At 67.7% G+C, this 57,189-nt stretch carries 53 protein-coding genes and 2 pseudogenes (1 of these 55 only partly in view); 33 read left to right on the top strand and 22 right to left on the bottom strand.

The window, feature by feature from the left end:
• Together ACFE87_RS14150 and ACFE87_RS14145 are read right to left on the bottom strand one after the other, a co-directional pair.
• Positions 1-118: the 5' end (the start) of an ABC transporter substrate-binding protein gene (locus ACFE87_RS14150; RefSeq protein ID WP_375460287.1), read on the bottom strand. Its footprint begins 887 nt before the window's first position; the window shows 118 of its 1,005 coding nt (coding positions 1-118); it begins with the start codon at positions 116-118; its stop codon lies off the left edge, out of view.
• A 31-nt stretch (positions 119-149) separates the two neighbouring features.
• A complete protein-coding gene (locus ACFE87_RS14145; RefSeq protein WP_375460286.1) occupies positions 150-896 on the bottom strand; it encodes a GntR family transcriptional regulator in 747 nt (248 codons plus the stop codon).
• Between the two features lie 218 nt (positions 897-1,114).
• Between ACFE87_RS14145 and ACFE87_RS14140 the strand changes: the two genes are divergently transcribed.
• The 4 genes from ACFE87_RS14140 to ACFE87_RS14125 are packed head-to-tail and all read left to right on the top strand — an operon-like array spanning position 1,115 to position 4,326.
• Positions 1,115-1,963, top strand: a complete 849-nt coding sequence (locus tag ACFE87_RS14140) for an ABC transporter permease (protein WP_375460285.1) — start codon at positions 1,115-1,117, stop codon at positions 1,961-1,963.
• 2 nt (positions 1,964-1,965) lie between these two features.
• The gene (locus ACFE87_RS14135) at positions 1,966-2,742 is read left to right on the top strand and encodes an ABC transporter ATP-binding protein (RefSeq protein WP_375460284.1); all 777 of its coding nucleotides are present in this window, start codon (positions 1,966-1,968) and stop codon (positions 2,740-2,742) included.
• A 31-nt stretch (positions 2,743-2,773) separates the two neighbouring features.
• Positions 2,774-3,511 carry an aspartate/glutamate racemase family protein gene (locus ACFE87_RS14130; protein ID WP_375460283.1) on the top strand — a complete coding sequence of 246 codons (738 nt, stop codon included), beginning with the start codon at positions 2,774-2,776 and terminating at the stop codon, positions 3,509-3,511.
• Between the two features lie 23 nt (positions 3,512-3,534).
• Entirely contained in the window at positions 3,535-4,326 is a 792-nt protein-coding gene (locus ACFE87_RS14125) for an aspartate/glutamate racemase family protein (protein ID WP_375460296.1), read from the top strand.
• A gap of 33 nt (positions 4,327-4,359) precedes the next feature.
• Here ACFE87_RS14125 and ACFE87_RS14120 read toward each other — a convergent pair whose 3' ends face one another.
• The 6 genes from ACFE87_RS14120 to ACFE87_RS14095 all read right to left on the bottom strand — a co-directional run bounded on the left by ACFE87_RS14120 (position 4,360) and on the right by ACFE87_RS14095 (position 12,181).
• Entirely contained in the window at positions 4,360-5,553 is a 1,194-nt protein-coding gene (locus tag ACFE87_RS14120) for an amidase (RefSeq protein ID WP_375460282.1), read from the bottom strand.
• Positions 5,550-6,782 (bottom strand): amidohydrolase family protein, encoded by a 1,233-nt coding sequence (locus ACFE87_RS14115; protein ID WP_375460281.1) that lies wholly within the window; start codon positions 6,780-6,782, stop codon positions 5,550-5,552. Before ACFE87_RS14115 ends, ACFE87_RS14120 begins: the two co-directional genes overlap by 4 nt.
• A 5-nt stretch (positions 6,783-6,787) precedes the next feature.
• Entirely contained in the window at positions 6,788-9,280 is a 2,493-nt protein-coding gene (locus ACFE87_RS14110; RefSeq protein WP_375460280.1) for an ATP-binding cassette domain-containing protein, read from the bottom strand.
• A gap of 1 nt (position 9,281) precedes the next feature.
• A complete protein-coding gene (locus ACFE87_RS14105) occupies positions 9,282-10,154 on the bottom strand; it encodes a branched-chain amino acid ABC transporter permease (RefSeq protein WP_375460279.1) in 873 nt (290 codons plus the stop codon).
• Positions 10,155-10,176: 22 nt separating this feature from the next.
• Entirely contained in the window at positions 10,177-11,355 is a 1,179-nt protein-coding gene (locus ACFE87_RS14100; protein ID WP_375460278.1) for an ABC transporter substrate-binding protein, read from the bottom strand.
• Positions 11,356-11,491: 136 nt separating this feature from the next.
• The gene (locus tag ACFE87_RS14095) at positions 11,492-12,181 is read right to left on the bottom strand and encodes a GntR family transcriptional regulator (RefSeq protein ID WP_375460277.1); all 690 of its coding nucleotides are present in this window, start codon (positions 12,179-12,181) and stop codon (positions 11,492-11,494) included.
• Positions 12,182-12,333: 152 nt separating this feature from the next.
• Here ACFE87_RS14095 and ACFE87_RS14090 point away from each other — a divergent pair, with 152 nt between their 5' ends.
• From ACFE87_RS14090 to ACFE87_RS14005, 18 genes and pseudogenes are all read left to right on the top strand, one after another.
• Entirely contained in the window at positions 12,334-13,905 is a 1,572-nt protein-coding gene (locus ACFE87_RS14090) for an ABC transporter substrate-binding protein (RefSeq protein WP_375460276.1), read from the top strand.
• 36 nt (positions 13,906-13,941) lie between these two features.
• Entirely contained in the window at positions 13,942-14,916 is a 975-nt protein-coding gene (locus tag ACFE87_RS14085) for an ABC transporter permease (protein ID WP_375460275.1), read from the top strand.
• On the top strand, positions 14,913-15,851 hold the full coding sequence (locus tag ACFE87_RS14080; RefSeq protein ID WP_375460274.1) for an ABC transporter permease: 939 nt from the start codon (positions 14,913-14,915) through the stop codon (positions 15,849-15,851). Before ACFE87_RS14085 ends, ACFE87_RS14080 begins: the two co-directional genes overlap by 4 nt.
• Positions 15,848-16,846: an ABC transporter ATP-binding protein gene (locus ACFE87_RS14075; protein ID WP_375460273.1), complete on the top strand. Its 999-nt coding sequence runs from the start codon at positions 15,848-15,850 to the stop codon at positions 16,844-16,846. Before ACFE87_RS14080 ends, ACFE87_RS14075 begins: the two co-directional genes overlap by 4 nt.
• On the top strand, positions 16,843-17,883 hold the full coding sequence (locus ACFE87_RS14070) for an ABC transporter ATP-binding protein (protein WP_375460272.1): 1,041 nt from the start codon (positions 16,843-16,845) through the stop codon (positions 17,881-17,883). Before ACFE87_RS14075 ends, ACFE87_RS14070 begins: the two co-directional genes overlap by 4 nt.
• Complete coding sequence (locus tag ACFE87_RS14065) at positions 17,880-18,476, top strand: GAF domain-containing protein (RefSeq protein ID WP_375460271.1); 597 nt, start codon at positions 17,880-17,882, stop codon at positions 18,474-18,476. The genes ACFE87_RS14070 and ACFE87_RS14065 overlap by 4 nt, the downstream gene beginning before the upstream one ends.
• On the top strand, positions 18,473-19,978 hold the full coding sequence (locus ACFE87_RS14060) for an amidohydrolase family protein (RefSeq protein WP_375460270.1): 1,506 nt from the start codon (positions 18,473-18,475) through the stop codon (positions 19,976-19,978). The genes ACFE87_RS14065 and ACFE87_RS14060 overlap by 4 nt, the downstream gene beginning before the upstream one ends.
• A 79-nt stretch (positions 19,979-20,057) precedes the next feature.
• Entirely contained in the window at positions 20,058-20,954 is an 897-nt protein-coding gene (locus ACFE87_RS14055; RefSeq protein WP_375460269.1) for a glutamine amidotransferase family protein, read from the top strand.
• A 2-nt stretch (positions 20,955-20,956) separates the two neighbouring features.
• Entirely contained in the window at positions 20,957-21,646 is a 690-nt protein-coding gene (locus ACFE87_RS14050) for a protein GlxC (protein WP_375460268.1), read from the top strand.
• Positions 21,647-21,711: 65 nt separating this feature from the next.
• Positions 21,712-23,040: an FMN-binding glutamate synthase family protein gene (locus ACFE87_RS14045; protein ID WP_375460267.1), complete on the top strand. Its 1,329-nt coding sequence runs from the start codon at positions 21,712-21,714 to the stop codon at positions 23,038-23,040.
• A 5-nt stretch (positions 23,041-23,045) separates the two neighbouring features.
• Positions 23,046-24,353, top strand: a complete 1,308-nt coding sequence (gene glnT, locus ACFE87_RS14040) for a type III glutamate--ammonia ligase (RefSeq protein WP_375460266.1) — start codon at positions 23,046-23,048, stop codon at positions 24,351-24,353.
• A gap of 326 nt (positions 24,354-24,679) precedes the next feature.
• Positions 24,680-24,921 (top strand): annotated as a pseudogene (locus tag ACFE87_RS14035) (RraA family protein); the annotation flags it as partial.
• Positions 24,922-25,073: 152 nt separating this feature from the next.
• Positions 25,074-25,340 carry a cupin domain-containing protein gene (locus ACFE87_RS14030; protein WP_375460265.1) on the top strand — a complete coding sequence of 89 codons (267 nt, stop codon included), beginning with the start codon at positions 25,074-25,076 and terminating at the stop codon, positions 25,338-25,340.
• A 64-nt stretch (positions 25,341-25,404) separates the two neighbouring features.
• Positions 25,405-26,313, top strand: a complete 909-nt coding sequence (locus ACFE87_RS14025) for an amino acid ABC transporter substrate-binding protein (protein ID WP_375460264.1) — start codon at positions 25,405-25,407, stop codon at positions 26,311-26,313.
• Between the two features lie 6 nt (positions 26,314-26,319).
• On the top strand, positions 26,320-27,042 hold the full coding sequence (locus ACFE87_RS14020; RefSeq protein ID WP_375460263.1) for an amino acid ABC transporter permease: 723 nt from the start codon (positions 26,320-26,322) through the stop codon (positions 27,040-27,042).
• A gap of 1 nt (position 27,043) precedes the next feature.
• Positions 27,044-27,736, top strand: a complete 693-nt coding sequence (locus ACFE87_RS14015; RefSeq protein WP_375460262.1) for an amino acid ABC transporter permease — start codon at positions 27,044-27,046, stop codon at positions 27,734-27,736.
• 8 nt (positions 27,737-27,744) lie between these two features.
• A complete protein-coding gene (locus ACFE87_RS14010) occupies positions 27,745-28,485 on the top strand; it encodes an amino acid ABC transporter ATP-binding protein (RefSeq protein ID WP_375460261.1) in 741 nt (246 codons plus the stop codon).
• 349 nt (positions 28,486-28,834) lie between these two features.
• Positions 28,835-29,581, top strand: coding sequence for a GntR family transcriptional regulator (locus tag ACFE87_RS14005; protein ID WP_375460260.1), 747 nt, complete (start codon positions 28,835-28,837; stop codon positions 29,579-29,581).
• A gap of 9 nt (positions 29,582-29,590) precedes the next feature.
• Here ACFE87_RS14005 and ACFE87_RS14000 read toward each other — a convergent pair whose 3' ends face one another.
• Genes ACFE87_RS14000 through ACFE87_RS13990 form a run of 3 tightly spaced genes read right to left on the bottom strand, consistent with a single transcriptional unit; the run spans position 29,591 to position 32,658 of the window.
• The gene (locus ACFE87_RS14000; RefSeq protein WP_375460259.1) at positions 29,591-30,373 is read right to left on the bottom strand and encodes an SDR family NAD(P)-dependent oxidoreductase; all 783 of its coding nucleotides are present in this window, start codon (positions 30,371-30,373) and stop codon (positions 29,591-29,593) included.
• Complete coding sequence (locus ACFE87_RS13995; protein ID WP_375460258.1) at positions 30,370-31,146, bottom strand: SDR family NAD(P)-dependent oxidoreductase; 777 nt, start codon at positions 31,144-31,146, stop codon at positions 30,370-30,372. The genes ACFE87_RS14000 and ACFE87_RS13995 overlap by 4 nt, the downstream gene beginning before the upstream one ends.
• A gap of 39 nt (positions 31,147-31,185) precedes the next feature.
• Positions 31,186-32,658, bottom strand: coding sequence for an ABC transporter substrate-binding protein (locus ACFE87_RS13990; RefSeq protein WP_375460257.1), 1,473 nt, complete (start codon positions 32,656-32,658; stop codon positions 31,186-31,188).
• A gap of 245 nt (positions 32,659-32,903) precedes the next feature.
• Between ACFE87_RS13990 and ACFE87_RS13985 the strand changes: the two genes are divergently transcribed.
• The 5 genes from ACFE87_RS13985 to ACFE87_RS13965 all read left to right on the top strand — a co-directional run bounded on the left by ACFE87_RS13985 (position 32,904) and on the right by ACFE87_RS13965 (position 38,101).
• Positions 32,904-34,037: a C45 family autoproteolytic acyltransferase/hydolase gene (locus tag ACFE87_RS13985; RefSeq protein WP_375460256.1), complete on the top strand. Its 1,134-nt coding sequence runs from the start codon at positions 32,904-32,906 to the stop codon at positions 34,035-34,037.
• Between the two features lie 74 nt (positions 34,038-34,111).
• Positions 34,112-34,921 (top strand): polysaccharide deacetylase family protein, encoded by an 810-nt coding sequence (locus tag ACFE87_RS13980; RefSeq protein WP_375460255.1) that lies wholly within the window; start codon positions 34,112-34,114, stop codon positions 34,919-34,921.
• Complete coding sequence (locus ACFE87_RS13975) at positions 34,921-35,748, top strand: polysaccharide deacetylase family protein (protein ID WP_375460254.1); 828 nt, start codon at positions 34,921-34,923, stop codon at positions 35,746-35,748. The genes ACFE87_RS13980 and ACFE87_RS13975 overlap by 1 nt, the downstream gene beginning before the upstream one ends.
• Positions 35,749-35,774: 26 nt before the next feature.
• A complete protein-coding gene (locus tag ACFE87_RS13970) occupies positions 35,775-36,995 on the top strand; it encodes a cytochrome P450 (RefSeq protein WP_375460253.1) in 1,221 nt (406 codons plus the stop codon).
• Positions 36,992-38,101 (top strand): oxidoreductase, encoded by a 1,110-nt coding sequence (locus tag ACFE87_RS13965; RefSeq protein ID WP_375460252.1) that lies wholly within the window; start codon positions 36,992-36,994, stop codon positions 38,099-38,101. The genes ACFE87_RS13970 and ACFE87_RS13965 overlap by 4 nt, the downstream gene beginning before the upstream one ends.
• A gap of 524 nt (positions 38,102-38,625) precedes the next feature.
• Here the strand turns inward: ACFE87_RS13965 and ACFE87_RS13960 are convergent.
• The 3 genes from ACFE87_RS13960 to gcvA form a co-directional block, all read right to left on the bottom strand.
• On the bottom strand, positions 38,626-39,024 hold the full coding sequence (locus ACFE87_RS13960; RefSeq protein WP_375460251.1) for a RidA family protein: 399 nt from the start codon (positions 39,022-39,024) through the stop codon (positions 38,626-38,628).
• 54 nt (positions 39,025-39,078) lie between these two features.
• Positions 39,079-39,465, bottom strand: coding sequence for a nuclear transport factor 2 family protein (locus tag ACFE87_RS13955; RefSeq protein WP_375460250.1), 387 nt, complete (start codon positions 39,463-39,465; stop codon positions 39,079-39,081).
• A 70-nt stretch (positions 39,466-39,535) separates the two neighbouring features.
• Entirely contained in the window at positions 39,536-40,423 is an 888-nt protein-coding gene (gene gcvA / locus ACFE87_RS13950; RefSeq protein WP_375460249.1) for a transcriptional regulator GcvA, read from the bottom strand.
• Positions 40,424-40,518: 95 nt separating this feature from the next.
• On the opposite strand from gcvA, the gene ACFE87_RS13945 reads away from it, so the two are divergent.
• Positions 40,519-41,475 carry a zinc-dependent alcohol dehydrogenase family protein gene (locus tag ACFE87_RS13945; protein ID WP_375460248.1) on the top strand — a complete coding sequence of 319 codons (957 nt, stop codon included), beginning with the start codon at positions 40,519-40,521 and terminating at the stop codon, positions 41,473-41,475.
• Between the two features lie 178 nt (positions 41,476-41,653).
• Here the strand turns inward: ACFE87_RS13945 and ACFE87_RS13940 are convergent, their stop codons facing one another.
• The 4 genes and pseudogenes from ACFE87_RS13940 to ACFE87_RS13925 all read right to left on the bottom strand — a co-directional run bounded on the left by ACFE87_RS13940 (position 41,654) and on the right by ACFE87_RS13925 (position 44,708).
• A complete protein-coding gene (locus ACFE87_RS13940; protein WP_375460247.1) occupies positions 41,654-42,070 on the bottom strand; it encodes a RidA family protein in 417 nt (138 codons plus the stop codon).
• A gap of 142 nt (positions 42,071-42,212) precedes the next feature.
• The gene (locus tag ACFE87_RS13935) at positions 42,213-42,830 is read right to left on the bottom strand and encodes a nitroreductase family protein (RefSeq protein ID WP_375460246.1); all 618 of its coding nucleotides are present in this window, start codon (positions 42,828-42,830) and stop codon (positions 42,213-42,215) included.
• 63 nt (positions 42,831-42,893) lie between these two features.
• Positions 42,894-43,678, bottom strand: a pseudogene (locus tag ACFE87_RS13930) (SDR family NAD(P)-dependent oxidoreductase).
• A gap of 154 nt (positions 43,679-43,832) precedes the next feature.
• Positions 43,833-44,708, bottom strand: a complete 876-nt coding sequence (locus ACFE87_RS13925) for a LysR substrate-binding domain-containing protein (RefSeq protein WP_375460245.1) — start codon at positions 44,706-44,708, stop codon at positions 43,833-43,835.
• Positions 44,709-44,841: 133 nt separating this feature from the next.
• Here ACFE87_RS13925 and ACFE87_RS13920 point away from each other — a divergent pair, with 133 nt between their 5' ends.
• From ACFE87_RS13920 to ACFE87_RS13905, 4 genes are all read left to right on the top strand, one after another.
• Positions 44,842-46,107, top strand: coding sequence for an epoxide hydrolase family protein (locus tag ACFE87_RS13920; protein ID WP_375460244.1), 1,266 nt, complete (start codon positions 44,842-44,844; stop codon positions 46,105-46,107).
• Positions 46,108-46,650: 543 nt separating this feature from the next.
• Positions 46,651-47,751: an ABC transporter substrate-binding protein gene (locus tag ACFE87_RS13915; protein WP_375460243.1), complete on the top strand. Its 1,101-nt coding sequence runs from the start codon at positions 46,651-46,653 to the stop codon at positions 47,749-47,751.
• A gap of 10 nt (positions 47,752-47,761) precedes the next feature.
• Positions 47,762-49,480, top strand: coding sequence for an ABC transporter permease (locus ACFE87_RS13910; protein WP_375460242.1), 1,719 nt, complete (start codon positions 47,762-47,764; stop codon positions 49,478-49,480).
• Positions 49,477-50,577, top strand: a complete 1,101-nt coding sequence (locus tag ACFE87_RS13905; RefSeq protein ID WP_375460241.1) for an ABC transporter ATP-binding protein — start codon at positions 49,477-49,479, stop codon at positions 50,575-50,577. The genes ACFE87_RS13910 and ACFE87_RS13905 overlap by 4 nt, the downstream gene beginning before the upstream one ends.
• A 232-nt stretch (positions 50,578-50,809) precedes the next feature.
• Here the strand turns inward: ACFE87_RS13905 and ACFE87_RS13900 are convergent, their stop codons facing one another.
• The 3 genes from ACFE87_RS13900 to ACFE87_RS13890 are packed head-to-tail and all read right to left on the bottom strand — an operon-like array spanning position 50,810 to position 55,679.
• Positions 50,810-51,439 (bottom strand): TetR/AcrR family transcriptional regulator, encoded by a 630-nt coding sequence (locus tag ACFE87_RS13900; protein ID WP_375460240.1) that lies wholly within the window; start codon positions 51,437-51,439, stop codon positions 50,810-50,812.
• Positions 51,440-51,457: 18 nt separating this feature from the next.
• A complete protein-coding gene (locus ACFE87_RS13895; RefSeq protein WP_375460239.1) occupies positions 51,458-54,577 on the bottom strand; it encodes an efflux RND transporter permease subunit in 3,120 nt (1,039 codons plus the stop codon).
• 16 nt (positions 54,578-54,593) lie between these two features.
• Entirely contained in the window at positions 54,594-55,679 is a 1,086-nt protein-coding gene (locus tag ACFE87_RS13890) for an efflux RND transporter periplasmic adaptor subunit (protein ID WP_375460238.1), read from the bottom strand.
• A gap of 1,003 nt (positions 55,680-56,682) precedes the next feature.
• Here ACFE87_RS13890 and ACFE87_RS13885 point away from each other — a divergent pair.
• On the top strand, positions 56,683-56,868 hold the full coding sequence (locus ACFE87_RS13885) for a hypothetical protein (RefSeq protein WP_375460237.1): 186 nt from the start codon (positions 56,683-56,685) through the stop codon (positions 56,866-56,868).
• Here ACFE87_RS13885 and ACFE87_RS13880 read toward each other — a convergent pair.
• Positions 56,849-57,189 (bottom strand): hypothetical protein (locus ACFE87_RS13880; RefSeq protein ID WP_375460236.1); only part of this gene is annotated, 341 nt, incomplete at its 5' end. The genes ACFE87_RS13885 and ACFE87_RS13880 overlap by 20 nt on opposite strands.

The raw sequence follows: 57,189 nt of genomic DNA, 5'->3' as shown, positions 1-57,189 counted from the left end.
TGCAATGGGCGCATTTGGCGAAGCCGAGCTTCAGCTTGGGCTTGTCCTGCGCGGCCGCCGCGAAGGTCAGCATCGGGGCTAGCGCAAGGACGGACAACACACGCAACAATCGTTTCATCGAGGATACTCCTGTTGGGGTTCGATGCGGGTCAGGCTGCCTGGGAGCCTGCCGTCTCGGCGGCGTCGGCAGCCAGGCATTTGGCGACGACATCGGCCGTGTGGCCGACATGGATGCCGAGAAGCTGCCCGGCCTTGACGGCGTCGCGGGCTTCGAGGGCGGCCAGGATGTCGCGATGCTCGATGATGGACTGTTCCCAGCGATCCTCGAGGCGCAAAGCGAAGAAGCGCACCTGGTCGGCGCGCGCGAGGAGCGTCGCATGCGCGTCCGCCAGCGGCCGGTTGCGGGCCGCCTCGACGATAATGCGGTGGATGCTACGGTTGGCGGTGAAATAGGCGTCTCGCCGGCCGGCATCGTGCTCGTGTTCGATCTCGCGCTGCAGATCGTGCAGGCGGGCGAGATCGGCCGGAGTGATCCGCTGGGCGGCGAATTCTGCCGCAAGACGCTCAAGGCCGCCCAGGGCCTCGAACACCTCGCGGATATCGGGCGCGGCGAGGCAGCGCACGGAGGCGCTGCGGTTCGTGCGCAATTCGACCAGCCCGCCTTGCGCCAGCAGCTTCAGCGCCTCCCGCAGGGGGGTGCGGGAGATGCCGAGCGCTGCCGACAATTCGGCCTCGACCAGCGTCGCGCCGGGCGCGAGGTCGCCACGAACGATCATGTCGCGCAACCGCTCGGCCGCATGTTCGTGCAGCCCCGCCCGCACCACGCGGACCGAGGTGGCGAAAACGATGCCAGCATTCTTGCGGGGACGCCCGCGGCGGGGCGCAAGGTCGTTCATGGGCGGCTGCGGCTCGGCGACATGCGGGCAGCTTAACCGCGAAACGGGTCGTGCGATGCCGATTTAAGCCGCAGAAACTGTCGGTTCTTCAAGCACTAGGCAGCAATTGTATGCAGCGTGCCGAAAGCTCCTTGCGCTGTCCGTTGGCCGGCTGAACTTGGGACCAGACCGACGCGCGGGCCCGCTCGAGGATCGCGCGACCCATCCGGAGCCACGCCATGCAAACGGCGACTGCCTCGCTGCCCGCCCCGCTCTTCAGGAGCCTCGGCCTTCGCTCCAAGGCCGAGCGCCTGACCGTACCCGTCCTGCTGCTCGTCGGCTGGGAGATCTTCTCCCGCTCCGGCTACTTGCCGCCGGCCCTGCTGCCGCCGCCCTCGGCCGTGCTGCACGCCCTCTCCGACTGGATCGTCGGCTGGGACGAGTCCACGCAGAACTATTCCGGCACCTGGCTGCGCGACGCCTTCTCCAGCACATGGCGCGTGTCGGTCGGCTTCTCGATCGCGGCTTTGGCCGGGATCGGGATCGGGACGGCGATCGGCTGGTCGCGCTTCGTCGAGAAGACGATCGAGCCGACCCTGCAGATGCTGCGGCCGATCCCGCCGGTCTCGTGGATCCCGCTCGCCATCATCTGGTTCGGCATCGCCGACAAGCCGGCGATCTTCCTGGTCTTCCTCGGCGCCTTCTTCCCGATCCTGATGAACACGATCCACGGCGTGAAGACGATCGACCGCAACCTCATCCGGGCGGGCGCCATGATGGGTGCGACCGAGCGCCAGCTGCTCTGGAACATCGTCGTGCCGGCGGCCCTGCCCTCGATCTTCGCCGGTCTGCGCATCGCGGTCGGCTCCGCCTGGATGCTCACGGTCACGGCCGAGATGGTGGCCGTGAAGAGCGGCGTCGGCTACGTGCTGTGGGATTCCTACTACTTCCTGCGCTACGACATCGTCATCGCCGCGATGGTGTCGATCGGCCTGCTCGGCTACCTGTCCGACTACGCCATCAAGAGCCTGATGAACTCCGTCCTGCGCTGGCAGCGCGCCACCACCGTTCAGGGCAGGGAGGGCTGAGCATGGCCGAGATCGCCATCCGCAACATCAGCAAGACCTTCACCGACCGGTCGCGCGACCGCGACGTGGTGGCGATCGACAACGTGTCGATGACGATCGCCGACCACGATTTCGTTTGCCTGCTCGGACCCTCCGGCTGCGGGAAATCGACCCTGCTCAACATGATCGCGGGCTTCGAGCAGCCGAGCGCCGGGCGCATCGAGGTCGGCGGCGTGCCCGTCGAGAAGCCAGGCGCCGATCGCGGCGTCGTGTTCCAGCAGCCGACGCTGATGCCGTGGCTGACCGTCGCCGACAATGTCGCTTTCCATCTCAAGCTGAAGGGCCTCGGCAAGGCGGAGCGGCGCGAGCGCGCCCAGCGCTTCATCGACCTCGTCGGCCTTACCGGCTTCGAGGGCCATTTCCCCTCCGAACTCTCGGGCGGCATGAACCAGCGCGTCGGCATCGCCCGCGCCCTGCTGATGAATCCGCGCGTCATCCTGATGGACGAACCCTTCGCGGCGCTCGATGCGCAGACGAAGCTCGAGATGCAGGAGGAACTCGTGCAGATCTGGCAGCGCATCGCCTGCACGATCGTCTTCGTCACGCACAGCGTCGACGAGGCGCTCGTGCTCGGCAACCGCATCGCCGTAATGACCCGCCGACCGGGCCGCATCCGCGAGGATTTCGAGTTCGACATGCCGCGCCCGCGCGACATCACCAGCCCGGCCTTCAACGACGCCAAGCGCCGCGTCCTCGGCCTGATCCGCGAGGAAGCCACCCTGGTGCGCCGTGCAGCCTGATCCGCGCCGATCCCGGGCGTTTCGCCTCGGGATGCTGACCCCGTCCTCCAACACCGTGCTCGAGCCGATGATGGCCGCCATGGTGGCGGACCTCGACGGGGTCAGCGTGCATTTCAGCCGCTTCCGCGTGACCGAGATCGCCCTGTCGGACCAGGCGCTCGGGCAGTTCGCGCCGGACGGCATGGTGGCGGCGGCCGAGCTGCTCGCCCATGCCAAGGTGGATGTGATCGCCTGGAACGGCACCTCGGCCGGCTGGCTCGGTTTTGCCCAGGACGAGCGCCTCTGCGCCGCGATCACGGCCGCGACCGGCATTCCGGCGGGCACTTCGGTGCTCGCCTTCCGCGAGGTCTTCGAGCTCACGGGTGCCCGCCGCATCGGACTGGTGACGCCCTATACGGCCGACGTGCAAGCGCGGATCATGGCCAATTGGGCGGCGGCCGGCTTCCCGTGCACGGCCGAGAGAGCGTTGAATCTGCGCGACAATTTCTCCTTCGCCGAGGTCGACGAGGCGACGATCGCCGGCCTGGTCAGGGAGGTGGTGGCGGAGGGCTGCGATGCGGTTGCGATCGTCTGCACCAACATGCGCGGCGCTCGGATCGCCGCCGATCTGGAGCGGGAGCTCGGGGTGCCGGTCTACGATTCGATCGCCGTGACTCTGTGGCAGAGCCTCCGGCTGATCGGCGCCGATCCACTTTCCCTGAAGTCCTGGGGCCGGCTGTTCCATGATGCCGCGGCCAAACCGGCCGAGGCTGCCGCGGCGGCTTTATGAGCGGCACGATGGTTCGCGAGCCCATCCGGATCCTGTTGCTCAATCCGAACACCACGACGGCCATGACCGAGCGTATGAGCGCGGCCGCCGAGGCCGTCACGGCGGTCGGCACCACCATTGTACCGGTCACCGCGACACGCGGCCTGCCCTATATTGCCAGCCGGGCGGAAGCGCAGATCGGCGGCGCGATCGCGCTCGAGATGCTGGCCGAGCACCACCAGACTGTCGATGCTGCGATCATAGCGGCCTTCGGCGATCCCGGCCTGCTCGGCGCGCGCGAGCTGTTCGATATCCCGGTCGTCGGCATGGCCGAGGCCGCGATGCTCGGCGCCTGCATGCTGGGGCGACGCTTTGCCATCGTGACCTTCGCGCGTGCGCTCGGGCCCTGGTACGAGGATTGTGTGGCGGCCAACGGCCTCGCCGGGCGCTGCGCCGGCATCCGCATGCTCGACAGCCCTTTCCAGCAGGTCTCGGACGTGCAGGAGGAGAAGGAGGGCCTTCTCGTCGAGCTGGCGCTCCGGGCCGTCAACGAGGATGGCGCCGACGTGGTGATCCTGGCCGGCGCGCCGCTCGCCGGGCTGGCGGCGAAAGTCGCCGACCGCATTTCGGTGCCGGTGGTGGACCAGGTGGCGGCCGCGGTGAAGTTGGCCGAGGCCCTGGTCGCGCTGCGCCCGCGCAAGGCCACGGCCGGCACCTTTCGCCGCCCCCCGGCCAAGCCGGCCATCGGCCTGCCCGAGGCCCTGGCCGGCCGGATCGCCCACACGGATGGACCATCGTCCATCCGGCCCGATCGACGGGGCCTCCAGCGCGATTAATCGCTGCAGGTGGATGCCGCTTCGAGAACTCGACTATGCCGCGTGTCCGTCGAGGCGGCCGAGCGCGACCGCGATGTCGAGCAGGATCTGGTCCGAGCCGGGTGAGGCGGCGAGCGAGATCCCGACCGGGCAGCCCTCGATCGTGCCGGCCGGGATCGAGATCTGCGGCAGGCCCGCATGGCCGGCCGGGCAGAGGATCTCGAGGGCCTTCGCCCGGAACAGGTCGAGCTCCGGCTCCGGGGTGGCAAGCAGCGGCGCGATGCCGGGAGCGGTCGGCAGGACGAGGATCGCGCCCGCGACGAGGTCCCGCATCCGGGTCCGGATCGTCTCGCGCAGGCGGCGTGCCTCGGCCACCTCCGCGGGATCGAGCCGAGCGGCAGCCGCGAAGCGCTCGCGGATTCCGGGCCCGAATTCCGGCTTCGCGGCCTCGACCCAGGCGCCATGCGCCGCCCAGGCTTCGTCGGACTGGATCAGCCGAAAGGCGTTCCGCCACGCCGGCAGGTCGTCGCCCGCGACCGTAACCTCTTCGACAGTCGCGAAGACGGCCTTCGCGCGGGAGAGCGAAGCCGAGAGCGCAGCTTCGACCTCAGGGCCCGCGCGCCGGAAGAGGTCGCGGGCAACCAGAAGCCGGCCCGGGACGGCGTCGCTCCCGGGCAACGCGAGCAGGACACGGCCGACGCGCCGGAAGGTCTCCGGGTCGCGGGCGAACCAGCCCATCGTGTCGTAGCTCGGGGCGAGCGGCACGGCGCCATCGAGCGGGATGCGTCCATGCGTCGTGCGGATGCCGTAGAGGCCGCAATAGGAGGCCGGCAGCCGTACCGAGCCTCCCGTATCCGATCCGATCGCGAAATCGACGAGGCCGGCCGCGGTCGCGGCGGCGGAGCCGGAGGAAGATCCGCCCGGGATGCGGCCCGGCGCGGCGACGTTGCGGGGCGTGCCGTAATGGGCGTTCTCGCCGTTCAGGCTCCAGGCCATCTCGTCGGTCTGGGTCTTGCCGACGAGCCGGGCGCCGGCCGCGAAGAGTGGCTCGATCGCGGGCGCGGTGCTGTCCGGGACCGGATGAGTCGCGAGCCATTCGGGCGAGCCCGCCCCGGTCGGCGTGCCGGCCAGGTCGAAGAAGTCCTTCAGCCCGAAGGTGAGCCCCGCGAGCGGGCCGTCGGTCCGGTCCTGCCGCTCGACGAGGCCATGCGGGACGAAGGCGCCGACGCTGTCCTGGAGCGCGCTCATCGCGGGCGATGCATGGTCGGCGCGGGGCGGGTGAAGGTGCGCTCTCCGGCCTTCAGCCCGAAGAGCGGCTGGGCGATCTCGGCGACCGCGTTCGAGGGGCCGTCGCAATCCAGCACGACGAGGTCGGCCGGATTGCCGGGCGCGACCCCGTAGTCGAACAGGTTCAGGAGTCTGGCGGACTGGCTCGTCACCATGTCGAGGCAGTCCGCCATCCCGGCGGGCGTGCCGACCTGGGCGATGTTGGCGTAGAGGTTCGCCATCCGAATGAGCGAGCAATCCCCGAAGGGCGTGAACGGGTTCAGGACGTTGTTGGTCGAGAGCGAGCAGGTGACGCCGCTCCCTAAGAACTTGTGCGCCGGCGTCACGCCGCGCGGCACGTCGCGATCATGGTCGCGGCCGGTGAGGAAGAGATCGGTCGAGGGCAGGACCGTCACGGCGACGCCCGACCGGGCAAGGCGGGCGGCGATCTCGGCGAACTTGTCCGGCGAGACAGACGAGAACTTCGTGACGTGGCCGACGGCGACGCGACCGCCCCAGCCGTATTGGTCCGTGAGGCGGCAGACCTCCTCGACGTCGAGATGCGTCGGGTCGAGCCCGAAATCGAGATGGAAGTCGATGTCGATCTCGTAGCGTTTGGCGAGTTCGAAGATCCGGGCGATCTGGCCGTGCGAATCCTTGTCCATGTAGGGCGCGCCGCCAACCACGTCACCGCCGCTCTCGAGGGCCGCCACCATGACGTCCTCGCAGCCGGGATCGTCGAGCAGGCCCTCCTGCGGGAAGACGCAGATCTGAACGTCGATCGCCCAGGCGTAATCCTGGCGAAGGCGGGTGAGCGCCTTGAGGCTGGTCAGCCCGATGCGGGGATCGACCTCGCAATGGGTCCGCATCCGCATCGTGCCCTGCAGGATCGACTTAGCCAGGGTCCGCTCGGCCCGGGCATAGACGTCCTCCTCGGTGAAGTTCCTCTTCGCCTCGGCTACGGCCGCGATGGCCTCGTCCAGCGTCCCCTCGTGGCATTGGCAGCGGCCGAGCAGGCAGGACTTGTCGAGGTGGATATGCGTCTCGACGAAGCCCGGCACGACGAGGCGTCCGTCGAGCCGCTCCTCCGGTCCGTCCGCCTGAAGCGCGGGTTCCAGCGCCGCGATTCGGCCGTCCCGGATGCCGATGTCGAGGAGGGGGCCGTCGCCGCGGTCGAGACGGGCGCCGCGCAGGATGATATCGAAAGCCAAGATTTCTATTCCGCTGCGGTGAGGCGTGGAGGTTCGGCGGGGCGGCCGAGATAGGCGGCTTCGAGGCCGCCATCCTGCCGGAGCGCGGCGGCCGGGCCGGAGCGCACGACGCGGCCGGTCTCGACGAGGTAGCCCCGATCGGCGATCCCGAGCGCGAGATCGGCCATCTGGTCGACGACCAGGATGGTGACGCGCCGATCCCGGAGGTCCGCCAGGATGTCGAACAGCTCGGCCGTGATGGCCGGCGCGAGCCCGAGCGAGGGCTCGTCGAGGAGGAGCACCTTCGGATCGGCGATCAGGCCGCGGGCGACGGCCAGCATCTGCTGCTCGCCCCCGGACAGCAGGCCGGCCCGGCTGTCGAGCCGTTGGAGGAGACGCGGGAACAGGGCGACCACCCGGTCGAGTTCGGCCTCAAGGTCGATACCCGAGCGCCGCCACGCGCCGAGCCGGATGTTGTCGCGCGTCGTCAGCTCCGGGAAGACCTGCCGGCCCTCAGGCACGAGCGCGAGGCCGCGCCGGGCGATGGCGTAGGGAGGCTCGCGCGAGACGTCGTCGCCGGCGAGGACGACTTGGCCGCCGATCGGCCGAAGGAGACCGGAGACGGCCCGCATCAGGGTCGACTTGCCGGCCCCGTTCGCGCCGAGAAGCGCGACGCATTCGCCTTCGGTGATATCGAGGTCGATCCCCTCCAGCACGGGGGCAGCGCCGTAGCCGGCCGTCACCGCGCGGGCTGCCAGCACCGTCGCGCCGGCCCGGTCGCGCGGTGTCGGACGTGGGCGTCCGTCGCGATTACCCTCGCCGAGATAGGCCGCGATCACGCGTGCGTCGCGGGCGACCGCGTCGGGCGTACCGCCGGCGATGACGCGGCCGGCATCCAGCACGACGACATGGTCCGAGACGCCCATGACCAGCGCCATATCGTGCTCGACGAGGACCACGGCAATGCCGGCATCCGCGATGCGCCGGAGCAAAGCGGCTACGGCGCCCTTCTCGGCCCGCATCAGGCCGGCAGCGGGCTCGTCGAGGACGAGCACGGCCGGGCGGGTCGCGAGCGCGCGGGCGATCTCCACGAGCCGACGGTCGATATGCGGCAGGTCGGCGCCCCGTGTGGTGAGCGGGCCGGCATAGCCGACGAGCGCGAGCAGTCCCTCGGCTGCCGCCCCCGGCTCGGCAAGTCCGGCCGGCAGGGCGATCAACACGTTGTCCAGCGCGCTCGTCGAGCCGAAGAGCTGCGTCGTCTGGTACGTGCGGGCGATCCCGGCCCGGGCGACGGTCGCGGCGGAACGGCCCGCGAGATCCTGGCCGCCGAGCTGCACCCGGCCGCGATCGGGCCGGTAGAAGCCGCCGATCATGTTGAGCACCGTCGTCTTGCCGGCCCCGTTCGGCCCGATCAAACTCGTGATCCGGCCGGGCTCGGCCGCGAAGGACACGTCCGAGGCGGCCTTCACGCCCCCGAAGGCGATGGCGAGACCCTCGACCGCGAGCGGCCGCGGCTCGGCCCCGCGCAGGAAGCCGGCGAGGTCGAAGGCGCCCCGGCCCGGCGCCGGGCCGGGCGTCTCGCGCCGCAGTCGCGCGAGGGCGCCGACGATGCCGTTCGGCGCGAGCCAGAGCACGACGAGCAGGAGCCCGCCGAAGACGAGGAGGCGGTATTCGGCCAGGCCGGACAGGAGTTCGGGAAGCACGCCGACGATCGCGGCCCCGAGGAGCGGCCCGATCACCGATCCGGCCCCGCCGACCACGACGGCGAGTAGGAACAGGATTGATTGCGAGAACGGGAAGGTGCCCGGGCTGATGAACATGAGGAGCGGCGCGAAGAGCGCGCCGGCGAGCCCGGCGAGCGCGGCCGAGAGCGCGAAGGCGAAGCCCCGCACCGGGATCGGCCGGATGCCGATCGACTGCGCCGCGTCCTCCGCGTCCCGCAGCGCCACCATGGCGCGACCGAGCCGCGACCGCCGCAGCAGCACGAAGCCGACGAGGGACGCCGCGCAGAGCGCGGCCGCGAGCCAGGCCATCTCCCGCTCGGCCAGCATCACGGAGCCGAGCGTGGGCGGCATGATGCCCATCAGGCCGTTGGCGCCGCCGGTCAGCCCCTTCCACTCGACGAGGCCGTTCTCGACGATGAACGCGAAGGCGATCGTGACCATGGCCAGATACGGCCCGCGCGCCCGAAGAGCCGGCACGGCCAGCGCGGTGCCGAACAGGGCCGAGAGCAGCCCGGCAAAGGGCCAGGCGAGCCAGAAGCTCCATCCGGCCAGCATCGGGATCGCGGCCGCGTAGGCGCCGATGGCGTAGAAGGCGACGTGGCCGAGCGAGATCAGCCCGGCGAGGCCGAGGAGGATATTGAGCCCGATCCCGACCGTCGCGGTCAGGAGCACGAGCGAGACGACGAAGAGCGTGTAGCCATCAGCCCGCCCCGCGAAGGCTGCCGTCAGGGCGATCGCGCCGAGCCCCAGCGCCAACTCGACTCGGTCACCGCTGAACCACCCGCGCCCGCGCATCTCAGACCTTGCGCAGGGTGGCCGCGCCGAAGAGCCCGTTGGGCCGGAGCGCGAGCGACAGGATCACGGTGGCGAAGACGACGATCTGGGTCGAGGCCGAGCCGATCAGCGCCGTCGCCAGGGCCTCGACGATTCCGTAGGCGAGGCCCGCGACGACGACTCCCGGCGCCGAGCCGATGCCTCCCACGATCGCGACCGCGAAGGCCTTGATGCCGAAGAGCGTGCCCATCTCGGCCGTGACCGAGAAGAGCGGCGCGATGAGGAGGCCGGCGATCCCGGCGAGCACCGTCGAGGCCGCGAAGGAGAGCGCGATCGCCTGCCGGACGTTGATCCACATCAGCTGCGCGGCCATTGGGTTCTGGACGACGGCGAGGAGCGCGCGTCCGTAGGCCGTCCGTCGCGTGAGGAGATGGAGCAGCACGGCGATGCCGATTCCGACGACCGGGATGACGAGCTGGAGCGGGTAGATTCCCGCGCCGAAGATCTCGACCGGCTTGACCGCGAGCGGCGACGGGAAGCTCCGGGGCTCCTTGCCGAACAGGAACATGGCGGCGTTCTCGAGCACGAGCCCGCCCGCGACCGTCGCCATCAGCCACGACTCCGAGCCCCGGGACGTGAAGGGCCGCACGAGGATTCGCTCGACCAGGAGCCCGAACAGGCCGCAGATCGCGAGCGCGGCCGGCGCGCCGATCCAGGCCGGCCAGCCCCAGCGCACGACGAAAACATAGCCCAGCACCGCGCCCAGCATCATGGCGCTGCCCTGGGCGAAGTTCACGGTCCGGGAGACCGCGAAGGTGACGTGGTAGCCGAGCGCGATCAACCCATACATCGCCCCGAGGCCGAGCCCCGAGACGAGGGACGAGACGATGAGCATAGGCCCGATCCCGGCGCCTGCCTCAATCCGTCAGCGGCACGATCTCGATGCCCTTGAAGCGGGTAAAGATGTAGTCGTCTTTCGAGAGCGCGTCGTGGTTCGTGGCCGAGAAGGGCTTCGCGTAGCTCTTGATCAGCCCCTGATAGGGGCCGATCTCGTAGAAGGCCTTCCGGATCGCGGTGCCGTCCGTCGAGCCCGCCTTCGCGATCGCGAGGGCCGAGAGGTGCATCGCGTCATAGGCATTGGCGATGCCGACGGCCGGCGTCACGTCGGCGAGGGTCTTGATCTCGGGATACTTGGCTTTCAGCGCCGCCAGCACCGTCTCGCCCTTCGGCGAGAGCTTGCCGGAGAAGGAATAGGTCTGGACCATGTCGACCGTCTCGGCCCGCGGTCCGCCGAGCTCGGTGAAGCGGCCGCCGGCCGGACCCCAATGCGACACGACCGGGACGGTCCAGCCCATCTTGTCGAGCGACTTCATGATCTGGGCTGCCGGCTGCACGTTGCCGACGAGGAAGATCGCGTCGGCGCCGGCCTCCTTCAGCCGGGTCAGCTGCGGCACCATGTCGAGGTCGTCGTTGCCGAACTTCTCCACGCCCGCCATCGCGATGCTGCCGGCCCCGAGCGCCTTCTTTAGGCCGGCCTCGTTCGACTCGCCCCAGGGATTGTTGATCAGCATGAGGCCGGGCTTCTTGGCGCCTTTCTTCACCGCCTGGGCCACCATGGCCTCGTCGACGAGTTCGTCGACGGCGGAGACCCGGAAGACGTAATTCTCGGCCGCGCCGTTGCGGGTGATCGGCGTGCCGGCCGCCCAGACGCCCATGAAGGGCGCCTTGGCGGAATTGGCGAAGGGCACGATCGCCATCGAGACCGGCGTGTCGATGCCGCCGAAGAACACCGCGACCTTCTCGCGCTGCACGAGCTCGCGGGCGGCGACGAGACCCTTGGCCGGGTTCGACTCGTCGTCGCGGCGGACGAGTTCAAGCTTCTTGCCGAGGACGCCGCCGGCCGCGTTGATCTCGTCGATCGCGACCTGCAGGCCGCGCGTGATCGCCTCGCCGGATTTCGCCGACTGGCCCGACAGGGCGGCCACGAGCCCGACCTTGATCGTCTCCTGCGCGAGGGCCGGGGAGAGGAGCAGCGGAAGCGCGAGCGAGGCTGCGAGCGCGCGGCGGCTCATGCGGGACGGGCGGGGGCAATACATGGAGAAGGCTCCTGGCGGCTGCCCTCCATCCGGCAATCCATGTGCCAAGCGGGGACGATCGGTGTCGCGAACGCGAAGCGAGCCGTTGCCTAAATTGCGTACGATCTGCACAAAGGATTGGATACAATCCGGGCAGTCAGGCGTCGTCGCGGACGTAGCGGCTCAGCACGTCCGGGAGCGTGGCATCCTGCGCCACCTTGCGGCCGTCGAGAGCGCGCACCAGCACCGAGTCGAGATGCTCCGCCATCAGCCGCTCGGCCAGCGCGACATCCGGCCCGGCAAGCGCGTCGATCAGCGCCACGTGTTCCTGGCAGTTGCAACTGTCCCAGCGCGGCCGGCCATAGAGGCGCAGGACCAGCGCGCTCCGCCAGACGAGCTGGGTCAGGAACCGCGACAGGACGGGGCTGCCGGTCATCTCCCCGAGCACGACGTGGAACTCGGCCGCGAGGCGAATGTATTCCGGCCGGTCGTGATGGAGGGCGTGATGCTCGTGATCGACCATCCGGGTCAGGGCCGCGATCTGGCTCGGCTCGAGCCGCCCGGTCACGCGCCGCACGACGACGCGCTCGAGATCGATCCGGACCGCGAACAGGTCGCGTCCCTCCTCGATCGTCGGCTTCACCACCGAGGCACCGCGGTTCGGCCGGAACTCGGCCAGTTCCTCGGCGGCCAGCATCTCGAGCGCGCGCCGCGCGACCGTCCGGCTGACCCCGAACGTCTCGCCGATCACGTCCTCCGGCAGCTTCGCGCCGGGCCCCAGACTCTGCTCGATGATCGCCTTGCGGAGGGCGAGATGGATGACCTCCGCACGCGTTCGCTCTCCCATCGGGCCTCCGGATCGCCCTCCTGCGGGCGCGAGTGCGACGCTGCATAACCCGGGCCGGACCGATCGGGGGAGGGGTCGCGGCAGCGATCATGCTCCCGAATGATCGTGGCATGCCGGTTGCTGCGGAATGGGCCTCACCGGAGTTCTGACCCATGGCACGTCGCCCATTCACAGGCGCCCTTCTCGCCCTTGCATTGATGAGCGCCGGGGCCGAGGCCGCGACGTTCCGCTATGCCTATCGGGTCGACCCGGCGAATCTCGATCCCTACGCGCTGGCCGAGACCTTCACCCTGTCCTGGCTCGGGCAGGTCTACGAGCCGCTGGTCGGGCGCGGAAAGAACCTGGAGCTGGTTCCGGCGCTCGCGACGAAATGGGAACAGCCCTCGCCGGAGGTCTGGCGCTTCACGCTCCGGCCGGGCGTGACCTTCCACGGCGGCGAACCCTTCACGGCGGACGACGTCGTGTTCTCGCTGAAGCGCGCCAAGATGGACGGGTCCGACATGGCCTACACCATCGGTTCGGTGACGGAGATCCGGAAGGTCGACGACCTGACCGTCGAGCTCGTGATGGAGAAGCCGAACCCGATCCTGCCGGTCCAGATCACCTCGACCTACATCATGTCGAAGAGCTGGGCCGAGAAGAACGGCGCCGAGAAGCCGTCGAGCATCAAGGCGAAGGTCGAGAATTTCGCGACGAATAACGAGAACGGCACCGGCTCGTTCAGGATCGAGACGCGCCAGCCCGGCGTGAAGATCGTCCTGAAGCCCTTCGCGGGCCATTGGGCGAAGCCGGAGCACAACCTCACCGAGGTCGTGTTCACGCCGATCCAGTCGGACGCGACGCGGGTGGCGGCGCTCCTCTCGGGCGAGGTCGACATGATCTACCCGATCCCGCAGCAGGATCTCGACCGGATCAAGGGCTCCGGCAAGGTCGAGGTGCTGCAGGGCGCGGAACTCCGGACCATGTTCATCAACATGGACCAGAAGCGGGACGAGCTGGTCGAGTCGAACGTGAAGGGCAAGAACCCCTTCCGGGACGTCCGGGTCCGGAAGGCGATCTACCAGGCGATCGACATGGTCGCGATCCGCGACCGCATCATGGGCGGCACGTCCCGCAACGCCGGCGAGATGGTCGCCCCCGGCATCAACGGCTACGACAAGACGCTCGACGAGCGCCTCCCCCTCGACGTGGAAGCATCGAGGGCGCTCCTGGCCGAAGCCGGCTATCCGTCCGGCTTCGAGGTCGGGATGGATTGCTCGAACGACCGCTACGTCAACGACGAGAAGATCTGCCTCGCCATCGTCGGCATGCTGGGACGGGTCGGCATCAAGGTGAAGCTGACCGCCCAGACCCGGGCGAAGTTCTTCGAGAAGGTCCTGTCCCGCAACACCTCGATGGCGATGCTCGGCTGGCAGCCGCTCAGCTACGATTCCCATTCGACGCTGCAGGACGTGATGAACACGCCCGAAGGCAAGGTCGGCACCTACAATGTCGGGAACTACTCGAACCCGAAGGTGGACGAACTGACCGGCAAGGTCGAGACCGAGATCGACCCGGCCAAGCGCCAGGCGCTGATCAGCGAGGCCTTCACGATCCACAGGGCGGATATCGGCCACATCCCGCTGCACCAGGCGGGGCTCGCCTGGGGCGTCCGCAAGGGCGTCTCCGTCGTCCTGCGGTCGGACGACAGCCTCGAGCTGAAATGGGTCAGGACGGCGCCGTAGCCGGGGCGTTCGGGTCGGGCGTCGGAGGGCGGGTCCATGTTCCTGCTGGGCCGTTTGGGGCAGACCGTCGTCGTGCTCCTGGTCGCGGCTTTCGTCAGCTTCGTCATGCTGCGCTTCGTCGGCGACCCCGTGAACAACATGGTCGGGCAATCGGCAACGCTCGCAGAACGTGAGACGATGCGGGCCGCTCTGGGCCTGAACGACGCGGTGCCTCTGCAATTCGCGCGCTTCGTCGGCGACGCCCTGCAGGGCGATCTCGGCCGCTCCTACCGGTTCGGCCTGCCGGTCTGGACGCTGCTCGCCGAGCGGCTTCCGGCGACGCTCGAGCTCAGCCTTTGCGCGATGGCGATCAGCGTCGTTCTCGGGATCGGGCTCGGGGCCTGGACGGCGCTGAACCGCGGCCGCCCGCTCGCCTCGGCCCTGCTGGCAGCCTCGCTCGTCGGCGTCGCTTTGCCGTCCTTCCTGATCGGCATCCTGCTCGTCCTCGTCTTCTCGGTCTGGCTCGGCTGGCTGCCGGCCTTCGGCCGCGGCGAGGTCGTGCAGATCGGCCGCTGGTCGACGGGCCTCCTCAGCGTGAGCGGGATCAAGGCGCTGATCCTGCCCAGCCTGACGCTCGGCCTCTTCCAGATGGCGCTCGTCATGCGTCTCGTCCGGGCCGAGATGCTGGAGGTGATGCGGAGCGACTATGTCCGATTCGCCCGTGCTCGCGGCTTGTCCCGGCGCACGGTCGTCTTCGACCATGCGCTCCGGAACACGCTCGTGCCGGTGATCACGATCATCGGCCTCCAATTCGGCAACGTCTTCGCCTTTTCCGTGGTGGTCGAGACCGTGTTCCAGTGGCCGGGGCTGGGGCTTCTCGTCATCCAGGCGATCCAGTTCGCGGACGTTCCGCTGCTGGCCGCCTATCTCGTGCTCGTCGCGCTCTGCTTCGCGATCATCAACCTCGCGGTCGACCTTCTCTACGCCTGGCTCGACCCGCGGGTGCGGGCCGGCGCGGCGGCGGCTCGATGAGCCTCGTGGCGAGCGCGCCGCCCACGGCCCTGGGCTGGCGGGATTCGGACCTCGTCTACGCCTTCCGTCGCTCGCCGGTCGCGCAGGTCTCCGCCCTCGTGACCTTGCTGCTCCTCGTCGCGGCGCTTGGCGCGCGATGGATCGCGCCCTTCGACGTCACCGATCCCTCGATCGCCAACGTCGTCGACGCTCGCTTGTCGCCCGGCGGCTCGGGCCTGGTGGGCGAGCGCTACTGGCTCGGCACCGACCCGCAGGGCCGCGACATGATCTCGGCGATGATCTTCGGGCTGCGGACTTCGCTCTTCGTCGGCCTCGGCAGCGTCGCGCTCGCGGCCGTCGTCGGCATCACGCTCGGCCTCGTCGCGGGCTATCTCGGCGGGTTCGTGGACAGCCTCGTGATGCGGCTCGCCGACATCCAGCTGTCCTTTCCGGCCATCCTGATCGCGCTCCTGGTCGACGGCATCGCCCGGACCGTGATGGACCGCGAGTGGCACGACGTGACGGCGGTCCCGATCCTCATCGTGGCCATCGCGGCCTCCTATTGGGTGCAATATGCCCGCACCGTCCGGGGCGTCGTCCTGATCGAGCGCGGCAAGGACTACGTCCAGGCCGCGACCGTGACCGGCGTCTCGACGCCCCGCATCCTCGGCGGCCACATCCTACCGAACGTCGCCGGCCCGGTCCTCGTCATCGCGACGATCAACCTCGCCCTCGCCATCCTGACCGAGGCGACCCTGTCCTTCCTCGGCGTCGGCGTGCCGCCGACCCAGCCCTCGCTCGGCTCGCTCGTCCGGATCGGCAACGAATACCTGTTCTCCGGCGACTGGTGGATCTCGGTTCTGCCGGGCCTGCTCCTCGTCGTCCTGTCGCTTGCCGTGAACCTCCTCGGCGACTGGCTGCGGGACACGCTGAACCCGCGGCTCGGCATCCTGTGACCGACCTCCTCGTCATCGAGGACCTGCGGGTCGAGATCGCGACGCGACGCGGCGCGCTGACCGCGATCGACGGCGTGTCCTTCTCGATCGGCCGCGGCGAGATCCTGGGCGTCGTCGGCGAATCCGGGGCCGGGAAGTCGCTGACCGGCACGGCCGTGCTCGGCCTCCTCGATCCTCCGGCCCGGCTCGCGGGCGGTCGGATCACGCTCTCAGGACAGCGGATCGAGGCGCTCGGCGAAGAGGCGATGCGGCCACTCAGGGGGCGTCGGATCGGGGCCGTGTTACAGGATCCGATGACGAGCCTGAACCCGCTCCTCACCGTCGGCCGGCAACTCGTCCAGACCATCCGGACGCATCTCGACCTCTCGGCGGCGGAGGCCCGGACCCGCGCCGAGGCGCTGCTGGCCGAGGTCGGCGTCCCGGCTCCGCGCGAGCGCCTGGACTCCTACCCGCACGAACTCTCGGGCGGCTTGCGCCAGCGCGTCGTCCTCGCGCTCGCCTTCTCCTGCGACCCGGACCTCGTCATCGCGGACGAACCCACGACCGCGCTCGACGTCTCGGTCCAGGCCCAGGTCATCGATGTGCTGAAGCGAATGGGCCGTGAGCGCGGCACCGCCGTGATGCTGATCACCCACGACATGGGCGTGATCGCCGAAGCGGCCGACCGGATCGCCGTCCTCTATGCGGGCCGCCTCGTCGAGATCGGGCCGGCCCGTGACATCCTCGACCGTCCGAGCCACCCCTACTCGCGGGGCTTGATGGCCTCGATCCCGTCGCTGCGGCGGCGACGCGGCCTCGACCTCCCGCAGATCGAGGGTGCGATGCCGAGGCCCGGCGCCCTCCCGCCGGGCTGCGCTTTCGCGCCCCGCTGTCCCGACCGGATGCCGCTGTGTACCTCCGAGATCCCGCCCCTGATGACGGCGGATTCCTCCCTGGCTGCCTGCTGGCTAGTCGACCGGCACCACTCCGCGCGCCCCCTGAGGGTGGCCTCGTGAGCGTCGCCGGCAGCACCGTCCTCGCCGTGAACGACCTTTCGCGCCGCTTCGACGTCTCGCGGCCCTGGCCCGTCAGGCTTCTCACCGGCGAGGGCCGGCGCGAGGTGCATGCGCTGGACCGGGTCAGCTTCGAGATTTCCCGCGGCACGACGCTCGCGATCGTGGGCGAATCCGGCTGCGGCAAGACCACGCTCGCGAAGCTCGTCGCCGGCCTGCTGCGGCCGAGCGAGGGCGCGGTGTCGTTCAAGGGCGTCGACATCGCCGGGTTCCGGACGCGCCACGCGGCGCTTCCCTACCGGCGCCACCTCCAGATGATCTTCCAGGACCCGCAATCGAGCCTCGATCCACGCTGGCGCGTCGGCCGGATCGTAGCGGAGCCGATCCGGACGCACCGGCTCCTGCCGACGCGGGCCGCGATCGCGACACGGGTCGGCGAATTGCTGGACGCGGTCGGCCTGTCCGGACAGGACCGGGACAAGTTCCCGCACCAGTTCTCCGGCGGGCAGCGGCAGCGGATCGCCATCGCCCGGGCGCTGGCCGGCGAGCCCGACTTCATCGTCTGCGACGAGCCGACCTCCGCGCTCGACGTCTCCGTCCAGGCGCAGATCCTGAACCTGATGCGGGCGCTGCAGCGCCGGCTCGGACTCAGCTATCTCCTGATCTCCCATAACCTCGCGGTCGTCGCGAACATGGCCGACCGGATCGGCGTCATGTATCTCGGCCGTCTGGTCGAGATCGGCGACGCGGCCGACGTGCTCGACGAACCGCTCCACCCCTATACGCGGCTGCTCCTCGATACGGTTCCGGACATGGCGAATCCCGGCAGGACCCGGGCGCCGCTCGCGGGCGAGGTGCCGAGCCCGCTGCGTCCGCCATCCGGCTGCCACTTCCACCCCCGCTGCCCGCTCGTCGCCGAGCGCTGCCGCCGCGAGGCGCCGCCGCCGACCCGACGCGGGAGTCGGAGCGTCGCCTGCCACGCGGTCGAGGAGGGCCGGCTGCCGCCGCGCGACGAGGAAGAGTCGAGGATGTCGGCATGAGAGACGAGTACGACGCGCGGGTCACGACCGCGCTCTCCGAGGCGCTGGCGGCGAGCCGGGACGCGCCCGATCCGGAGACGGCCGTCGTCTGTTTCACGGCCGCGACCCGGCGAGTTCTGGGCGACCCCGCCCGTCTCGCCCGTCCCGACGCGCTGAAGCCCGGAGAAACCCAGTTCGTCGTCTCCGGATGCTTCTTCGTCGCGCCGTCCGGGGACCACATGATCCTGTGCGCGCAGAACGGCTTCCCGCCCAGCCAGAGCCATGCCCGCGTCTCGACCACCGACAGCCGGCCCGGCCACACGGTCCAGACCGGGATCCCGGCCGTGGTGCCGAATACCGACGTCGATCCGATCTTCCGGCAGATCCTCGCCTCCGGCGTGGTCGGGTGCTCGGTCTACGTCCCGGTCTTCTGGGAAGGCCGGGTGATCGGCATGTTCAACACCGCCGCCCAGGCCCGCTACTTCTTCGACGAGCGCGACCTCGCCACCCAGGTCATCTTCGCGGCGGCCGCGGCCGCGACCTGGATGGCGAAAGGCGGCCCCGCCTACCTCGCTTCGCTCGCCGCCTCCCTGCCGCCCTGGACAGCACCATGACCGCGATCACGACCCTCTCGGGCTGCCTCGCGCTCCTCGGTCCCGAGGCCCGCGCGAGCGACGGCGCGGTCGACATCGAGATCCGGGGCGACCGGGTCGCAGAGATCCGGCCGCACGGCGCGAGCACGCCGTCGGGCGACGTCGTCGACATGCGCGGCCGGCTCGTCACCGCGGGCCTGATCAACGGCCACCACCACAGCCACGAGGGCTTCTACAAGGGCCGCAAGGACAACCTGCCGCTCGAGCTCTGGATGAACTATGTCCGGCCCCTGAAACCGATCGAATACACGCCCCGCGACGTCTATCTCCGGACCATGATCGGGGCGATCGAGGCCATCCGCAGCGGCACGACCACGATCTGCGACGACACCAATGTCAGCCCGCGCATCCGGCCGGATCACGTCGAGGCGATCTTCCAGGCCTACGAGGATCTCGGCATCCGGGCCTATGTCGGCATCACGCTGTTCGACAAGCCGTTCTTCCGGGCGGTGCCCTTCGTCGATGAGGAATTCCCGAAGCCGCTGCTCGAGGAGTTGGACCGGACGAAAATGTTCGGGGCGGACGAGCTGCTCGGCTTCGCGCGCGGCCTCGCCCGCGACCACCACTGGTCGACCAGCCGCGTCGCCACGATCGCGGCGCCCTCCGCGCCGCAGCGCTGCACGGAGCCGTTCCTCCTCGCCGTGCGGGCCATGGCCGACGAATACGACCTGCCCGTGATGATCCACGTGCAGGAGACCCGGATGCAGGTCGTCACCGGCCAGCTCTGGTACGGCTCGACCATGGTCGAGTATCTCGACCGCATCGGCTTCCTGAAGCCGATGACCGCTCTCATCCACGGCTGCTGGCTGAACCCGCGCGAGATCGAGATCCTGGCCCGGACCGGCGTCTCGGTGCAGCACAATCCGGGCTCGAACCTCAAGGTCGGCTCCGGCCTCGCGCCGATCCGGGCGCTGCTGGACGGCGGCGTCAACGTCTCGATGGGAACCGACGGCTGCGGCTCGATCGAGGGCACCGACATGCAGAACGCCCTCTATCTCGCGGCGCTGCTGCAGAAGCTGCGCGGCGACTACACGACGTGGGTCGGCGCGACGGAAGCCTTCGAGGCGGCCACGATGGGCGGCGCCCGGGCGCTGGGCCGGGCCGGCGAGCTCGGCGCCGTCGGGGCGGGCCGCAAGGCCGACCTCGTGGCCTACCGGCTCGACACGACGCCGTTCACGCCGCTGAACGATCCGCTCCAGCAGCTCGTCTACGCGGCCGGCCGCAGCGAGATCGACCTCGTCATGGTCGATGGCGCGGTCACGATGCGGGACGGCCGCCTCACCCGCGTGGACGAATCCGCGCTCCTCGCCGAGATCGCCGAGACGCATGCCCGGATCGAGCCCGAGCTCACGGCGTCGGAGGCCGATGTCGAGCGGCTCGTCGAGCCGTACACCCGCATCTGGCGGCGCTGCCAATGCATCGAGATCGCGTCCGACACCTACCCGGCCCGCTTCGACCGGTGACCTCGCGGTTGGTCATGGCGCAGGGCTTGCTCGACCGGCAGGCCGCTGAGGGGAGCGCCGGTACGAAGGCAAGGCAATCATGTGCGGCATCGTAGGATTGTTCATCAAGGATCGGACGCTGGATCCCCAGCTCGGATCGCTCCTGTCCGGCATGCTGGAATCGATGTGCGAGCGGGGGCCCGACAGCGCCGGCTTCGCGCTCTACGGCACGCCGGAGGAGGGCCGGAGCAAGCTCACGGTGCAATCTCCGGAGCCGGACCGGGACTTCGCCGGGCTCGGCGAAGATCTCGGCCGCGAACTCGGCGTGACGGTCGAGGTCGAGATCCGGGCGACTCATGCCGTTCTGACGCTTCCGAGCGACAGCCTGGAGCGGTTGCGGACTCACCTGCGGGAGAGCCGTCCGAACCTCCGCCAGATGGGCTCCGGCGAGGCGATCGAGATCTACAAGGAGGTCGGCTACCCGACCGAAGTGGCGCGACGCTTCGATCTCGCCGGCATGCGGGGCACGCACGGGATCGGCCATACCCGCATGGCGACGGAATCGGCCGTGACCACGATGGGCGCGCATCCCTACTCGACCGGGCCCGACCAATGCCTCGTGCATAACGGCTCGCTCTCGAACCACAACAACGTCCGCCGCGAGCTCTCGCGGGACGGCATGCGGTTCGAGACCGAGAACGACACCGAGGTGGCGGCCGCCTACCTGACGTGGCGCATGAACCAGGGGCTGGATCTCGGGGCGGCGCTCAGGACCAGCCTCGACGATCTCGACGGCTTCTACACCTTCGTGGTCGGGACCAGGACCGGGTTCGGGGTGCTGCGCGACCCCGTCGCCTGCAAGCCCGCCATCCTGGCCGAGAGCGACCGCTACGTCGCGTTCGGATCGGAATACCGGGCGATCGCAGGCCTTCCGGGCATCGAGACGGCGCGGGTCTGGGAGCCCGAACCGGCGACCGTCTATTTCTGGGAGCGCTGAGGATGCCGGTGGTCGACCTCGCCGCGACATCGGTGCGCGAGCTGAATCAGGCCCTGCACGGCTTGCGGGCGGGCAGCAACGAGACGAGCTGGGAGGTCCTCAATCCCCGCGGCGCCCACGCCGTGGCGGTGGGCATCGACGCGCCTGTCACGGTCGAGGTGCGGGGCAGCGTCGGCTATTATTGCGGCGGCATGAACAAGGACGCCGCGATCGTCGTCCACGGGTCCGCGGGGCCGGGCGTCGCCGAGAACATGATGTCGGGCGAGATTCGGGTCAAAGGCGACGCCAGCCAATATGCCGGCGCGACCGCGAAGGGTGGGCTGCTGGTCGTCGAGGGCAACGCCTCCTCGCGCTGCGGCATCTCGATGAAGGGCGTCGACATCGTCGTGCGGGGCAATGTCGGGCACATGTCGGCCTTCATGGCCCAGGCCGGCAATCTCGTGGTCTGCGGCGATGCCGGCGACGCGCTCGGCGACTCGATCTACGAGGCGCGGCTGTTCGTGCGGGGCGAGGTCAGCAGCCTCGGCGCCGATTGCATCGAGAAGGAGATGCGGCCCGAACACCTCGCCATCGTGCAGGATCTCCTGGGTCGCGCCGGCATCGCCGACGTGAAGGCGGAGGAGTTCCGGCGCTACGGCTCGGCCCGCAAGCTCTACCATTTCAGCGTCGACCACGCCGACAGCTACGGCTGAGACTCCTGCTCCGATCGCGCCTGAGACCCCGCCGCTTCGCTCGCGCCCCTTCCGATTGAGGGATCATGTCCTACCAGACCTCGCCGACCCTGCCGCGCAAGTCCGCAACGTTCGACGATTACACCCTCTCGGAGATCCGCCGCGCCGCGACGACCGGCATCTACGATATCCGCGGCGGCGGCGCGAAGCGGCGGCTGCCGCATTTCGACGACCTCCTCTTCCTCGGCGCCTCGATCTCGCGCTATCCGCTCGAAGGCTACCGCGAGCGCTGCGGTACCGATGTCGTGCTCGGCGCCCGCCATGCGAAGACGCCGATCACGCTCAAGATCCCGATCACGATCGCGGGGATGAGCTTCGGCTCCCTGTCCGCCAACGCCAAGGACGCGATCGGCCGGGGCGCGACCGCTGCCGGCACCTCGACCACCACCGGGGACGGGGGCATGTCGGCCGAGGAGCGCGGCCAGTCCCAGACCCTCGTCTACCAGTATCTGCCGTCGCGCTACGGCATGAATCCGGACGATCTCCGCAAGGCGGATGCGATCGAGATCGTGGTCGGGCAGGGCGCGAAGCCGGGCGGCGGCGGGATGCTGCTCGGCCAGAAGATCACCGATCGCGTGGCCGCCATGCGGACCCTGCCGAAAGGGATCGATCAGCGTTCCGCCTGCCGCCATCCGGACTGGACCGGGCCGGACGATCTCGAGATCAAGATCCTGGAACTGCGCGAGATCACCGATTGGGAGAAGCCGATCTACGTGAAGATCGGCGGCGCCCGTCCCTATTACGACGTCGCCCTGGCCGTGAAGGCGGGCGCCGACGTCGTCGTCGTCGACGGCATGCAGGGCGGCACCGCCGCGACCCAGGAGGTGTTCATCGAGAATGTCGGGATGCCGACCCTCGCCTGCATCCGACCGGCCGTGCAGGCCCTGCAGGATCTCGGCCTGCACCGGAAGGTCCAGCTGATCGTGTCGGGCGGCATCCGGAACGGCGCGGACGTCGCGAAGGCGCTCGCGCTCGGCGCCGACGCGGTCTCGATCGGCACCGCAGCGCTCGTGGCGCTCGGCGACAACGATCCGGCCTACGAGGCGGAATACCGGGCGCTCGGCACCACGGCCGGCGCCTATGACGACTGGCACGAGGGCCGCGACCCGGCCGGGATCACGACCCAGGATCCCGAATTGATGGCGCGGCTCGACCCCGTGCTCGCGGGACGGCGGCTCGCCAACTACCTGAAGGTGATGGCGCTCGAGGTGCAGACCATCGCGCGCGCCTGCGGCAAGAACCACGTCCACAATCTCGAGCCCGAGGACCTCTGCGCGCTCACGGTCGAGGCGGCCGCGATGGCGCGGGTGCCGCTCGCCGGCACGAGCTGGATCCCCGGCCAGGGTCCGGTCTGACGTCGGTGTCCGACAACCTCGCCGCGATCGCGAAGGAGCGGGGCATCCGCTATTTCCTGATCTCCTTCACCGACCTGTTCGGCGCGCAGCGGGCGAAGCTCGTTCCGGCCCAGGCGATCGCGGACATGCAGCGGGACGGCGCCGGTTTCGCCGGTTTCGCGACCTGGCTCGACCTCTCGCCGGCCGATCCCGATCTCTTCGCCCTGCCGGACCCGGCCTCGCTGTTCCAGCTGCCCTGGAAGCCGGAGGTGGCCTGGGTGGCGGCCGATTGCGTGATGGAGGGTGCGCCGGTCGAGCAGGCGCCGCGCGTGGTCCTGAAGCGCCTCGTGGCAGAGGCGGCCCGGCTGGGACTCCGCGTGAAGACCGGCGTCGAGCCCGAATTCTTCCTCGTCGCTCCGGACGGAACGGCGATCTCGGACCCGGCCGACGATGCCGCCAAGCCCTGCTACGACCAGCAGGCCCTGATGCGGCGCTACGACGTCATCGCCGAGATCTGCGACGCCATGCTCGCACTGGGCTGGCGGCCGTACCAGAACGACCACGAGGACGCGAACGGCCAATTCGAGATGAACTGGAACTTCGACGACGCGCTGGTCACGGCGGACCGGCACGCCTTCTTCAAGTTCATGGTCAAGTCGGTGGCGGAGAAGCACGGGCTCCGGGCGACCTTCATGCCGAAACCCTTCCCCGGCCTGACCGGCTCGGGATGCCACGCGCACATCTCGGTCTGGGACGAGGCCGGCACGACCAACGCCTTCCTCGATCCCGCAGACGAACTGGGCCTCTCGCCGGACGGCTATCACTTCCTCGGCGGCATCATGGCCCACGCCGAGGCATTGGCCGCGATCACCAACCCGACAGTGAACAGCTACAAACGCATCAACGCCCCCCGGACGACTTCCGGTGCGACCTGGGCGCCGAATTCCGTGACCTGGACCGGCAACAACCGGACCCACATGGTGCGGGTACCGGGACGGGGCCGGTTCGAGCTCCGATTGCCGGACGGCGCCGTCAATCCCTACCTCCTCCAAGCCGTCATCATCGCGGCCGGGCTCGACGGCCTCCGGACGAAGGCGGACCCGGGCCCGCGGCACGACATCGACATGTACCGGCTCGGCCACACGGTAACCGACGCGCCGCGCCTGCCGCTGAACCTGCTCGACGCCCTGCGCGCCTTCGACCGCGACGACAGCCTTAAATCGGCCCTCGGCGACTCGTTCTCGTCGGCCTACGTCACGCTGAAGATGCAGGAATGGACCGACTACACATCGCATTTCACCGCCTGGGAACGCGCTAACACCCTGGATATTTGAAGGGCCATATCCTTGCAGTGACCGCTTCGCCGAATTCCCGAGGTGATCGAGGCCCGCTCGGATCGGCAGCCCTCGTGGCACCTCTGCTCTCGGCGGCGAGCTCAGGCAGACGCCGGCCTGCTGATTTGGTCGCGAGTTCCCCCAAGCGCGTTCGCACGCGTCCTCCTGTCGGAGGTCGACAAACGGGCGGAGCTGATGAAGTTGTCGGGCGACGGTCGACGAGGCATCGGCGGGGCGACCGCGCGCAGGAACGAGAGCACCCGTTCGAGCGCCTGGTGGATGGCGAGGTTGTCTTCGGCCCGCGTCCGCACGGTCAGGGTCCGGCCGCCCGGTCGTCCTTCCCCTGCTACGCCAAGGCTGCGATCCATCGCGGCCCCTACAAGAACGGGCCGGGCGAGATCAACGTGCCGGTGTGGCCGGCGGCTGCGTGATCCATCCGGGCGATCATCGTCGGCGACGGGGATGGCGTGGTGACGTTCCCGCCGGAGAAGGCGGCCTTGCTCGCGCCGTCGAGGCTCATCTGGCGCGCGAAGAGCTGATCCTGACATCCATCGCCGAAGGCACCTAGACGGGTGCATACGGCGCCACGGTCAAGTGACCATCCGCGGAGACCGGCCATGAGCCAGAGGGACGAATTCCACAATCTCGACGACCTGGACGACGGCTTGTTCCGTGGGCTCGGCCGGCCCGACGACCCGCATCTTCTCTGGCGAGCAGGCCATGCTGTCCGTCGTGACCATCGCGCCGAACGGCCAGGGCAGCCTGTACCACCATCCCGAGGAGCAACGGGGTGTTCTCCTGGAGGGGTCGGCCATCCGCGTCCAGGGCGACGAGGGGATCGCCGTAACGAAGGGCGATTTCCGGCGCACGCCTGGCGGCGTTCCGCACACGATCCGGGCTGGCCCGGAAGGGGTGCACGTGCTTGACATCTTCAGCCCGCCACGGCCCGAATGCCGGAAACCCGGCAAGGGTTTCGCAGCCGGCTGACATCCCGATTCCACCCGAACTACCGGGCCCGTTCCATGGGCCTGGGACCTGATGGAGAGACCCCATGCGTCATCTGATTTCGGCGGTGGCGATCGCCCTGTCGCTCGCGCTGCCGGCCCACGCGCAGGAGCTCACGGGCACGCTGAAGAAGATCAAGGATACCGGCACGATCACGCTCGGCGTTCGCGACACCTCGCTGCCCTTCAGCTATATCGATGACAAGCAGAAGACGATCGGCTACTCGCTCGATATCTGCGCCAAGATCATCGACGAGATCAAGACCGAGCTGAAGCTCGACAAGCTCGAGGTGAAGGAGAACGTCGTCACCTCGTCAAACCGGATTCCCTTGATGGCGAACGGGACCATCGACCTGGAATGCGGCACGACGACCAACAACGTCGACCGGCAGAAGCAGGTCGCCTTCACCAACACGCATTTCCTCACGGCCAGCAAATTCGCGTCCAAGAAACCGGCCAGGATGGACAAGATCGACGACCTGAAGGGCAAATCGGTCGTGTCCGTGTCCGGGTCGGTCAACCTGGTCCAGCTCAATCGCATGAACACGCAGCGCTCGCTCGGCATCAACGTGCTCACCGCGAAGGACGTGGCCGAGGCCTTCCTGGTGCTCGAGACGGACCGGGCCCAGGCCTTCGTGATGGACGACATCCAGCTCGCCACCACGATCGCGACCTCGAAGGAGCCGTCGAACTACGCGATCAGCTCGGATGCCTTCTCGGACCCCGAGCCCCTGGCCATCATGCTCCGGCGCGGCGACGCGCCCTTCAAGGCGGTGGTCGATCGCGCCACGGCCAAGCTGTTTCGGAGCCCCGAGATCGAGACGATCTACGACCGCTGGTTCATGAAGCCCGTGCCGCCGCGCGGCCTCGTCATCAACGTGCCGATGCCCGCCTCCATGAAGAAGAGCTTCGCGAACCCGTCGGACAGCCCCGATCCGGCCTCCTACGCGCAGTAGGCGTCCGTGCAGTATAACTGGGACTGGAGCATCTTCTGGCAGCAATCGGCCGACGGCACAGGCACCTACCTGGACATGCTGGTCAGGGGCTTCGTCGTCACGCTGTATACGGCTTTTCTGGCCTGGATCCTGGCGCTCGGCTTCGGCTCCCTGATCGGCGTGCTGCGCACGCTGCCGGGCCGGGTGCCGTCGGTGATCTCGGCCGCCTGGATCGGGTATTTCCGGAACATCCCGCTCCTGGTGCATCTGTTCCTGCTCTACTTCGTGCTGCCGGAAGTGCTGCCATTCGGCTGGGGCACGTGGCTGAAGCAACTCCCGGCCTCGGTCCTGGTCACCGCCGTCGTCGGCATCGGCCTGTTCATGTCCGCCCGGGTGGCGGTCCAGGTCGAGGCCGGCATCCGGTCCCTGCCGCCAGGTCAGCGCGCGGCCGGCACGGCGCTCGGCCTCACGACATGGCAGACCTATCGCTACGTGCTCCTGCCGGTCGCATACCGGATCATGCTGCCCGCGCTGACGAGCGACATGATCAACACGATCAAGAACACGTCCGTCGCCCTGACGATCGGCCTCGTCGAGCTGACAGCGGCCGCGCGCGCCATGCAGGAGATGTCGTACCAGATCTTCGAGGCCTTCACGGTCGCGACGATCGTCTACGTCACCCTCAACCTCGTCGCGACCGCATTCGCGGCGGCGCTCGAGCGGCGGCTGCTCCTGCCGGGACAGCGCTGACGTGGCGAGCTTCGACGTCGGGGTCGTCTGGCGCGCGCTGCCCTACGTGCTTCTCGACGGGCTCAGCTTCACGCTGACGCTGACGCTCCTGTCGGCCTTGGGCGGGATCGTGCTCGGGATCGTGGTCGCGCTCATGCGCATCTCGGGCAGCCGCGTGCTCTCGGCGCTCGCCGCCGGCTACGTGAACCTGATCCGATCGCTGCCGCTCGTCCTCGTGATCTTCTGGTTCTACTTCCTCGTCCCATACATAGCGCAGTGGATCACCCGCAGCCCGTCGCCGGTCCAGGTCGGCGCCTTCTCCTCGGCGCTGATCACCTTCACGGCCTTCGAGGCGGCCTATTTCGCCGAGATCGTCCGGTCGGGCATCAACAGCGTCGGCCCCGGCCAGATGGGCGCCGGCCTCGCGATCGGCCTGCGCCGGTGGCAGGTCCTGGCCTACGTTATCCTGCCCCAGGCGCTGCGCGCGGTCCTGCCCGTGATGCTGACCCAGACGATCATCCTGTTCCAGGACACCTCGCTCGTCTACGTGCTCGGCCTGACGGACCTCCTCGGCGCCGCGAGCAAGATCGCGCAGCGCGACGGGCGGCTGGTCGAGATGTATCTCACCGCCGCCGTCATCTACTTCGCGATTTCGCTCGGCGCCTCCTACCTCGTCAGGCGGCTGCGTTTCGCCGGCGCCTCCGCCGCGCATTGAGGCCGCCCATGACCGAACCCGTCATCGAGATGCGCGGCGTCTCCAAATGGTACGGCGCCTTCCGCGTGCTCGGCGATTGCAGCCTCTCGGTGCAAAGGGGCGAGGTGATCGTGGTCTGCGGCCCGTCCGGATCCGGAAAGTCCACCCTGATCAAGTGCGTGAACGCGCTCGAACCCATCCAGGAGGGCAGCATCAGGGTGGCCGGGCAGGAGGTAAACGACCCGGCCACGAACCTGCCGAAGCTCCGCGCCCGCGTCGGCATGGTGTTCCAGCATTTCGAGCTCTTCCCCCACATGTCCGTGATCGACAATCTCTGCCTCGGGCAGGTCAAGGTGCTCGGACGCTCGCGGGACGAAGCCCGCGCGAAGGGCGCGAGCCTGCTCGAGCGCGTCGGCCTCTCCGCGCAGGCCGCCAAGCATCCGGGACAGCTTTCGGGCGGCCAGCAGCAGCGGGTCGCCATCGCCCGCGCGCTCGCCATGGATCCGGTCGTGATGCTCTTCGACGAGCCGACCTCCGCGCTCGATCCCGAGATGGTCAGCGAGGTCCTGGACGTGATGGTCGAGCTGGCCGAGGGCGGCATGACCATGCTCGTCGTCACCCACGAGATGGGCTTCGCCCGGAAGGTGGCCCACCGGGTGATCTTCATGGACGAGGGCGAGATCGTGGAAAACACGACGAAGACGGCCTTCTTCGAGGGCGCGCAATCCCCCCGCGCGCAGCAATTCCTGTCGAAGATCCTGTCCCACTAGGTCTCGGGATCCATACGAGACGGAGTTTCCCGAGAACGAAGCAGGTGCTCAGGATACGACCGAGCGGTGCCATGAGCGCCGACCGGCGACCGGTGGCGATCGTCCGACGCTGTCGAGGGCCGAGGCAGCTTTCGTCGAACGTCTGCACGAAACCGACGAGGCCCTGCGAAGGCCTTCCGTAGCTCACGATCGCGACGTCGAGGGCATGGCCGGCGGTGAGCCGCAACATCCTCCGCGCCGCATCATCGCCCTCGAGCGCCACGGCCCGTACGCTCCTTGCACAGCTCGTTCGGAAATCGGCCGAGAGTTCATGTTATCATGTTCTCAAGACAAGCGAGGGGAGGGCGGTGTGGCTGGCGTATTGACGGGACCGACTCCGCTCTACTTCCAGGTCCAGGAACAGGTTCGGAAGCGGATCGCGTCGGGGGAATTCGGTCCGGGGGCGTTGCTGCCCACGGAGACGCAGCTCTGCGACCAGTTCGGCGTGAGCCGGATCACGGTCAAGAAGGCTCTGGACGGCCTCATGGCCGATCGCCTGATCCGTCGTCGCCGAGGCGTCGGGACGTTCGTGGCGGACCATCCCGAGCCCGCCAAATCCGTCCACCTGACCGGCTGGATCGACGAGATGCTCGATCCCGTCAGGGAACCGTCCTACCGGCTTCTCGGCGCCGGGATCGAGCCGACGCCCATGGATGTGCGCGACGCCCTCCCGGCGGGGAATCAGGCCTTCTGCCTGGAATGGCTCTACCTGTCCGACGGAACCGTCTTCTCCTTCTCGAAGATCTACATGGCGCCCGAACTCGGTCTCGCCATACGGGACGAACTCGCGGAGCACGAACAGCCCTCGATTCGGATCATCGAGCGATTGCTCGGGGCGCGCCTGGAGAGGGCCGAACAGACGCTCGTTCCGGTTCTCCCTTCCCGGCAGGTCGCGTCGCATCTCGGCGTCCCGGAGGGACGACCGGTGCTCGAAGTCCTGCGCACCTATTTCGTGACGGGCAACGGCCCGGTCTCCGTGCTCAAGGCCTGGTACCACCCGGATCGGGTTCGCTACGCGATCGAACTCTTTCCACGGCCGCCGGAGACCGACACCTGACGCGGTCTTTCACCGGCCCCCGTTGGCCGTGAGCGTCGTGCCGGTCACGTAGCTGGCCTCGTCGGAGGCGAGGAACAGGGCAGCATTCGCGATCTCGCGCGGTTCGCCGAGCCGCCGCAGCGGCGTGATCCGCTGCGGGCTTTCGGGGATGGTCTCGTCGAGACGCGCGAAATAGGCCGCGTTGCGCGTCGTCCGAATGGCGCCCGCCGCGACGGCGTTGATGCAGACGCCATGCTCGCCCAGCTCATAGGCCATGTCGCGCACGAAGCCGTGCAGCCCGGCCTTGGCAGTCGAATAGGCCGCGGCGCCGGCATAGAGCGCGAGCCAGGGAGCACCCTCCCGCGCACCGGAGGACGTGCAGACGATGCGGCCATAACGCTGGGCAATCATGTGGGGCGCGGCGGCGCGCGTGCACAGGAAGGTCGCCCGCAGGTTCAGCGTCAGGATGCGGTCCCATTCCTCGGGCGCCATGTCCCAGATGCGCCCGCCCGTATTGCCGCCGACATTGTTGACCAGCACGTCGATGCGCCCGAACCCCTCCAATGCAGACGTGACCGCAGCGTTGGCAGCTTCCTCCCGGGTCATGTCGCCGACGGATTCGCGGATCTCGGCGCCCTCCGTCCTGAGGTGGTCTGCTACGTCGCGCAGCGCCTCCGCCTGGAGATCGGCGAGGACGAGGCGCGCGCCTTCTTCGGCGAACCGGAGCGCGATCGCCTCGCCGATGCCGTTCGCCGCGCCGGTCACCAGGGCGACCTTGCCGTCCAGTCGGCGCATCGGCGCCGCGAAGCTCACGCGCCGCCCCCGTTGATGTCGATCGTCTGGCCGGTGACGTAGGAGGATTCCGGCGCTGCCAGATAAGCCGCGAGCCCCGCGATGTCGCCGCCGTCGCCCGGGCGCCCGACCGGGATCTTGGCGATGTGCTGGCGCTGCCACTCTTCCGGCTGAGCCCGGAAGATCCGGGTGATCCGGGCCTCGGGATCAGGCAGGACGAGGCCCGGCGCGATGGCGTTGCAGGTGATCCCGTAGGGCCCAAGCTCACGTGAGAACTGGATCGTCATCGACACCATCGCGCCCTTCGCGACGACGTAGCCGAGGTGGCTCTTCATGGTCGGGAAGTCGATCGGTACGCCGCGCCTCGACCGGGACGACATGTTGATGATTCGCCCCCAGCCTGCCGCCTTCATGGCCGGCAGGAGCGTCCGGGAGAAGCGCAGGATCGAGGTCAGGTTCAGGTCGAGCACGCCCGCCCAGATCTCGTCGGTCGTCTCCTCGATCGTCGGGGCCAGCACCGAGCCCGAGCCGCCGGCATTGTTGACCAGGATGTCGACCCGGCCGAACTCCGCGAGGGCCGCATCGCAGGCGGCCGAGACCTCGTCCGGCTTCGTGACATCGCAGGTGAGCGGCAGGATGCGGCCCGGTCCAAGTGTGGCCAGGAGCGCTTCGGAGGGAGACGCGCGGTCGACCAAGACCACGTTGGCGCCCTCCTCCCGAAACCGGCGCACGATCGCGGCCCCTATCCCGTTCGCCCCGCCCGTCACGAGGCCCGTCTTGCCTGCGAGGCGCATGAATTCGATCCTGGTTGCCCGAGTGAGAGTGTGCTGCCGCTATGGCTCCACGCGCTGGATGTTCCAGGCGAGCGGGAGGCCGATATCGATCACGCCGCGGAGGTTCGAGCGGTAGACGCCGGGAGCGGCAACCTGCCCCATCAAGACGATGTTGACGTTGTCATGCAGCAGGACCTGCAGCTTGATTGCCAGCTCCTTGCGCTGCCCCTCATCCCGCTCGGCAAGATATTGCGCCATGACGGGAACCTGACGCTCGTCGCACCACCAACCGGGGTAGCCCTCGGCGCAGTTATACGCGAGCGCGGGGTTGATCAGCGGGTCCATCATGTCGAAGCCGGTCCAGACGATCGGCGTAACGCTCCAGCCGCCCTCGCCGGTCGGCACCTTCTTGGTGCGCAACTGGGCCACCGTGCTCCAGTCCGTCGTCCGCTCGTCGACGTTCAGGCCGAGCTGCTTCATATGCTCGATCGCGACGACGGTGATCGGATCGATGAGGACCGAATCCGACGAGTGCAGGACGACGACAGGCTCGTTCTTGTAGCCTGAGGCCTTCACGAGTTCCCTCGCCCTTGCCATGTCGGGCTTCTTGAAGCGCTCGGTGCCGGCATCGGTCTCGTATCGAGAGCCGCACATGTAGACGGACAGACAATCCGGATAGACCATCTCCGGCGCGTAGCCCAAGCTGTCGATCACCTCCTTCGGGTTGATCGCCACCTGGAGCGCTTGCCGAAGCTTGACGTTGTTGAACGGCGGCTGAAGATGGTTCAACGTCAGCAACGCCAGGATCGCGCCGCCGCCGCGGCCGCTCATGATGACGATGCGTTTGTCGTTCTTCAGCGGTGCGATGTAGTCGGGCGGAATACGCTCCATGTAGTCGATGTCACCCTTCACCAGGGCGTTCATCCGGGTCGTCAGGTCCGGCATGGACAGGAACTCGACCCTGTCGAAATGAACGACCTTGCCGCCGGAGAGGCCGTCGGCCGGTTCCGGCCGGGGCTTGTAGGTCATGTTCTTGCGGAACACGACGCGGTCGCCGGGCCGCCATTCCGCGCGGTTGAACGTGAACGGTCCCGATCCGACGATCTCGGTGATGATCGACGTCGACGGGGTCGCGGCGATGCGGGCCGGCATCATGAAGGGCACGAGCGCGGCCGTCTTGCCCAAGAGCTCGATCACGTGGCCGAACGGCCGGGCGAGGTGCAGGATGAACGTGCTGTCGTCGACGACCTGGAAGTCTCTGGTCGCGGCGACAAGCTGGCGTCCAACCCCGTCGCGCGAGCCCCACCGCTTGAGTGAGGCGATGCAGTCTTCGGACCTGACCGGCGCTCCGTCGCTCCAGACGAGACCCGGGCGGAGCTTGAACGTGTAGGTCAGCTGGTCGTCGCTGGCGTGCCAGGATTCCAGCATCTGCGGGTGCAGGTTGCCCTTGCTGTCGGCCGCGATCAGCGTGTCCCAGATCATGTAGCCGAAAGCCCGGGTAATCACGGACGGAGTTACGATCGGGTCAAGCACCTGAAGCTCAGTGTTGGCGACCATCCTTAGGACGGAGCCCTGTTGAGCCTGGGCGGACGCGTCCGGAACCGCCGCCAACCATCCTAAAAGCAGTGATGCGAACGCCGTTGCGCCGAGTCTCATCGAGCTTGCCTCATCGGTAGAAATCGGAGAGGATCGAAGTCTCATTATGACAACATGTCAACCTGGTCTGGATGGCATCAAAGCATGGCCGGGGATGGACCGTCTCACGAGGGGCACGAAGCATGAAGCCATTTCCCTTCATTACGGTCCGGGGTGAGCCTCTTGAGCGTGGGCGGCAGTACGGCGAGCAGGCGCGCGAGCGGATTTGCAAGGGGATCGGTCACTACAAGGCGCAGGTCGCCCGATATGCGCTGTCGTCCGACGACATCGCCAGCCTGACCCGCGACTATCTCCCGATCGTTGAGCGCTTCGAACCGGCCTTCGTCGAGGAGATGCGGGGCATCGCGGAGGGGTCGGGCACGACCTTCGAGGACATCCTGCTCCTGAACGCCCGAACCGAAATCCTAAAGCTTGCCGAGAAACCAGCGTTGCGGGAGTCGCTCACAGCCTCCCGCCAAGTTCCCGACGGCTGCACGGCCGTGATCGTCATGCCCGAGGCTACGGCGACCGGCAGGCTCATCCATGCCCAGAACTGGGACTGGAAGGCGGAATGCGCTGAGACCGGCGTTGTCCTTAAGGTCGAGCGGGAGGACGGCCCCGACCTTCTGACCTTCACGGAAGCCGGCGCGCTCGCGCGGACCGGCCTGAACGCGTCCGGGATGGCGATCACTGGAAACTACCTCGAATCCGACCGCGACTACCGCGAGGTCGGCGTTCCGCTCGCACTCATCCGGCGCAAAGCGCTCGAGAGCGACAATCTCGCCCTTGCAATGAGAACGATCTACGCGACGCGCAAGTCGGCCTCCAACAACATGATCGTCAGCCATGCCGGCGGGATCGCCATCAACTTCGAATGCGCGCCGGACGAGACCTTCCAGGTCCATCCTGAGAACGGCCTCCTCGTCCATGCCAATCACTGGGTGAGCCAGGCCGCGCTTGCCAAGCTCGTGGATCGCGGGGTCGCCAACATGCCGTCGACGCTCTTTCGAGACCTGCGGGCGCGCGATCTGCTTCGCCCGAAAGTCGGCCGGATCACGCCCGCGGATGTCCGTACTGCTCTGCTTGACGACTTCCAGACGCCATATTCGCTTTGCCAGCCCGAACGGCCCAACACGGCCGGCATCATCACCGCGACGGTCGCGATGATCATCATGGAGCCCGAACTCGGGACGATGCAGATCACGCCCCTGCCATCGCGCGGAACGGCGCCGTCGTACTACTCGCTTCGGGCGAACGAGATCAGGCTCGCAAGCTGATGGCCGGGCAGCATCCCGCGGTCACCAGCGATCGGCGAACTTTCGAGGGCGGCCGGTGGCGTCAGGGAAAGGCCGTGTGGCCGAACGGCGCCCGCTGCGTGGTCGCCATCACGGTCGATTTCGACGGCCGCTCCAACGAGGCCGGCAAGGGACTCGCGCCGCTCGGCATACACGCCGCCGGCCGCTACTCCGCCCGACGCGGCGTCCACCGTCACCTCCGCCTGCTTGAGCGTCAGGGCATACCCGCGACCTTCTTCGTGCCCGGCTACGACGCCCGCACCGCGCCCGAGGTGGTCCGCGACATCGTCCAGGCAGGCCATGAGATCGGCGCACACGGTTACAAGCACGAGGGGATGCTGCTGCCGAGCGACGAAGAGGAGCGCAGGCTGATCCTCTCGCACCAGATTCTCGGCGACCTCGTCGGAAGCGCACCGGTCGGGTGGCGTTCACCTTCGGGACAGAAGACCAGCACGACGCTGCGCGTGCTGCGCTCGCTCGGATACCTCTACGATTCGAGCGACAAGGATTTCGACATGCCCTACCTCCTGAATTTTTCAGATGGGCGTGATCCGATGGTCGAGATCCCGAACAACACGCTCAGCCTCAACGACACGCCCTGGTACAACGTGTCTATGACGCCTTCCTCTGAGGTCGAGGCGCAGTGGAAGGCCGAGTTCGACGAGATCCATGCCAACCGCGGCTTCTTTCTACTCACCTATCATCCCCGAGCGGGGTTCGGTTCCGGTACGCCCGCTCGGGCCGCGGCAATCTCAGGGCTGATCGACCACATCAAGCTGCACCGAGACGTCGCTTTCGTCACGCTCGCCCAGCTTTGCGACTGGGTCCGCGGCCGGCCCGAGGAGTATGAAGAGGTGACGGTCTGATGCCCGCCCTCCCACTCTCGTGTGTCCTGACGGTCAACGTTGAGGTCGAATCGCACGATGCCCTCGTCGCTGGCGGGGCTGGGCTATTCGGCCGATACTCCTACGGGCGCTACGGGGCCCGCGAGGGCGTGTGGCGATTGCTCGACACGTTCGCGGCCCTGCAGGTGCCGGCGACGTTCTTCGTCGACGCGGACGATGCCTTAAGTCACCCGCATATCATCGAGGCGATCCTTGCCGGTTCGCACGAGGTCGCCCAGCTCGGCCCGCCCGACCTCGAAGCGGAAACCGACCGGTCGCGGCTCCGGGATCGTCTAGCAACAAGCCGCGATGCGTTGGCCCGGATCGCAGGGCGTCCCGTAGCGGGATGGCGGGCCCCAGCAGGGATAATGACCGAACCGACTTTGCCGATCCTGGCCGAACTCGGGTTCCTGTACGACAGCAGCTTCCAGGACGACGATGCGCCTTATCTGTTCGGCGAGGAGGACGGTCCGACCCTGATGGAAGTGCCGACCTTCAAGTACCTGTCGGACATGGCTTTCTACACCGCCCGCCGTAACGACGAGACGGTCCGGACGGCGTGGGGAGAGGAGTTCGCCGCGATCTACGCAGAGGGGACCGGCTACGCGGCCCTGACCGTCAACGCGCGCGGGGACTTCGGCTCCGGACGCGCGCTCCGAACGCGTCTCGTCGGCGAATGGATCGGACGAGCGAAGCAGTATGCTGGCGTGACGATCACGCGCTGCGATCATCTCGCAGAGCAACGGCGGGCCTCCCTCCGGGCAGAGCCGTTTCCGAGGCTCGAGAGCTTCGCGCAGGACGCGGCCTAGCGCCCACGCCAGAAAAGGGCACCGAATTGACCGAAGCCGCTTTCGTGATCTCGTCCGATCTCAACCCGATGGCCGGAGCGGCGTTCAACGACCCTTACCCGGTCTACACGGAACTCCGCGCGATGGGCCCCGTGATTTGGCTGAACTCGCTCGGCGTCTGGGGCGTGTTCCGGGAACCCGTGGTGCGGCAGGTCGTGTCCGATTGGCAGAATTTCGGCAGCCGCGGCGGCGGTGGAGTTTCGAACTATCTCCGCGAGCCCCCTTGGCGTGAACCGAGCGTCGTCTTCGAGGTGGACCCCCCGGACCACACCCGCACGCGGGCGGTCTTCGCCCGGGTGCTGTCGCCGGGAGTGCTGGCGAAGCTGAAGGCCGGGATCGAGGCCGAGGCTGAACGGCTCGTCCGGGAGGTCGTGGACCAGGGCCGGTTCGACGCCGTGACCGACCTCGCCAAGCCCTTTCCGATGAAGGTCCTGCCCGACGCTCTCGGGCTGTCGCCGGAGAACCGCGAGAACCTCATCGTCTACAACGCCTTCGTCCGGAAGGGTCGAGCCCATCGCTGGCGCGAGACCTGGACGGAAGCGGACGAGGCGGAAGGCAACCGCATCCAGGCCTGGGTGGAGCAGAATTGCCGCCGCGAGGCCCTCTCGCCGGACGGGTTCGGCGCCCGCATGTATGCCGCCGCCGATGCCGGCGAGGTCACGCATGAGGAGGCCGCGAACCTGATCAGGTCCTTCCTGGCCGCCGGCATCGAGACGACGATGAACGGCATCGCTCACACGATCAACCTTCTGATCCAGCATCCCGACCAGTGGGCCATCGTCCGGGAGGACCCGACCAAGGTCCGGGCCGCCTTCGACGAGATGCTGCGCTACGATTCCGCCATCCAGATCATCGCCCGCAACACCGTTCGGGACGTGGTGTTCGAGGGCACACCCATGGCCGCGCAGGATAAGGTCATCGCCTTCATCGGCTCCGCCAACCGCGACCCGTCGCGCTGGCCCGATCCCGACCGTTTCGACATCACGCGGTCCACGACCGGGCACCTTGCGCTCGGGACCGGCATCCACGGCTGCGTTGGCCAGATGATGGCCCGGATGGAGGCGACAGCATTGCTCGGGGCCCTAGCACGGGCCGTCGAGACGATCGAGGCGGCCGGGCCGCCGGTCTGGCGCATGTCGGGCGCCCGAGGGCTTGAACGCCTTCCCGTTACGGTCAAGCCGCGTCGGCCAGGATCGGTGGCTGCATGAACCCTGCCCTGTTCTTGCCCGCCAGGATTGGGCCTATCGAGGTCAAGAACCGCATCGCGGTCTCCCCGATGGTTCAGTATTCCGGGATCGGGGGTGTCGTGCAGCCCTGGCACCTTCAGCATCTCGCCAGTATGGCGGTCTCGGGACCGGGTCTTATCCTCATCGAGTCCACGGCCGTCGAGCCGAATGGCGCCGGCTCCGCGTCGGCCCTGGCCCTCACGTCGGACGCGCAGGAAGATGGGCTTCGCCGGCTGATCGAGTACGTCCGGTCGCTCGCCGATGTGCGGCTCGGCATCCAGCTCGGCCATTCTGGGCGCAAGGCTGAGGCGCGGACGTCATCCGTCCCCCGCGAGCCCGCCGGCCTCCTCGAAGAGGCAGAGCGGCCCGTCTACGCTCCGTCAGCCTTACCCTATGGGGCCGGCTGGGCGGTTCCGGTCGCGCTCGACGAACAAGGCCTCGACCGGATCCGACGGGCTTTCGTGCAAGCAACGCGGCGCGCGGCCCAGCTCGATCTCAACCTGATCGAGGTGCATGGCGCGCACGGCTACCTTCTGCACTCCTTCCTGTCTCCGATCTCAAACCGGCGAGAGGACGATTATGGCGGCTCTGCCACGAACCGCATCCGCTTCGTGGCCGAAATCATGGCAGCGATCCGGGACGCTTGGCCGGCCGACCGCGCTCTCGGCATTCGGCTAAATTCCCGTGACTGGCAGGATGGCGGGATCACGGTCGAGGACACGGTCGAGATCGCCCGGGCGCTGAAGGCCGCGGGAGCGGACTATGTTTGCATCTCGGCCGGCGCGATCTCCGACGAGGCCAGGATCGCGCCAAGTCCCGGCTATCTCGCGCCCGATTCAGGCCGGGTTCGGCAGGAGGCAGGCATCGCAACCCTCGTGACTGGGATGATTATCGATCCGGAGGTCGCGAACGACATCGTGGAGAAGGGACAGGCAGACATGGTCGCGATCGGGCGAGCCTTCCTGGACGACCCACGATGGGTCTGGCACGCCGCCGAGCGACTAGGGGTCGAGTTCGTCTATCCGAAGCAGTACGAGCGATCAAACCCCAAGACGTGGCCGGGCAGACGACTGCTCTGTTCTTCATGACGCCAGGGCATTGATCGACGCTCCGGCCTACCCGCAAGGCGGAGCGCGGTTTTGGGAGGTTCAGTCCCCTCCGGCGCGGCCGACGCCCGCACCACCCCCGAGGCGAGAGTCATCGGTCTGTCAGCCAGTGCCGGCGACGCCGTCCGAACCACCTCGCGAAGCCGCCAACCCTGTGCCGGGTAGCCAGGTCGGAGTCCCTTGGACGGACGACGATGCAGCCCGTCGACCCGAGCCTCACGTCGTCATACCGACCTCGGCCGGGCCTGGGCGGAGACGCTACCGGAACTTCTTCGAGCAGTTCGACGCGGCCGGGCGCCCGATCCCAATATGTCGGCTCCAACCCGGTCCAGCATCGCCACCTTATCTCGGCTTCACCGGCCTCTCGTAGCAGGTGGTCTTTTTAGTCTAGCAGAAGGAAGCCTGTCCGCGCGAGACGCGGCTCAAACCGAATGGCGGATCGAATTTCTTGCTGACACGAGCAGCGGTTGGGGAGCGGGGGGCGGGGTGCACGCTGACGAGCGAGGTTATTGTCCGGCGGGGATGCGGGCGATGACCTTGATCTCGAATTCGTATCCCCCGAGCCAGTTGACGCCAATGGCGGTCCAGTTCGGATAGGGCGCTTCCGGGAAGAGCTCGGCCTTGATGGCCATGACCGTCCCGAACTGGTTCTCGGGATCGGTATTGAAGGTCGTCACGTCGACGATGTCGTCGAAACCGCAGCCGCCCGCCTTCAGGGTCGCCTCGAGATTGGCGAAGGCCAGACGGGCCTGAGCCTCGAAGTCAGGCTCAGGGGTTCCGTCACTTCGGCTGCCTACCTGGCCGGAGACGAACAGGAGATCGCCGGACCGAATTGCGGCGGAATAGGTCTGCGAAGTGTAAAGGTCATGGCGACCAGCAGGGAAGACGGCGTCACGTTTGGCCATGGGAGGCGCTCCTGTTGGAGTGATGAGAAGCATGCATGCGCGCCTGCGGCGGCGTCACTGGGACTCGAACATGGTGTTGTCGTTCTCTGGCTCGGCGACTACGCGCTGGAGGACGTCCCAGTGCTCGACGATCTTGCCGGCCTCGAACCGGAAGATGTCCATCCCGGCCCAGTCGCTGTCGCCGGGCCATTCCTGATGGGTATGCAGGACGACATAATCATCTTCTCCAAGAGCGCGGACGATATGGACGCGCTTGCCCGGAAACTGCTCGGCCATCCTCTCGAAATAGGCCACGAAGCCCTCCTTGCCGTCCGGGACACTCGGGTTGTGCTGAACATATCCGTCGCCGACGTAGCGATTGATGGCCATGCGCGGATCGTCTTGATTGAACAATAGGTCGTAGAAGGCCTGGGCCGTCTGCTTGTTTGCCTCGACACTCATGACATTTCTCCAGTGGGTGACGGAAAACGCATAAGTGATGGACGAGAGCGTGAGTGTCAGGGCCGCCTGATCACACGGCTGCGGAGCCGAGCCAGTCGACCAGCTTCCCGACATCCCCCGCCCGGGCCGGATGTCGTGGGTGGACGACCCAGTAGGGATGGGCGTCGAGCACCGGCCCGAAGGGTTGAACCAGTGCGCCGCTCGCCAGGTCGTCGGCGGCCAGCACGACCGACAGGAGCGCTATCCCCTGACCCGCAATCGCGGCCTGGATGACGTGCCCTTCGTCACTGAATCGAATGCCCGCGCCGCCATCGACGTTGGTGATCCCGGCCTGCCGCAGCCAGGCCGGCCACGTCGGCGTCTCGTCCGTCAGGTGGGGCCACTCGAAGTGCAGCAGCGGGTAGCTTGCCAAATCTCTCTCGGATCGAACCGCGAGGCGAGGACTGCAAGCGGGTGCGACCCGGTCGACCACCAGCCTGTGAACGTCGAGGTCAGGGTAGGGACCGGGCCCGTATCGGACGGCGACGTCCACCCCGTCGCGCGCGAAATCCACCAGGCTGTCGGACGCGTGCAGACGCAGGTCGCGACCGGGATGCGCGGCGCGGAAGTCGGCAAGCCGCGGCACGAGCCACTTCGCCACGAAAGCGGTCGGCGCCGAGAGCGTGAGAAGGCCGGCCGAGGGCCGGCCGCGGATCCGGTCGATGGCGTCGGCGAAGGCGTCGAAGCCGTCGCGAAGCACGGGCAGCAGCACGGCCCCCTCGGCGGTGAGCCGGACCCGGCGCGTCTCGCGGTGGAAGAGGCGAAGCCCCAAGGTTTGTTCGAGGAGCCGGATCTGATGGCTGATGGCGGTCGCCGTGACACCCAGCTCATCTGCAGCACCGCGGAAACTCAGGCGGCGCGCGGCCGCCTCGAAGGCCCGCAGCGCCGCGAGCGGGGGAAGCGATCTCCGCATCGTCATGGCTGAATGTAGCTCATCCGTCCCGTGAGGAGAACGATTTTGTCATCCGCCACCCCGGCTGACACAAGGGCGCCTGCCAAGGACAGGAGGCCCGCTTGAAAGCGATGGTGTTGACGAGGTTTGGCGGGCCCGACAGCTTCGCGCTTCGGGACCTTCCCGACCCCCGACCGGGACCTCGGGAGGTCCGCGTGGCGGTGCATGCGACGTCGATCAACCCGCTCGACTGCCAGATCCGCCGCGGTGACTACGCCGACCAGTTCGAACTGCCGGCCATCATCGGGCACGACGTCTCCGGGGTCATCGACCAGATCGGATCCGACGTGACGGAGTTCAGCGTTGGGGATGAGGTCTATTACACGCCGCGGATCTTCGGCGGGCCGGGATCGTACGCGGAATACCACGTGGCGGCCGCCGACATCGTGGCGCGGAAGCCGGTCAACATCAGCCATGCCGAGGCCGCGAGCGTCAGCCTCGTTGGTGTGACCGTCTGGGAAGGGCTGGTCGAGCGTGCCCGATTGCAGGTGACCGAGACGGTCCTGATCCATGGCGGCGCCGGCGGCGTCGGGGTCATCGCCGTGCAGGTCGCCAAGGCCATCGGCGCGCAGGTCCTGGCGACGGCGCGAGGCAGCGACGCGGCGCTCGTCGAACAGCTGGGCGCCTCGGCCGTCATCGATTTCGAGCGCGAGGACTACGTGGACGCGGTCATGCGCCTCACCGCAGGCAAGGGCGTCGACGTCGTACTGGATACGATCGGGCGCGACACGCTCTCGCGGTCCCCACGCATCCTGCGCGAGGATGGGCGCGTGGTCACCCTGGTCGACACCGCGACGCCCCAGAACCTCATCGACGCCTGGGGCCGGAACGCGACCTACCACTTCGTCTTCTCTCGCCAGAACAGCAGCAAGCTCGACGCCCTCACGCGCCTCCTCGAGCGAGGCCTGGTGGTGCCGCAAGTCGCCTTGGAGTTTCCCCTCGACGACGTCGCACGCGCTCACGCGCGCTCGGAGGAGGGCCAGATCAAGGGCAAGATCGTACTTCGGGTCAGATCGTGACGCCGCCGGATCTCTGCGCCGCAGACGAGCAGGAACAAACTTTGAAACAACTCCTGCCCGTATCGAAGGTCGTAATGGGTCGGGAGCGGGGGACAAACCGGGGCGAGTTTGAATGTCCGCTTATGGGCAGCGCTCGACTGTCAGCTCTTGGGGCATACCGGCACGGTTTCGTCATCTGTTACAACGTGCCGCTCGACTGGTTCGCGGGTATCCTGGCGATGACCTTGATCTCGAAATCGAAGCCGGCAAGCCACGTAACGCCGACCGCCGTCCAGTTCGGATAGGGTGGTGCACCGATCTCCGCCATACGCACGGTCATGACCGTCTCGAACTGTGACTGTGGGTCGGTGTGGAAGGTGGTGACATCCACGACATCGTCGAAGGTGCATCCGGCCGCGGCCAGCACCCCTCGAAGGTTCGTGAAGGCAAGGCGGACCTGAGCTTCGAACACCGGCTCCGGCGTGCCGTCGTCACGACTGCCGACCTGACCGGAGACGAAGAGGAGGTCTCCACTGCGGATCGCGGCGGAGTAGCGATGCGCCTCGTAGAGCGCGTGGTGGCCCTCGGGCAGGATGGCTTCGCGCTTGTTGTGCATGTTCGTACCTCGATGGAGAACCAGCCTGGGCAGCTGCACGGCGTCGGGCGTATTGCCCAGCTTCTCTCGTGAGTGAAGGCGCAGGGGATAGAGGGCGCGGGCCTGCTCGACCGTCCAGAGCGTCCCTCCAAACCGTTTCTGGTCAGGCGAAGCTGAGCACCTGACCGAGTGGCCGGCGCGGCTTCTGCCGCCAGTTCTCCGGCGTGCCGTATCCGATCGAGAGAAGCATCGCGGGGATCTCGGTCTCGGCGAGGCCGAACTCGCGCGAGACCGCCTCGTGATCGAACCCGATCATCGGGCCGGCGCCGAGACCCATCGCGTGAGCGGAGAGGATCATCGTCATCGCGCCGAAGGTGGCGGTCCGGATCGCTTCGTCGCGCTGGCGCCAGGGCTGGTCCGCGTAGAGGCTGCCGGCCCCGGCGACCCAGCCGTCGACCATCGCGGCGGGCATGATCCCGGCCTCGACCGCGGGCGCGAGACGATCCGGCAGCGTCTTCTCGTTGGCCATCTGGCCGATCACGATGAAGGTCACGGGCGCCCCGGTGATCTTCGCCTGGTTCCAGGCGATCGACCGCAATCGCGCCTTCGCGGCGGGCGTGCGGACGGCGATGAAGCGCCAGTTCTGGAGGTTGAAGGAGGTGGGCGCCGTCGTCGCGAGACGGACGAGTTCGCTGATCTGCTCGTCGCCGAGGTCGCGCGCGGTGTCGAACAGGACCGTCGTGCGGCGTTCTTCGATCGCGGTGATGATGGGGTGGGTCATGGGTATCCTGTCCAGCACATGATGTCGGTGACGAGATCGTCGGCTTGGTGGCTGCGCGGGCGGCTACAGGATGCTCTCCACGACGCCGCCGTCGACCCGCAGGGCCGAACCGGTGGTGGCGGAGGCCTGGGGCGAGCTCACGTAGAGGATCATGCTGGCGACCTCGTCGACCGTCGCTGCACGGCGGAGGATCGAGGAACTCCGGTGGGCGGCAACGAAGTCCGCGGCCTTTTTCTCGAGGTCTCCGGCGTCTCCGCCCTCGCCCTGGAGCATGCGGGCGACCCCATCCGACAGGGTCGGTCCCGGCAGCACCGTGTTGACCGTAACGCCCGTTCCGGCGAGGCGCTTTGCCAGGCCGCGCGAGACCGCGAGCTGCCCCGTCTTGGTGAAGCCGTAATGGATCATGTCGGCCGGAATGTTGATCGCCGATTCCGACGAGATGAACACGACGCGGCCCCAGCCGCGCTCGACCATTCCGGGCGCATAGGCCCTGGCCAGGCGGACGCCCGACATCACGTTGGTCTGGAAGAACCGTTCCCATTCCCCGTCCGGGGTGTCGAAGAAGTCCTGCGGCGCGTAGATGCCCAGGTTGTTGACGACGATGTCGAAGGCGGGATGCTCCGCGACGAGGCGCGCGCACCCATCGGCGAGCCGAGATCTCCCGCGAAGCCGTCGACATGCGAGGATGTCACGGAAAGCCGCGTCACGGCGTCCTCGACGCTGCCACTGCTTCGCCCGTTGATCACGACCTTCGCCCCTGCGGCCAGGAAGCCTCGGGCGGCTGCGAAGCCGATGCCGGCGGTGGATCCGCTGATGAAGACGCGGCGGCCGGAGAAGTCGATCTGCATGACGAGCACCTCGGTTGATAAACCGAGATTTAGATGGTCAGGGCAGCGGAGATTATTTGGGCCCTGGCGAAATGACTTTCCGAGAAAGTCGAACGGTGCTGCGTCGGCGCCAAGTCTTCTGCCGATCTATGCCGGGACTGGCAGCACGTCGCCGCTAGCGCAGCCGCTCCGCGAGAAAGTTGACCAGCGCGGCGCTGCGGCGGCTCGGAGGCCCCGGGGTCACCGCATAGAGATCGACCTGCCCGGCGACATACTCGTCGAGGGCCGTCTCCAGGGTCCCGGCTTCGAGGTCGGCGCGGATCTCCCAAAGGTTCTTGATGACGACGCCGCGTCCGGCGAGGGCCCATTCGCGCATCAGGTCACCGTCGCTGGCCTGACGGTCGCCCCTGACCTTGACGGTGAAAGGCTTGTCGTCGGCGCGAAACGGCCAGGCGGTCAGCGGTGCTCCGGGACGCGCCAGGATGACGCAGTTGTGGTGGGCCAGATCCTCCGGCCTTTTCGGCTTTCCGTGGCGCGCCCAATAGCCGGGAGAGGCGCAGACGAGGCGCGGTCCTCTGATGAGAAGCCGCGCGCGCAGGGTCGAGTCGGGAAGAGGCCCGTTCCGCAGTGCCAGGTCGATGCGCTCCTCGACCAGATCCAGGGTGGCGTCGCTGAGCAGCAGGGTCACGTGGATGCCGGGCTGGTCGTCCTGGAAGGCGTCGAGCAGCGGGCGCAGGAAGCGGCGGCCAAAGTCGTTCGTGACGCTGACGCGGATGGGGCCGGTGAGCGGGCCATCCTCGCGAAGACCCGTCACGGCGGCATCCCAATCGGACACGATGCGGCGCGCATCCTCAAGCAGCCGCTCGCCTTCATGCGTGAAGACCAGCTTGCGGGTGGACCGGATGATGAAGCGCGCTCCGAGCTCCTGTTCGAGCTGGCTGACGGCGAGCGCGACGGTCGAAGTGGCGATCACACGCTGGCGCGCGACCTTCGAGAAGCTGCCGGCATCCGCGACGTCCAGATACAGGCGTAGCGCGTCGATCCGGTCCATCCTGCGGCTTTCTCGAAGACTGCTTCGTCGCCGACCCTGATTATCAGGCCTGCAGACCGGAGCTTATCGTCTTTTGCGACCTGAGGGGCCGGCATCCGGCTGCAGGTTCCACGGGCAAAGCGAGGAGCCGAGCATGGGCCACCAGGACAGCGCGAATCCGACACGACGGGCCATCCTGCGATCGACGCTCGCAGCGGCTGCGCTGGGCCCGATCTTACCCCGATGGGCCGCGGCGGCCGGCAAGCCGGTCAGCGAGTACCGCGTTGCCTGGAATGCTGAGGCGCTGGGCAGGTTGCGCGAGCAGATCCAGGCCTTTCGCTTTCCCCGCTCCATCCAGGGCTCCGGCTGGCGCTACGGCGTCGACCCGGATTACCTCCGGGCGCTCGTCGCCTATTGGGGCAACGGTTTCGACATGGAGGGCGCCGCGGGCGTCCTGAACCGTTTTCCCCAATACACGACTCGCGTCGACGATCTCGACATCCATTTCATCCGTGTGGTCGGCGAAGGCGGTCCGGGCAAGGCGCGGCGCCCGCTGCTTCTCACACATGGATGGCCCGGCTCGACCTTCGAATTCTGGGACACGATCGCGCCTCTCGCCTTCCCGTCGGCGTCGGGCGCGGCAGGCGAGGTCGCCTTCGACCTGATCATTCCATCGCTCCCGGGCTGCGGTCCGTCGGGAAAGCCCGGCCGCCCGATCGGCGCACGCACGACCGCCCGGCTCTGGGACAAGCTGATGCGGGAAAATCTCGGCTATTCGACTATTATGCGGCGGGGGGGCGACTGGGGTGCCGGCGTGACCGGCTGGCTCGCGATCGACCGTCCGGATGCCGTGAAGGCCATCCACCTCAACCTGATGATCGTGGCGCCGGAAATCCTTCCCAGGACGGAGGCCGAACGCGCCTTTCTTCGGGATGCCGAGGTTCATGAGCGGCGTTGGGGCGCTTATTACCACCTGCAGGCAACCGAGCCTCAGTCCCTGGCCTACGCGATGATCGACGATCCGGTCGCGCAGGCAGCCTGGCTGATCCAGAGATTCTATCATTGGAGCGATCGGCGTACGCGCGCCTTTGACCAGATCTTCTCGATGGACCGCCTGCTCACGAACGTCATGATCTACGTCATGAACGACGCCTTCCAGACATCGACCTGGTTCTACACCGGCAGTCAGGAAGAGCGGGTCAAGCACATGCCGGACGGCATCCGCGTCGAAGTCCCGACCGGGTTCGCCTCCTATCCCGGCGACGGCCGGTCGCCCGCGCCGCCCCGCAGCATCGTGGAGCAAGGCCACAATCTGCGGCATTGGGCCGAGATGCCGAGCGGTGGCCATTTCGCCGCGATGGAGGTGCCGGATCTCTATGTCCGCAACCTGCGCGATTGGGCGGGGTCGCTCGACCTGTAAGCCCTCGCGCGGGCGCTCGAGTTTCCGCCCAGTCCGTGGTGACATTCTGTTCCGGCTACCCTTCTGCCTTCAGGCCATTCAGCATCGAGGTTCCGGAAAACGAGGCGAAGCGGCCATAACTTGCCTGGCAAACGGATGTCCGGTTCCGGGCAGACACATCGAGTCCGCAGTTGGCGCATGTCGGCTCCTGCGCTCTCAGGCCCCGAACTCGCACACTGGCATGTCCGACATGCCGCACGTGGTGTCCGAACCCGGCGGCGGATCAGATGAACCAGAGACTTCCTCCGGCGCGTGCGCCCAGCGATTAGCGCCCCCAACACGGCCGCCGGCAAGGGGGCTTCGGGTCTGTACTTCTAGCGCAAGGCGGTGCCGCGTATCCCTCAGCTGAGCTGGTTCGCGCTGGCCATCGCTGGTCGCTGGGATTTCGTCCGTGGGGTCCTGAGCGCCCCGGCCAGGGCTAGCACTTGGCCCGGGTGGACAAACTCGGCACAGGAACGAATGATCCGGCATTGACCGCGGACAACGCGGCGTGGAGGAAGCGCGATGACCAAACGCATGACCGGCACGGCCCTGTCTCGCCGCGGCCTGATCCTGGCCGGGACGTTGTCGCTAGCAACGCCTGCTTTGATCGGAAAGGCCCGAGCCCAATCACCCCGAAAGGTCGCAATGACGTCGGGTGGCTTCGAAACTGCTGCTGACGTGGCAAAAGCCGAGGCAGAGGGCGAAATCCTCTTCTACACCCACGACAGTGATCCAGCTGCCGCGGCCTTGATGAGCGCTTTCTCCAACGACTTCCCGAAGATCAAGGCGAACTACCTGCGCGCCCAGACAGGAGCGCTGTACAGCAAGATCCTGGCGGAGCGCTCCGCGAATCGCTTCTCCGCCGACGTCATCCAGTTTTCCGAGATTCCGACGGCGATGGATTTCCGCAAGCGAAGTGGCTTCGAAGTCTACGAGTCACCCCAAGGGAGGGCGTATCCGGCTGCCGCTCTGGACGATCCGCCGAACCACTTTTTCCATTCCGGCGTCATCTTCATGGGAATTGCCTATAACACTGACCGCGTGCCAGAGGCCGAGGCGCCAAAGACCTGGAAAGATTTGCTCGATCCGAAGTGGCGGGGCACGATCACGACGAAGCAGGCGAGCAGCGGTTCCCAATTCGTCCAATGGTACGAGCTCAGGCGCCTGTACGGCGACGCCTTCTGGAAGGAGTTCGCCAAACAGCGGCCGAAGGGCTTCGACTCGCGCGCCCAGCTTTTCGACCGGCTCGCGAAAGGCGACGACAAGATCTGCGGGATGGCGGAGTGGGCAGGTTACCAGCTGGTCAAGGAAAAGGGCGCCCCGGTAAAGTTCGTGGCGCCAGCGGACGGTCTGCCAACGGCGACCCTCGCCACGGGCGTCGTGAACAAGGCGCCGCATCCGGAGGCGGCTCGCCTGTTCCTCGATTGGCTCATGTCGCCCCGCGGGCAGCAGGTCTATCAGACAAACCCGTTCTACTATTATCCGTCGCTCCGCGCGGACGCCGCGCCGATGCCTGGCGGCTTTAAGCTCAGCGACTACAAGCTCCTGTTCCCCGACATTGAGAAGCTCGCCGCCTCGCACCCGACCTTCATCAAGGATTGGAACGGCATGATGGGCCTGTGAGGCGCCGCTCGTGGCCAGCGCGGCTCTGGCCGAGGAAGAAGGCAAGCGACGCACGCCCACGCAGCTGATCGTGGGCGTGGCGGTCGGGGTCGTCGCCGCAGTCCTTGTCCTCTACCCGATCTTCTTTCTCCTCCAGGCATCGCTCGATGTCGGCGAGCCCAACGTGCGGCCGCCGACCGCCTACGGGCTCGACAATTACGCGCTGCTCCCGAGCTACTGGGAGATCATGTTGAACACGCTGATCGTGGCTTTCGCGGCAACGATCATGGCGCTGGTATTCGGGTTCCTGAGCGCCTGGATTCTCACACGCACGAACGTGCCGTTCCGGCGCACGCTCGTGCAGCTCATGGCCGTGCCCTATTACGTCACGCCGCTCCTCGGCGCGCTCGCCTGGAGCCTGCTTGGCGCACCCGAGAGCGGATTCATCAACCAGGTCTGGCGGGCCGCAGGCGGGACGGGCGCGCTGATCGACGTGACCGGCCCGATCGGCATCGCCTGGGTGATGGCGCTGTTCGAGGGCTCCGTCGCCTTCGTCATGATCAGCGCCGTCATGCAGTCGATGGACCCGGCGCTCGAGGAGGCGAGCCAAGTGATCGGGGCGAGTCGCTGGCACACGATGATGAAGGTGACACTGCCCCTCGTCGCGCCGGGCGTTCTGGGCGCTGCGATCTACGTCTTCGCCGAGATGCTGGGCTCGTTCTCGGCCGCGCTCGTTCTCGGCTCGCCGAACCGCTTCTACGTCATCACGACGGCCATGTATCAGCTGGTCGGCCAATATCCCCCGCGCCTGCCGCTCGCGGCCGCCATGGGTGTCTCCCTCTTCGCGGTGATGTTCGCCATGATCTGGCTTTACCGGCGCATCACCGCCGGCAAAAGCTACGTGACGGTCGGCGGCAAGGCCTTCCGCCCGAGGCTCATGGACGTCGGCCGGCTGCGCTGGCTCTTCTTTGCAATCTGCGTCCTCTATCTGGTCCTCGCGGTCGGGCTGCCCTTCTTCGTCCTGATCTTCGCCTCGGTGCAGCGCCTCGCCACGGCCTTCCCGAGCCTCGACAATTTTACGCTCGAACACTACCGCACCGCCTTCTCGCTGAACGCGGTTCGCCAGGCGCTCTGGAACAGCCTGTTCCTCGGTGTCATGACCGCCACGATCGGCATCGTCGTCACAGGGCTGCTGGCCTGGCTGATCCAGCGCTCCAAGATCCCCGGGCGCGGAACCCTCGAATACATCGTGATGTTCCCGCAAGCCGTGCCGCGCCTTGTTTTCGCGTTCGGCATGATGTGGGCTTGGCTCGTCTTTCCGATCCCGATTTATGGCACGATCTGGGTCCTGCTCATCGCGTATCTGACCGTCTTCCTGCCGCTGGGCGTCCGGGCGATCTCGGGCGTGCTGGTGCAGCTCGACAGGAGCCTGGAGGAATGCGGCGAGATGTGCGGCGCCTCGTGGGGCTATCGCATGCGCACCATCACGATGCCCCTGCTGCGGCCGGGGCTCCTGGCCGCCTGGCTCCTGATCTTCATCTCGAGCGTGCGCGAACTCGGGGCCTCGATCCTGCTCATAGGCCCCGACAGTAAGGTGCTGACGCCCGCCATCGTCGAGGCCTTTTTCACCACCTCGAGCGAACTGACGGCCGCGATGGCGCTGATCCAGACGGTGCTCGTCGGTCTCGCCATGCTGGTCCTCTTTCCGCTGGTCGGGCGATTGTCCCGGCACGGAGGCGCAACGCCATGACGCCGACGCCGCATATCCAGGTAGAGGATCTCGTCGTCCGCTACGGCGACGTCACGGCGGTCGGGCCCGTCAGCTTCTCGATCGAGCCGGGCCGCCAGCTCACGCTGCTCGGCCCATCGGGCTGCGGCAAGACCACCTCGCTGCGCGCCGTGGCGGGCCTCGAGAAGCCGAGCCAGGGCCGCATCACGATTGGCGGCCGAACCTTCTACGACCACGCCGCCCGCATCCACGTGCCGGCCGAGGAACGCGGGCTGTCGATGGTGTTCCAGTCCTACGCGATCTGGCCGCATATGACGGTGTTTGAGAACGTCGCCTACGGCCTGCGGGTGCGAAAGAAGAGCGCGGCCGAGATCAAGGAGAGGGTGGCCCAGGCGCTCGACCTCGTGCAGATGGGTCCCTACGCCCAGCGCCAGGCGTCGCAGCTCTCCGGCGGCCAGCAGCAGCGCGTGGCTCTGGCCCGCGCCTGTGCTTTCTCGCCGTCGGTTCTCCTTTTCGACGAGCCGCTCTCCAACCTCGATGCCAAGCTGCGCGGCGACATGCGGATCGAGCTGCGCGAGCTGCAGCACCGGCTCGGCGTGACCTCGCTCTACGTGACGCATGATCTCGAGGAGGCGCTCGCGATGTCGGACCGCATCGTCGTGATGCGCGGCGGACACATCGAGCAGACCGGCACGCCGGAAGACATCTACAACCGCCCCCGGACGGAGTTCGTGGCCGATTTCGTCGGCTCGGCCAACTTGATCCGGGGCCGGCTGCGGCCCGATCTCGCCAGCGGCGACACGATTGCGATCGAGACCGCGAGCGGTCATGTCGTGCATGGCACCTCGCTTGGCCGCGCGCCCGGCCCGAACCCGACCTTTGCGATCCGTACGGTCCACCTCGACCTTCGCGATTGCGGAGACGCGAACGCTCGCAATCTCTGGCCGGTCACTGTGAAGCGCTCGGTCTTCCTCGGCGACTTGAACCAGATCCATGTCGACTGGGGCGGACGCGACATCGTCCTGCGGCAGACGGCTCGTCAGACGTGGCGCGAAGGGCGGCAGGCCCATCTCCACGCGGCGCCGGAGAACTGCACCCTGCTCGAAGGTGCCGGTTAGCGACGGCGACTTGCGCCGCTCAGGGAGCACCTCCTACCCTGATCCATCCGTGCTTCACCGAAAGTTGCCGCCGCGAACGTCCGGTCTCGGGCAAGCACCTGATATTTGGTTTTAGCGCGAGGCGGAACGCTGCCGGTGCGAGCCTGGGTTTCAACGCTGGCCCGATCGAGGCGGCATTTTCGATGAGCCACCGTCATGTTCGGGTCTCCACCAAGGCCCTATCCCGGCCCGCTCAGGCACTCGGACGACCGCCGTTCAGGCTGCGGAGCAGAAACGAGACCATGTCCTCGAGCGCCGGGCCCGGCTCCTCGGCGCACTGGACGATCAAGCCCGGGTGGCAAAAACGGACCATGGCCGCGTGGACACATCGCGCCGCGACCGGCGCATCATCGACCTGGAACTCCCCCGATCGCGCTCCCTCGTCCACCAGCCGGCAGAGCATCTCGTCCACACAGGCGATGTGCCGGTGCACGACCTGCCAGCTCTCGGCCATCGCCACCTCGACCATCTCGTGCATGCGCCGCTCGGTCGTGAAGCGCTCCGTGCTGAGGCGGTTGAGGGCGCGCAGGAACTCGGCCAGCCGGTCTGTCGCCGAGACACCCGGCCGCAACGCGATAGCCGACAGTTCCGCCTCGAGCTCGAACATGATGCGGTCGGCGACGGCCTCGTTGATGGCCTTCTTCGACTCGAAGAAGCGGTAGACGTTCGCCGGGCTCATCCGGAGGGTTTTCGCGATGTCGGCCACCGTCGTCTTGCGATAGCCGATCTCACGGAACAGCTTCTCGGCGATGCGCAGAATGGCGCACCGCGTGCCGGACAATTCCGCGTTCTGGGTCGGTCGTTCCGTGATCTGCGACGACATCGTGCTTCGCGGTCTAGCTTATTCCGCCGCGAGGGCGAAGGGTTTGAAGGTCTCCGGGGCAGCCTCCGGTACGGCGCCGCCCCGCTCGTCCAGGCGCTTGCGGAACCATAATCCGTACAAGGCCGGCAGGAATAGCAGCGTCAAGAACGTGGCGACGAACAGCCCGCCCATGATGGTGACCGCCATCGGTCCCCAGAAGGCGCTTCGTGAGAGCGGGATCATGGCCAGGATGGCGGCGAGCGCGGTGAGGACGACGGGCCGCGCCCGTCGCACCGTCGCGTCCACGATCGCGTCCCGGCGGGCGTGGCCAGCCGCGACGTCTGTCTCGATCTGGTCGACCAGGATGACGGCGTTCCGCATGATCATCCCGGCCAGCGCGATCAGACCGAGGAGCGCCACGAAGCCGAAGGGCATCGAGGCCGCGTTCAGGGCGAGCGATGCCCCGACCAGCCCCAGCGGCGCCGTCAGAAAGACGAGCAGCAGACGCGAGAAGTTCTGGAGCTGAATCATGAGGATTGTCAGCATCACGCCGAACATGATCGGAAAGAGCGAGAAGAGGGACGTGTTCGCCTTGGCTGATTCCTCGACCGCGCCGCCGATCTCGAGACGGTAGCCGGGCGCGAGCGAGTCGCGCACGCCTTGCAGGGTTGGCCAGATCGCGTTGGTGACGTCCGGCGGCTGCACGCCGTCGACGACGTCCCCCCGCACCGTGATCGCCATGTCCCGGTTGCGCCGCCACAGGATCGGCTCCTCGTGGGCGAATTCCAGGCGCGCGACCTGGGAGACCGGCACCGGCACGCCGCTCCGCGAGACGATCGTGAGGTCGCCGATATGACCGAGGTCGAGCCGCTCGGAGGCGGTCGCCCGGGCGACGATGCCGACCTTCTCGGTCCCGTCGCGCAGCGTCGTGACCGTGACGCCGGAAATCAGCGTCTGCAGGGTCTGGGCGACATCCTGGACGTTCAGGCCCAGCGCCCGCGCCCGCTCCTGGTCGACGACGAGCCGGACGCTCGGACTCATCTCGTTCCAGTCGAGGTTGACGTCGAGCATCTTGTCGTTCGCCCGGACGAGGTCCCGGACCCGGTAGGCGATTTCGCGCACCTGCAAGGGATCAGGGCCGACGACGCGGAACTGCACTGGGAAACCGACCGGCGGGCCGAAATTGAAGCGGTCCACCCGGATGCGGGCCTGGGACAGCCTGCCGTCCGCGACGGATTTCTCGAGCCGGGTCTTGAGGCGTTCCCGCGCCTCGACGTCACGGGCGACGATCACGATCTCGGCGAAGGCCTGGTTCGGAAGCTGCGGATTGAGCCCGAGCCAGAAGCGCGGGCTGCCCTGGCCGACATAGGCCGTGAAGGTGGACACGTCGGTATCGTCGCGTCCGATCAATCCCTCCGCCTCCTTCACGGCTGGGAGCGTGGCGCCGATCGCGGTGCCTTCCGGCATGCGGATCTGGAGGAACAATTCGGGTCTCTCCGACAGCGGAAAGAATTGCTGCTGGACATGTCCGAACCCGACCACCGCGCCGGCGAAGATCGCGACCGTCGCCGCGACCGTTGTGACGCGCCAGCGCAAGCAGGCCGAGACGGCCCGGCGCAGCGCACGGTACATCCGGGTTTGGTAGATAGCGTCGGGGTCACCGTGGTGGCCGACCTTGTCCTTCGGCAGCAGGAGCACGCCGAGATAGGGCGTGAACACGACGGCCACGATCCAGGACGCGATCAGCGCGATCGCCACGACCCAGAAGATCCCGCCGGCATATTCACCGACCGACGAGGCCGCGAAGCCGACCGGAAGGAAGCCCGCGATGGTGACCAGGGTGCCGGTCAGCATGGGAAAGGCCGTGGAGGTCCAGGCGAAGGATGCGGCCGACACCCTGTCCAGGCCCTGCTCCATCTTCACGACCATGATCTCGACCGCGATGATGGCGTCGTCGACCAGGAGACCGAGCGCGATGATGAGCGCGCCGAGCGTGATCCGGTGCAGGTCGATGCCGAGCATGAGCATGACCGCGAAGGTCAGGGCGAGGACGAGCGGAACCGAGAGCGCGACGACGATGCCGGTCCGCCAGCCGAGCGACAGAAAGCTCACGGCCAGCACGATCGCGAGCGCCTCGACGAAGGAATGCTCGAATTCGGAGAGGGCCCCCTCGACCACCTTCGGCTGATCGGCCACCTGGTCCAAGTCGAAGCCTTGCGGGACGGAGGCCATGAAGGCCGAGACGGCCTCGGCCACGCTCGTCCCGAAGCTCTGGATATTCGCGCCCTTGGTCATCACGACGCCGATCCCGAGCGCCGGCTCGCCGCGCTGGCGGACGAGGCCGTCCGGAGGGTCAATGAAGCCGCGGGTGACGGTCGCGATGTCGCCCAGCCGAAACGTCCGGCCGCCCGCCTCGACCGGCGCCTCCTCCACCGCCCGCACGCCGTCCAGGGCTCCGGTCACGCGGAGCGGCACGCGCTGCGCGCCGGTCTCGATGGTCCCAGCCGCCGCGACGACATTCTGGCGGGCGAGGGTGTCGAACAGGGTCTGGGGCGTGATCCCGAGCGTGGCAAGCTTCGCGTGGGTGAACTCGACGAAAATCCGCTCGTCCTGAACGCCGTAGAGATTCACCTTGGCTACGGACTCGACCTTCAGGAGCCTCTGGCGAAGCCCCTCGGCGACCCGCTTCAGGGCCGCGTAATCGGCGCCGGAACCGGTCAGCATGTAGAGGTTGGAATCGACGTCGCCGTACTCGTCGTTGACGGCCGTCGTCGAGCCGGTCGGCAACTCGCCCCGGATATCGTCGAGCTTCTTGCGGATCTGGTAGAAGAGGGCCGGCAATTCACGCGGGGGCGTGTTGTCCCGGAACGCGACCTGCATCGCTGTGAAGGACGGCTTCGTGTAGGTCGTGACCTTGTCGAACCAGGCGAGTTCCTGGAGCTTCTTCTCGATCCGGTCGGAGACCTGATCCTGCATCTCCCGAGCGGTCGCGCCAGGCCAGACGGCCGTGACGATCGCGACCTTGATCGCAAAGTTCGGATCCTCGGCACGGCCGAGCCGGAGAAAGGACAGCGTTCCGGCCACGCTGATCGCCAGGATCAGGAACAGAACCAGCGCGCGATGGCGAACGGCCCATTCGGAAAGGTTGAACGACGGCACGGCCACTCTCCCGCGGTCAGAACTGAAGAGCCTCGATCACCCGGACGATCTGTCCCGGATCGAGCTTCGACACGCCGAGCGCTACGACCCGGTCCCCATCTTCGACCCCGCTCCCGATCAGAACCTCGACCGCCTCATAGGCTGCAACGTCGACCGGCTTGAGGGTGGGTCGCCCCTCCGTGCCGACCGTCCACACGGCCGGGCCCGTTCCCTGGTTGAACAGGGCCGAAAGCGGAAGCCGGGCGACGCGCTCGCGATCGGGGACCGCGATCGTAACGGTCGCGGTCATACCGATCTGAACCGTCTCGTCGGCTGCCGGGATCGAAAATCGCGCGAGGTAAGTGCGCGTGGCAGGGTCCGCCGACGGCGCGAACTCGCGAAGCTTCGCCTCGTATCGCGTCCCGGGGTTCGACCAGAGCGTCATGGCTGCCCGGCCCTTCGCAAGACTGAGCAGGGATTCGGGGATGGAAACGACCGCCTCCTTCTCGTTCGTCCTGGCGAGCCTGATCGCCGCCTGTCCGGCCGTGACCACCTGACCGGGCTCGATGCTGGTCGCGGTCACAACGCCGTCGGCATCCGCTGTGAGAACCGCATAGGATCTCGCATTCCGGGCGAGCGTCATGGCACGCTCGGCACGGAGCAAGCGGCCGCGGGCTTCCTCCGTCACGGCCTGCTGCCGGTCGAGGCTGGCTGATGCCGAGTAGCCCTTCGAGGTCAGGCTCTCGGTTCGCACGAGATCCGCTTCTGCCTGTCGAAGCGACGCGGCTGCAGCCCGCGCCTCCGCCTCGGCCTGTTCGGTCTGGAGCCCGAGGTCGACCTCGTCCAACGAGGCAAGCTGTTGGCCCCCTCGCACGACGTCGCCAACCCCCACAAGCCGACGTGCCACCTTCCCGGCGACCCGGAAGCCGAGATCCGTCTCCACGCGAGGTCGGATGGTGCCGACTAGGCTCCGTTCGGTGACCCGGTCCGCGTAGGCGACGGTCTTGACCAGCACCGGACGAGGCGGCGGTCCGGCCTTGGCCGCTTGCGATGAGGGCTCCCCGCAGGCCGCCAGCGCTGAAACGAAGATCACCGCGGCTAGGTGGGGCACAAGCGAAGGCATGAAAGGCTCCTATGACGAGTGACGAATAGGATATTTCGTCAGTTATCACAAGCCGCGTGATGAAGCGAGTAGCTGATTTGAGGGTTATGGGGCTTGCAAGGCGCTCGACAGAGGGCAGGACCAAGGGTGGCGGGAGGACGGAACGCCAAGCCAGTTCGGACACTGAGCCGCTCTGATCAGTGCTCAGAGGCTCTCGATGTGATGAAGAACCCGAAGAACCCAGCGACTCGAGCGCAGGCGACCTGATCTCCCAGCTGGTAGATGAACGGGCCCTCACGGCCCCGATGCGGTCTAGGCCGGGAGAATGGGCGACGTTGGCCGCATGCAGGCCTGGGCCGGCCAATCTGCTGCCCTAGCAAGAGCGGAGCCTGCAGGTGACGTCGTCCGAACGCTCTGGGCCCAGGCTCGCGCCATTCTCGCCTGAGGCCGCGAGCGATACCCGACCTTGTCAATGGGGCAGGGTCTCCGGCCCGAAGCGTGGATCTTACGTCTGCTTTCGGGAGTGCGCCTGGAGTCCGCTCCTGGCGCACTTGGGAAGTCTGGTCGCAACCTGGATTCGCCCTGAGCGCACTGATGACGTTACTGGTTGCAACCAGAACCGGAGACGCCATCCGACCTGAAGCGCCGATCAGGGGCGAGTTCCGGATCGGTCGAAACGCCCGTCTCTCTTACTCATAGCGTGTGCGGGAAGTGGTCGAGCCGTGCCTGGCACCATAAACTTGCGTCCAGGGACACACCCTCCATCCACGATCTTCCGTCGGGAAACGTAACTGGGCGGCCTGGGCGACGAGCGGCGATGGTTCAGTGCGGCGACATTCGAGTTCGAACAGACGTGCGTCCGTCCAGCCCGGGCCCGCGCGACCGACCGATCAGAGCTGCCAGCGATACGCGGCGAAGACGTTCGTCGCCCGACGCCGCAAAGGCTCGCTGCACAGCCTCCTGCCCCTCGGTATCGCGGCAGCTGCCCGTCTCGAATTTGCATGACGGCCCCCAGACTACCGGGGTGGAGCAGTCCAGCTTCGACGAGGTCCGTTCAGAAGGCGGAGAGGTCTACCCGCGGCAGGCGGCGCTCTCCTCGCGCAACCGGCTGTCGCTGTTCCACGACAGCGGCCACAGCCCGTTCTACGAGGAGCCGGCCCGCTACAATCGTGAGCTCGCCGCCTTCGTGATCAACGCCGCGCGCGGGTGAGGGCGCGGCCGACCTCGATCGGCGCACCCTCCGTGCCGGCGGGGCGTTGACTGGCGTGGCGGCCATGCCGACCGGCGCGGCCGTTCGGGACCCGGATGCGCCGTTCTTCCCCGGGTTCCGCCCGCTCGACGTCGATGCGGGTGGGGTCCGCTTCGCCGGCGCGATCGGCGGCGACGGTCCTCCGCTCCTTTTGCTCGATCGGCCACAAGGCCGCAGCGATCAAAGAACGGCCATGCCGAGCTTCTCGAGCACCGCCGCAGATCGGGCTACCCTCAATCGTACGCGTGTTTCTGCGATGGAAACACGCGTAGGCTGAGGTGC

Origin of the sequence: uncultured Enterovirga sp. (genome assembly GCF_964242715.1) — a bacterium.
Lineage (GTDB): Bacteria > Pseudomonadota > Alphaproteobacteria > Rhizobiales > Beijerinckiaceae > Enterovirga.
This window is presented reverse-complemented; position numbering and strand designations above follow the sequence as displayed.

Excerpts from the sequence above, each read along its gene's own strand:
- ACFE87_RS14085 (WP_375460275.1), top strand. The coding sequence starts at position 13,942 with ATGTTCCTGCTGGGCCGTTTGGGGCAGACCGTCGTCGTGCTCCTGGTC.
- ACFE87_RS13925 (WP_375460245.1), bottom strand. The coding sequence starts at position 44,708 with ATGGACCGGATCGACGCGCTACGCCTGTATCTGGACGTCGCGGATGCC.
- ACFE87_RS13985 (WP_375460256.1), top strand. The coding sequence starts at position 32,904 with ATGAAGCCATTTCCCTTCATTACGGTCCGGGGTGAGCCTCTTGAGCGT.
- ACFE87_RS14105 (WP_375460279.1), bottom strand. The coding sequence starts at position 10,154 with ATGCTCATCGTCTCGTCCCTCGTCTCGGGGCTCGGCCTCGGGGCGATG.
- ACFE87_RS14120 (WP_375460282.1), bottom strand. The coding sequence starts at position 5,553 with ATGAGCGCGCTCCAGGACAGCGTCGGCGCCTTCGTCCCGCATGGCCTC.
- ACFE87_RS14030 (WP_375460265.1), top strand. The coding sequence starts at position 25,074 with ATGCTGTCCGTCGTGACCATCGCGCCGAACGGCCAGGGCAGCCTGTAC.
- ACFE87_RS14010 (WP_375460261.1), top strand. The coding sequence starts at position 27,745 with ATGACCGAACCCGTCATCGAGATGCGCGGCGTCTCCAAATGGTACGGC.
- ACFE87_RS14095 (WP_375460277.1), bottom strand. The coding sequence starts at position 12,181 with ATGGGAGAGCGAACGCGTGCGGAGGTCATCCATCTCGCCCTCCGCAAG.
- ACFE87_RS13995 (WP_375460258.1), bottom strand. The coding sequence starts at position 31,146 with ATGCGCCTCGCAGGCAAGACGGGCCTCGTGACGGGCGGGGCGAACGGG.
- ACFE87_RS14080 (WP_375460274.1), top strand. The coding sequence starts at position 14,913 with ATGAGCCTCGTGGCGAGCGCGCCGCCCACGGCCCTGGGCTGGCGGGAT.
- ACFE87_RS14025 (WP_375460264.1), top strand. The coding sequence starts at position 25,405 with ATGCGTCATCTGATTTCGGCGGTGGCGATCGCCCTGTCGCTCGCGCTG.
- ACFE87_RS13975 (WP_375460254.1), top strand. The coding sequence starts at position 34,921 with ATGCCCGCCCTCCCACTCTCGTGTGTCCTGACGGTCAACGTTGAGGTC.
- ACFE87_RS13915 (WP_375460243.1), top strand. The coding sequence starts at position 46,651 with ATGACCAAACGCATGACCGGCACGGCCCTGTCTCGCCGCGGCCTGATC.
- ACFE87_RS14050 (WP_375460268.1), top strand. The coding sequence starts at position 20,957 with ATGCCGGTGGTCGACCTCGCCGCGACATCGGTGCGCGAGCTGAATCAG.
- ACFE87_RS14140 (WP_375460285.1), top strand. The coding sequence starts at position 1,115 with ATGCAAACGGCGACTGCCTCGCTGCCCGCCCCGCTCTTCAGGAGCCTC.
- ACFE87_RS13940 (WP_375460247.1), bottom strand. The coding sequence starts at position 42,070 with ATGCACAACAAGCGCGAAGCCATCCTGCCCGAGGGCCACCACGCGCTC.
- ACFE87_RS14090 (WP_375460276.1), top strand. The coding sequence starts at position 12,334 with ATGGCACGTCGCCCATTCACAGGCGCCCTTCTCGCCCTTGCATTGATG.
- ACFE87_RS14110 (WP_375460280.1), bottom strand. The coding sequence starts at position 9,280 with ATGCGCGGGCGCGGGTGGTTCAGCGGTGACCGAGTCGAGTTGGCGCTG.
- gcvA (WP_375460249.1), bottom strand. The coding sequence starts at position 40,423 with ATGACGATGCGGAGATCGCTTCCCCCGCTCGCGGCGCTGCGGGCCTTC.
- ACFE87_RS14135 (WP_375460284.1), top strand. The coding sequence starts at position 1,966 with ATGGCCGAGATCGCCATCCGCAACATCAGCAAGACCTTCACCGACCGG.
- ACFE87_RS13960 (WP_375460251.1), bottom strand. The coding sequence starts at position 39,024 with ATGGCCAAACGTGACGCCGTCTTCCCTGCTGGTCGCCATGACCTTTAC.
- ACFE87_RS14045 (WP_375460267.1), top strand. The coding sequence starts at position 21,712 with ATGTCCTACCAGACCTCGCCGACCCTGCCGCGCAAGTCCGCAACGTTC.
- ACFE87_RS13920 (WP_375460244.1), top strand. The coding sequence starts at position 44,842 with ATGGGCCACCAGGACAGCGCGAATCCGACACGACGGGCCATCCTGCGA.
- ACFE87_RS13935 (WP_375460246.1), bottom strand. The coding sequence starts at position 42,830 with ATGACCCACCCCATCATCACCGCGATCGAAGAACGCCGCACGACGGTC.
- ACFE87_RS13900 (WP_375460240.1), bottom strand. The coding sequence starts at position 51,439 with ATGTCGTCGCAGATCACGGAACGACCGACCCAGAACGCGGAATTGTCC.
- ACFE87_RS14060 (WP_375460270.1), top strand. The coding sequence starts at position 18,473 with ATGACCGCGATCACGACCCTCTCGGGCTGCCTCGCGCTCCTCGGTCCC.
- ACFE87_RS14130 (WP_375460283.1), top strand. The coding sequence starts at position 2,774 with ATGCTGACCCCGTCCTCCAACACCGTGCTCGAGCCGATGATGGCCGCC.
- ACFE87_RS13955 (WP_375460250.1), bottom strand. The coding sequence starts at position 39,465 with ATGAGTGTCGAGGCAAACAAGCAGACGGCCCAGGCCTTCTACGACCTA.
- ACFE87_RS14145 (WP_375460286.1), bottom strand. The coding sequence starts at position 896 with ATGAACGACCTTGCGCCCCGCCGCGGGCGTCCCCGCAAGAATGCTGGC.
- ACFE87_RS13890 (WP_375460238.1), bottom strand. The coding sequence starts at position 55,679 with ATGCCTTCGCTTGTGCCCCACCTAGCCGCGGTGATCTTCGTTTCAGCG.
- ACFE87_RS13905 (WP_375460241.1), top strand. The coding sequence starts at position 49,477 with ATGACGCCGACGCCGCATATCCAGGTAGAGGATCTCGTCGTCCGCTAC.
- ACFE87_RS14100 (WP_375460278.1), bottom strand. The coding sequence starts at position 11,355 with ATGTATTGCCCCCGCCCGTCCCGCATGAGCCGCCGCGCGCTCGCAGCC.
- ACFE87_RS13965 (WP_375460252.1), top strand. The coding sequence starts at position 36,992 with ATGAACCCTGCCCTGTTCTTGCCCGCCAGGATTGGGCCTATCGAGGTC.
- ACFE87_RS14055 (WP_375460269.1), top strand. The coding sequence starts at position 20,058 with ATGTGCGGCATCGTAGGATTGTTCATCAAGGATCGGACGCTGGATCCC.
- ACFE87_RS14065 (WP_375460271.1), top strand. The coding sequence starts at position 17,880 with ATGAGAGACGAGTACGACGCGCGGGTCACGACCGCGCTCTCCGAGGCG.